The organism is Pseudophaeobacter sp. 1A09344, from assembly GCF_041008745.1.
GTDB lineage: Bacteria > Pseudomonadota > Alphaproteobacteria > Rhodobacterales > Rhodobacteraceae > Phycobacter > Phycobacter gallaeciensis_A.
The window spans coordinates 167,049-223,197 of the sequence record NZ_JAXGFS010000007.1 but is presented as its reverse complement, the minus strand read 5'-3'; the positions used below and the strand labels follow the sequence as shown (position 1 = coordinate 223,197).

Sequence of the window (56,149 nt, the reverse complement as noted above, 5' to 3'; positions counted from 1 at the left end):
GGCCGCTCGGGTGGGCCTATGCCGTCGCACCTCTTGGGTGCGGTGTGCTGGTCCTGCGGCTGATCCATGATGTGTTCCGTCCTGCGGAGCCAGATCTCACCCGATAAACCAACAATGGGAGGAAACGAAATGAAGACCTTGAAGAAGATCACTGCGGTTTCCGCGATCATCGCTCTGGGCATGACCGCAACAGCCGGTATTGCCGAGACGCTGCGCCTTGGGGATTTCCAGTCGACCAGCCATATCGTGTCGATCGAGGGCACCACGCGCTGGATGGCAGCGGTGGAAGAGGCCACCGGAGGTGCGGTCTCGTTCCAGCATTTCCCGTCGCAGCAGGCGGCAAAATCCAAGGCACAGCTGGATGCCGTGAACAACGGTATTCTCGACGCGGCGCTTCTGGGCACGCTTTATCACGCGGAATCCCTGCCGCTGAATTCGGTGGTCGGCTTGCCGGGGTTCTACAGCTCGGCCCAGCAGGGTACAAAGGCGCTTCAGGCGATGCTGAAGGAGGGACCGCTGCGCGAGGAACTGCTGGCGGCAGGTGTCACGCCGATCTTCGGTTTCGTGCTGCCCCCCTATCAGGTGCTTGCCAAGAAACGGCTTGGTCTGGCGGAAGACTGGAAGGCGCTGGATATCCGGACGTCTGGCTCGACACAGGCGATGACGGCCCGCTCCATGGGTGCAGTGGGTATCTCGATCCCGGGGCCAGAGGTCTACACGGCGGTAGAACGCGGACGGCTCGACGCGGTTCTGTTCCCTCTGGCATCGGTGCCGGGCTACAAGCTCAACGAGGTGGTGAGTCATATTTCCACCAACGGATCCTTCGGCGGCTATAGCTTTGTAATGGTCGTACGCAGTGACCTGTTCAAAGACCTTCCCGAGGATGTGCAGGCCAAGATGCTGGAGCTGGGCGCAGAGACGGCCATGCATGTGGCAAAGGCGCAGGATGACTCGGTCGAAGGTCTTGTCACTCAGTGGAAGGACGAAGGAATCGACACCTACACGTTCTCTGACGCGGAACTGGCAAGCCTCACCGAAAGCATGAAACTGGTTGGCCAGGACTGGCTGGAGCGGATCAATTCGGATGGCGCAGAGGCGGTTCTCGAAAACTATCGTGCCCTGACTTCGAAGTAAGCCCGACAAAGACTGAAACGATCCGGGCGCCCATTCGGCTGCCCGGATCCTGAAGACAGAGCCGCGAACATGATCACTTTCCTCGCCCTTCTTTGCCTGCTGGCCCTATTCATGGTGTTCCGGATGCCGATCGCATTCGCCATGGGGTTGGTTGGCTTCATCGGACTTGCCCTGCAATTGGGATGGCGCCCTGCATTCGCTGTGCTGGAACGCATCTTCTTTGACAGCTCGTCCTCGTTCATTCTGGTGGCGATCCCGCTGTTCATCCTCATGGCAGAGCTTTTGACCTCGGGCGATGTGACGCGCCGCGCGATCCATGCCTGCCAGTGCTGGATCGGCCATGTCAAAGGCGGCCTTGCGATGGCAACCGTGGCCTCCTCCGTCCTGCTGGCGGCGTTGGTGGGCAGTTCGACCGCATCAACTGCGGCAATGGCCGCATCGGCCTTTCCAGAGATGCGTAACCATAACTACGCTGACCGTCTGGCGGCGGCCGTGGTCAGTGTAGGGGGCACGCTTGCCGTGGTGGTGCCGCCGTCCATCGTGCTGGTTGTCTATGGCGTCCTCACGGAAACCTCGATCGGGCAGCTGTTCATTGCCGGCATCGTGCCGGGATTGCTGACGGCATCGGGTCTGGCCCTGGTGATCAAGATCATCGCGACACGTACGGATCAGGCGCCCAAAGGGGATCCGTTCCAGCTGGGCAAGGCGGTCAAGGCCAGCCGTCACGTGATCCCGATGGGGTTGCTCATGGTCGGCGTCATCGGTGCCATTTACGGCGGTGTCGCCTCTCCGTCCGAGGCAGCGGCGCTTGGCGTGATGGGATCGCTCATCATTGTTCTTGTGCAGCGCAGCATAACCTTTGTCGGCCTGAGCACATCTGTGTCCGCGGCCATCCGGGCGACCGTCATGATCGTTGCCATCGTCACCTGTTCGGCGATCTTCGCGAATTATCTGGCCTTCACGCGGATCACCCATGCGCTTTTGGAATTCGCATCGACCACGGATCTGCCGCGTGCAGCGATTCTGGCCTTCATGGTACTGATCCTGCTGGTTATGGGTATGTTTATGGACCAGCTGGCGATCCTGTCCCTTGCGATGCCACTGGCGTTTCCGACCGCGATGGCGCTGGGCTATGATCCCGTCTGGTTCGGGATCGTGGTGACAAAGACGGTCGAGATCGGGCTACTGACGCCACCGCTTGGCCTGAACGCCTATGTTGCCTCGGCCCAAACTGGGGTTGCGCTGGGCACTATTTTCCGGGGCATCGTGCCGTTCCTTCTGATGGAACTCGTGGTGCTGGTGGTACTGCTGTGCTTTCCGGAGATCACGCTCTGGCTGCCATCTCTGATGCTTGGCTGACCCAAGCACATATGACGAGAAACAACAAAGGCGCCCATGGGGCGCCTTGCTTTATTGGTCGGAGTGAGAGGATTCGAACCTCCGGCCCCTGCCTCCCGAAGACAGTGCTCTACCAGGCTGAGCTACACTCCGACCGTGGCGCGGGATTATACCCGGCGCGCGGGTTTTGCAAGCCGATTTGTCATGCTTTTTTGCAATGAACGCGGATTGTGAAAACTTGCGTCCCGCGCGGCAGGGCGCCATCCTTGGGAAAAACGAGGCTGACATGTCAGCAGACTATCTCACGGTGCTTGGCGGCATCGGTATGTTCCTTGTGGGAATGAAGATCATGACGGCGGCGCTGCGGGACGCGGCCGGTTCAAATTTGCGGGACATCCTGACCCGGTTCACCACAACGCCGCTGCGCGGGGTCATGACCGGGACGCTGTCGACAGCGGTGATTCAATCCTCCAGCGCGACCACTGTCATGACGGTTGGGTTTGTCGGGGCGGGGTTGTTGACCATGCCGCAGGCGCTGGGGGTGATCTATGGCGCCAATATCGGCACCACGGCCACCGGTTGGCTGGTCTCCCTGCTGGGGTTCAAGCTGAAACTGGGCAGCGTGGCGATGGCCGGTCTGCTGTTTGCAGGTCTGGCGGATTTGCTGGGGCGCGGCGCGGTGGCACGGGCCGGGCGGATGGTATCGGGCCTGTGCCTGCTGTTGATCGGGCTTGATCTGATGCAGGTGGGCATGGCCGGTGCCTCCGACCTGGTGACGCCACAAATGCTGCCGGGGGATACCTTCGGGGGGCTGGTCTTGCTGGTGGGGCTGGGTGCCGGGTTGACCATCGTGATGCAGTCATCCTCGGCGGCAATGGCGCTGGCACTGGTGATGGTGCAGGGCGGTGCCCTGCCGCTGGAGCAGGCGCTGGCCATCGTGATCGGGATGAATGTCGGCACCACGTTCACCGCAATTCTCGCCTCGGTCGGCGGTTCGCGCCCGATGCGGCAGACGGCGCTGGCCAATCTGTTCTTCAACGTGGCGACCTCGGTCGTGGCCTTTGCCGCGCTTCTGTCCGGCGCAGCGTGGCTGCCGGTGCTGGAACAGGCAACCGGGGCGGTGACGACAGTCCTGATCTTTCACATGGGGTTCAACATCGTCGGGACCGCGATGTTCCTGCCGATAACTCAGCAATTTGCCGCCATGGTCGCGCGGCTGGTGCCGGACCATCCCGCTGCGCCGCTGATCGATCTGGACCGGGCCCTGTTGCAGGATCCAGGGCTTTCCCTTGTCGCAGGGGAGGCCGCCACGGCCACCATATCCCAGCGTCTGAATGCTGCCCTGGCCGCCGCGCTGCGCGATCCGCCGGATTACCGGCCCCTGTCGGCGCTGCAATCCGCGCAGGAGGCTTTGCAGGAATTGTCGGAATTTCTGGCGGATATCCGTCTGTCCGAAGGGCGCGAAGATCAGGAGCGTGCCTATGCGGCGCTGCTGCATCAGACCGACCACCTGATGCGCCTTATGGCGCGGAGCGGGCAGAAAGGGCGGGCAGCGACCCTGTCAGAGGATCCGATGCTGCGACGTCCGGCGCAGGCCATGGGGCTTGCCTTGGCGCAGCTTGCTGAAGGGCGCGCAGAGGAGGAGAAGACGGTGGCCCGCCTGGGGCGGCTGTATGACCTGATCGAGCTGCGCACCAAACGCCACCGGCGCGCGCTGCTGCTGGGAGAACACGCTGGTATCTACAGTCTGTCGGATGTGTTTTCCCATACCGATGCGATGCGCTGGATGCAGCGCTGCCTGCATCATGCCGAACGGATCGCGTATTACGGCGGGGTTGCGCGCGGGGCGCTGGCTGCGGCGAAAGATCCCGCCGCAGCCGAAAACAGCGACGCGCCTTAGAGGCTGGCGTCGAGAGCTGCGACGATGGCGTCGCCCATTTCGCTGGTCGAGACCGGCGTGACGCCTTCTTCGCCCAGAAGGTCTGCGGTGCGCACACCATCGGCCAGAACCTTTTCGACAGCGGCTTCGAGCCGATCAGCCTCTTCGCCCATGTCGAAAGAATAGCGCAGCGCCATGGCAAAGCTGAGGATACAGGCGATCGGGTTCGCCTTGCCCTGACCGGCGATGTCAGGGGCAGAGCCGTGCACCGGCTCATAGAGCGCCTTGGGACGACCGTTGGCCATCGGTTTGCCGAGGCTGGCCGAGGGCAGCATGCCCAAAGAGCCGGTCAGCATCGCCGCGGCGTCGGACAGAAGGTCGCCAAACAGGTTGTCGGTGACGATCACGTCGAACTGCTTGGGCCAGCGGCACAGCTGCATGGCGCCGGCGTCGGCGTACATGTGGCTGAGCTCGACCTCGGGGTATTCCTTGCCAACCTCGGTCACCACTTCGCGCCACAGAATGCCGGATTCCATGACGTTGGCCTTTTCCATCGAGCAGAGCTTCTTGTCGCGTTTCATCGCCAGTTCGAAGGCGGAGCGTGCGACGCGGTCGATCTCGCTCTCGGTGTAGCGCTGGGTGTTGATACCGACGCGCTCGTTGCCTTCCTCGATGATGCCGCGCGGCTCACCAAAGTAGATGCCAGAGGTCAGTTCGCGCACGATCATGATGTCGAGGCCCGCGACGACGTCCTTTTTCAGGGACGAGAAATCCGCCAGCGCGTCAAAGCACTGCGCAGGGCGCAGGTTGGCGTAAAGGTCCATCTCCTTGCGCAGGCGCAACAGGCCGCGTTCCGGTTTGACCGAGAAATCCAGCACGTCGTATTTCGGGCCGCCCACCGCGCCCAAGAGGACGGCGTCGACTTCCTGTGCCTTGGCCATGGTGTCGTCATGCAGCGGGGTGCCGTGCTTGTCATAGGCGGCACCGCCGACCAGATCCTCGCTCACATCGAACTGAATGTCGCGCTTGTCACCGTACCAGCCGATGACCTTGCGGACCTCGCCCATGACCTCGGGGCCGATGCCGTCTCCGGGCAGAATCAGAATCGATGGGTTGGACATGCGCTTCCTCCTTGAAATAGCTGGAATTGGGGTACTCTGCACCGCGGGCAGGGTCAATAACGCGGCCTTGAATTTAAGGGGTCGGAGGGCGCTTTGCAGCCTTTTCCAGCCCGGTGGCCAGCATATCCCAGACCCGCCTGATCCGTGGGGTCTGCCGCATGCTGGCATGGGCCGCCAGCCAGACCGGCAGGGGAGGTATGTGAATGTCCAGATCCAGCTCTTCCACCTCGGGGTCCAGATGGGCGACACCGCATTGCGAAAACCCGATCCCGCAGCCCGCCCGCAAGAGCTGCCAGTAGGCGGATTGGTTGTCACAGCGGACAGCAAAGTGATGCCTGTCCGCGTGGATGCCCATTGCCCGCATGGTGCGCAGGATCAGATCGTCGTCGTCATAGCCGATGAGATCATGGCTCCAGAGGCTTTGCAGATCTGTTGGCCGTCCGCGGCGGTCCAGATACCGTTTGGCGGCAAAGGCCCCGAGCGGCAGGTCCGTGATGTGGCGGGTCACAATATCAAGCTGGGTCGGGCGGTACATCCGCACGGCGATATCGGCGGCGCGAAACACCAGGTTTTCCGAGGCATCGCTGGGCACCAGTTCCAGTTCGATCTGCGGCAGCGCAGCGCGGATATCAGCAAGGATCTGCGGCAAGATGTAATGTGAGGCAAAGATGCTGGCGGTGATGCGCACGGTGCCCTTCAGATCCTGCGATTGGCCCGCCGCGGTCAGGCCGATCGCGTGCATGCGGGCGTGAATGTCCTGCGCCATCGGCAGCAATGCTTCGCCTTCCGGGCTTAGGTGTAGGCCGCGCGGATGGCGGTTGAACAGCCGCTGCCCAAGCTGCTCTTCGAGGGTCTGAATATGGCGGCCCATGGTGGGCTGGCTGCGCCCCAGCTGCGCGGCCGCCGCCGAGAGCGAGCCGGTTTCGGCCACGGCAAGGAAGCTCTGGATCAGGGACCAGTCGCTGAGTGTCGTTTTGTCCATTCAATATTGAATGGCAGATCTGAAACTTTATGCAATTGGTATATTTTTGTGAATGGATACATTGAGCCTGTCCACGATGGAAGGAACAGATCATGACACGGAAGGTTCTCATTCTCGGCGCCTCTGGACGGTTCGGCCGTGCTTGCGCCCATGCCTTTGAACAGGCGGGGGCCGAGATCACCCGCTTTGATCGCAAACGGGACAATCTGATGCAGTCGGCGCAGGGCAAGGATGTGATCGTTGCGGCCTGGAACCCGGCCTATCCCGACTGGGCGGCGCAGGTGCCGGATCTGCACGCAAAGATCATCGCGGCGGCCAAGGCCAGCGGCGCCACGGTGATTGTGCCGGGCAATGTCTATGTCTTTGGTGCCAGCACACCGTCGCCCTGGTCCGAACGCTCGCCCCATCGAGCCGAAAATCCCTTGGGCCGCATCCGCATCGCGATGGAGAACGCCTACCGGACTTCTGGCGTACGGACCATCGTTCTGAGAGCAGGTGATTTTCTGGATACCGCACAGTCGGGCAATTGGTTTGACGCGGTGATGACGGCGAAACTGGCAAAGGGCCGGTTCGTCTATCCTGGTAACCCGGATCTGCAGCATGCCTGGGCCTTTCTGCCGGATCTGGCGCGGGCTGCCGTTGCACTGACTGCGCGCGGGGATGAATTGCCGGTCTATCTGGATGTGCCGTTTCCGGGCTACACCCTCACGGGGCGAGAGCTGTTTGCGGCAGTGAATGAGAGCCTGAACAAACCGGTCGCGCTGAAAGGCATGTCATGGTGGCCATTAAGGCTGGCGGCCCCGGTCTGGCCGTTGGGGCGCTGCCTGCTGGAGATGCGCTACCTCTGGAATACGGCGCACCGGCTGGACGGCAGCGTGTTGCGGAACCTCCTCCCAGATTTTCAGGAAACGCCACTGGCCGAGGCGATATCGCGAGCGCTGCCTGCTGCCTATGTGAAAAAGAGGCTTGATCAGGATCTTCGTTCCCGCCGCTTAGTCGGAACCTGAAGGATCCGGTCTTGGCAGTTCAATATCAACCCAGACCAGCCGGTGACGGCTGGCGCGGGAGGCGCTGTCGGTGCCCGGGAGGGACCAGAGCACCCCTGCATCTGCCACCGGCAGATTGACCGAGGGGAGGATATAGTCGACCCGCATCTGCCCGGCGCTGTCCCACTCCACCGTGTTGAGGCCCGCCTCGGCACTGGTGGGGCGAGGGTCCTGAAGTCTGGGATCGTCCAATAGCTGACGGATTGCGGCTTTGATGCCCGCGCCTTTGCCGGGGTCCAGATTGGCGCCGCCAGCGATCACGAACTGGCGCAGATCCGCCGGGTGGAATGGTTCGGGCAGGCGGCCATCCAGCAACAGCTGCCACAGACGGATTTCGTCGTGGTTGCGGCGGCCATTGCGGTCTTCCGGTCCATCAAACACCGGTGGTCCCGCCTGAAAGGTCAGCAAATCCAGCCGCGCTCCACCGGGCAGGCGTAGTGGAACCACCCAATGGGCGGTGGAGGATAGCCGCTGCACCGCCTGTGCCGTGGCCGACGGGAAGGGGCTGCCGTCCGCGTTTTGTGGCAGCAACGCACCGGGCAGGTCGCGCCACAGCATCGGCGAAAGGTCGAGAACCTCAGCCGTGTCGATGGGGATACGGGACAGGACGGCGATTCCGCCGCGGCCGGTGAAATCGCCATAGCCCTGGGAATCCCCCGGGCCACCCAGACGTCCATCACCATCCAGATCCAGACCCGTGGGAAGGCCAGCATTCGGTGCGGCGGCAAACAGATAGGGGAAAGGATGCCCGGCGAGTGCCAGATGGCGCTCCAGCGCCCGAAGGGTCCGGTTGTAATAATCCCAGTCAATACCCTGCAAGGTCAGAACATCAGGCTTTGCCGCCAGGATGACGTCGATCACGGCGGCGATCTGCGGGTCCTCTCCGCGCTCGATATCGCGTAGCAGCAGGCCGGGACCCTTGCGGAACAGTTCGGTATTGAAGGTCGCAATCCGCAACGTATCAGCCTCTGCGGGCAGGAACAGAGACAGCAAAAGGAAGGCGCCGGACAGAATAAGACCGGCGCGGCCTCTCATGCGGTTTGCAGAGTCTCGGGATCGGCATAGGCGGCGCGGCGGCGCTGGGCGATCAACTCGGCCACCCGCAGCAGCGCCAGCCCGCGCATGATCATCGAGGCTGGGACAAAGGCCCAGGCGCTGACCGTCCAGACCAGATTCTGCGGTGCGGCAAACACCGCGGGGTCAATAATCCCCGAGGCCAGTTTGATGGCCGCCGGAATGGCAAAGGGCAGCAGCGCGCCGATCACCATGTTGACGCGTCCGTCCCGTTGCAGCCGGATCACCACATCGCCGCCCGTGGTGGGATCGAACAGCGGCAAGTTAACCCAGACGTTGAAGGCGCCGTTGCCCAGCGGCCAGTTCCCGATGCGGACCGCCAGCGCAAAGGTTATGATGCTGAGCGCCGCGACCAGATAGCTGATCCCGGCTGCCGAGCGAACCGCCAGAACCGTTGCGTCGGGCACATCGGCGGGCATCATCAGGGTGGTCAACTGCACCGGGGAGTAGGCAAAATCCATCCCGGCGCCCAGTCGCGCAGCCACTTCATGCACCAATGCGGTCAGACCGGTCGGGTCCAGCGGATGGCGGGCGAGCAGGCTAAGCAGCCCGACCATGGCAAAGAGGGAAAGGAACCGCATCCGGTTCAGCGGCGGTGCCTGACGGAATTCGACAAAGCTGGGAAAGCTGGAGAAATATTCGGCAAAGGTAAGGGTGCCACCCAGAAGCGCCATGAAGACGATAATCTCGGGGGACTCGGTGGCCGATACCGGCAGCAGCAAGGACGGCATCGCGATCAGCAATGCCACCAATACGCCGCGGGTTGCCGCGCCTATGATGCGTGCAAACACTACGATCTGTTCCCTTCAACCTGGACTGGCCGGTGCTTTGCCGTGCCTTTGTTCCAACTTGTGCCCCGGATCTGCGTCCAGGAGTCTGCCTCAATTCTGCCCTATTTCTGCACGCTGGAGGAAAACCGCTCAAGGGTTCTGAAACAGAATCGACCGTACGGGTGGCTGTTCGGGCCGGAACTGGTGCCGGAATACATCAATAGATGCTTTCTGTTTCAGCATCTTGTAGGCCGATATACCAGATTTAGGGGAAGCGGCTGGGTCAACCGCAAGCCGTCATGACGGGGTCAGCCTGCGATTGCGCGGGCCGCGAGAATCTTAGGGAATATGTCTCAATTGTGGCGCGGTGCCGCAAATGGGGCTGTGCTGGAACAAAGAAAGCCGCCCGGAACGGGCGGCTTTCAAATGTGTCAGAATGGCAATGCCGGAAAGGATCAGACCCAGGGCCGTTCCTGGGCCATCTTGTTTTCGAAGGCCTCGATCGCTCCGGCTTTCTCCATGGTCAGCCCGATATCGTCGAGACCGTTCAGAAGGCAGTGCTTCTTGAAGGCATCGACGTCGAACTTGATCACTTCGCCGTCCGAAGTGGTGATTTCCTGCGCTTCCAGATCCACGGTCATGCGGGCATTGGCGCCCTTTTCCGCGTCCTTCATCAGGATATCGACCTGCTCTTGCGGCAGCACGATCGGCAGGATGCCGTTCTTGAAGCAGTTGTTGAAGAAGATGTCGGCAAAGGAGGTGGAGATGACACATTTGATGCCGAAATCCGCAATCGCCCAGGGCGCGTGTTCGCGGGAGGAGCCGCAGCCGAAGTTATCGCCCGCAACCAGGATCTCGGCGTTGCGATACTGCGGCTTGTTCAACACGAAATCGGGGATTTCGCTGCCGTCGCGGTTATAGCGCATCTCGTCGAACAGGTTCTTGCCGAACCCGGTCCGCTGGATCGATTTCAGGAACACCTTGGGGATGATCATGTCGGTGTCGATGTTGACCAGCGGCATGGGCGCGGCGATACCGGTGAGCTTTTCAAACTTTTCCATCGTGCTGGCTCCTTACATCAAATCACGGACATCGGTCAGATGACCGGTGATGGCAGCGGCGGCGGCCATGGCCGGGCTGACCAGGTGAGTACGGCCCTTGTAGCCCTGACGCCCCTCGAAGTTGCGGTTCGAGGTGGCGGCGCAGCGCTCGCCCTCGGACAGCTGGTCGGGGTTCATCGCCAGGCACATGGAGCAGCCCGCAAGGCGCCATTCGAAACCGGCGTCCTTGAAGATCTCGGCAAGGCCTTCTTCCTCGGCCTGCGCACGAACCAGACCCGAGCCGGGCACGATCATGGCGCGCATGCCGTCCTTGATCTTCTTGCCTTTGACCACTTCGGCCACGGCGCGCAGATCCTCGATCCGGCCATTGGTGCAGGAGCCGATGAAGACGGTGTCGATCTCGATGTCGGTCAGTTTCTGACCGGGGGTGAGCCCCATGTACTCGATCGAGCGGCGCGCCGCCTCGACCTTGCCGCCTTCGAACTCTTCGGGGGAGGGCACGACGCCGGTGATCGGCAACACGTCCTCGGGCGAGGTGCCCCAGGTCACCACGGGCTGGATGTCTTCGCCTTTGAGCGTCACGACCTTGTCGAAATGCGCGCCTTCGTCGGTGTAAAGCGTCTTCCACCAGTCCATCGCGGCTTCCCACTGGGCGCCTTTCGGGGCGTGCGGGCGGCCTTTGACATATTCGAACGTGGTTTCATCCGGCGCGATCAGGCCCGCGCGGGCGCCGCCTTCGATGGCCATGTTGCAGACGGTCATGCGGCCTTCCATCGACAGATCGCGGATCGCTTCACCGCAATATTCGATGACATAGCCGGTGCCGCCGGCGGTGCCGGTCTCACCGATCACCGCAAGGGTGATGTCCTTGGCGGTGACGCCCGGCTTCAGCTTGCCGGTGATCTCCACCTTCATGTTCTTGGATTTCTTCTGGATCAGCGTCTGGGTGGCCAGAACGTGTTCGACCTCGGAGGTGCCGATACCATGCGCCAGCGCGCCGAATGCGCCGTGGGTCGCCGTGTGGCTGTCACCGCAGACCACGGTCATGCCGGGCAGGGTCCAGCCTTGCTCGGGGCCGACGATGTGCACGATACCCTGACGAATGTCGCTGACCGGGTAATAGTGCACGCCAAATTCCTTGGCGTTCTTGTCGAGCGCCGCGACCTGGATGCGGCTTTCCTCGGTCATCTGGGCCGGATCCTCGCGGCCTGCCGTGGTGGGCACGTTATGGTCCGGCACGGCGATGGTTTTATCCGGGGAATGCACGGTGCGGCCCGCCATGCGCAGCCCCTCAAAGGCCTGCGGGCTGGTTACTTCGTGAACCAGGTGGCGGTCGATATAAAGCAGGCAGGTGCCGTCCTCTGCTTCATGCGCAAGATGCGCATCCCAGATTTTGTCATAGAGTGTTTTGGGGGACATGGGTCCTCTCCCGTTCTGTATTGGAATAGCTGGCTTTGGGCTGGGCTGCAGCCTTATAGGCGCGCCAGGACCGTGCGGGCGGCGCCATAGAACCGTTCGCGCAGGCGTGCGCGGTCTTGCAGTTCGATTTTCTGGGCCAATACGAAGGTCATGCCTGTCAGATACATCCGCCCCGCCTGACAATCAAGGTTCGAGCAGTGCGGTTCGAAAGGGCGCCGCCCAATCCCGGCTGCGCGGTTTTCCTTGCAACCTCATTGCGGCCGACGCCATGCTGGGCGGTGGAGGTCCCCATGAAACAAGAGCAGTTGCCTGAGACATTGATCGAATTTCTGGTGTCGCTGTGGAACAAAGTCTGGATGCTGTCGGAGCAGTTCCTGACCCCGGGCTGGCGACAGTATCAGATGCTGATCGTTGGCGGGCTGGTGATTCTGGCTTATCTGCTACGTCTTTTGACCAAAACGCAGTGGGACAATTGGGGGCATCGCCGCACCGGCTGGCCAAAGTGGCGGCTGCGGGCGCTGATTCATATGATCCGGCGGCTGACGCTGATTTACTTCATCGTCTTGTCCTGGGCGGCCTACCTGCTGATGCAGAATGTGACCTGGCCGTCGCGCAGTTACCTGATCGGGATCGCGGCGACCCTGGCCACGGCCTGGCTGGTGATCGGGATCATCGCTCGGCTGGTGCGCAATCACACGCTGCGGCGGCTGTTCACATGGTCCCTGTGGATCTACGCGACGCTAGTGGCGCTGAACCTTGTCGATGACGTAGCAGAGTTTCTGGACAGCGTTGCGATCACATTTGGCGCCATGCACCTGTCGATGCTCGCGGTTCTGAAGGCGCTGATGCTGGCGGCGGTGCTGCTGACGCTGGCACGTTTCGGCTCTAACGCGGCGGGCAAGGGGCTGAAGGGCAACAGCGATATCTCTCCTTCGATGCAGGTGCTGATCGGCAAGGCCATCCAGCTGGCCCTCTATGGGCTGGCAATCATTATCAGCATCCGCGCCATCGGCTTCGACCTGACCGGGCTGGCCGTCCTGTCCGGTGCGGTTGGTGTTGGCATCGGTTTCGGTCTGCAGAAGGTGGTGTCCAATCTTGTGTCGGGCATCATCATCCTGATGGATCGCTCGATCAAGCCGGGGGATGTGATCTCGCTCGGGGAGACCTTCGGCTGGATCAATGCGCTGGGTGCGCGCTATGTCTCTGTTGTGACGCGGGACGGGCGCGAATACCTGATCCCGAACGAGGATCTGATCACCTCGCAGGTGGTGAACTGGTCCCATTCTGACCGCTACGTGCGGCTCGATATCAATTTCGGTACCGGCTATGGCGATGATCCGCATCAGGTGCGCCGGGTGGCCATTGCCGCTGCGCGTTCGGTGAACCGGGTGCTGTCCACCCCCGGCAAGGCGCCGGTCTGTCACATCATCGGCTTTGGCGACAGCAGCGTCGATTATGTGCTGCGGTTCTGGATCAGCGATCCCACGGCGGGGCTGACCAATATCCGGGGCAATGTGTTTCTTGCCCTCTGGGACGCCTTTCAGGCTGAAGGCATATCGATTCCCTTCCCGCAGCGCGAAGTTCGGGTTTTGAATACTCCGCTGGAAATCTCAGAGCCGGTAGAAGAGCCCGCGCCAGAGGCGCCAAAGGGTTGAAAAAGAGTGCGCATATGCCATCGCGGCAATGCAGCGAAGCTTCATTGAAAAAAGGCCCCTGTCTTGCTACATTTAACGCAGCCCCGGCGCCGGGGGTGTTTCGGCGCGCAGCAAGGAGGACACTGTCCTGTCACCCGAACCCCAAGCGGCAGTTGCCGCTGTTAATGAGGCAGCCCCTATGCCTGCCAAGACTCGACCCACCAGCGAGGTGCTGCTGGAGCGGATCCTGACCTCTCTGGATGATGACAAGGCCGAAGATGTTGTGCAGATCGATCTGCGCGGCAAAACGGCCATTGGCGACTTCATGGTCATCGCTTCCGGTCGCTCAACCCGTCAGGTTGCGGCCATGGCCGAAAAGCTGACCGACCGGCTGAAGCAGGACTACGGCATCATCAGCAAGGTCGAGGGCAAGGACGCCGGCGACTGGGTGCTGATCGATACCGGCGACGTGATCGTCCATATCTTCCGCCCCGAAGTGCGCGAGTTCTATCAGCTGGAAAAGATGTGGGTGCCCGGCGCGGGCGCGACCAGCAGCTGATTTTGGAAACGGGGGCGGCTGCCCACGACCAGCAGGGTCGGCGGCGCCCCGAAAGACCTGCTTGTGATTTCCTTGGCTGAGATCGACAGGCGGGCGGGATCCCTCTTATGCGTGTACATATCTGCGCGGTCGGGCGGCTCCGCTCCGGCCCGGAAAAATCCCTGATCGACGACTATCTGACACGGTTCGACCGCACCGGCCGCGCCTTAGGCCTTGGGCCTGCGCGGGTGGTCGAGGTTGAGGACAAGAAGAACCTCGGCATGTCCGCCGAGGCGGATCTGCTGCGCAAGGCGCTGCCCAAGGGCGCGCTGATCTGCACCCTGGATGAACGGGGCAAGCTGCTGTCCTCGCCCGATTTTGCGGGCAAGATGGCAGACTGGCGCGACAGTGGGCGACAGGATCTGGCGCTGATCATTGGCGGCGCCGATGGCATCGATCCCAGCCTGCGCGCAGAGGCGGATTTTTCGATCTCATTTGGCAAGATGGTCTGGCCGCATATGCTGGTCAGGGTGATGCTGGCCGAGCAGATCTACCGCGCCGCAACAATTCTGTCCGGCAGCCCCTATCACAGAACCTGACGGGGTGGGTCAGGGCAGGGTCAGGCGAAAGCTTTCGTCGCTCCAGCCATCCACGATGCAGCGCGCCTGAAGGGTGACATGCCGGGTGCCCTCCGGGATTTCGATGCCGCTCAGGCTGCGGGTGAAGGGCTGTTCGTTCACATGCGGATGCGCCAACACCCGCAGACCCAGTTCGCGGCCATTCTCATCCAGCACGCGCCAGCCATCGGCATAGTGCTCCCATCCCGTATCGGCATGGGACAGCGTCACGCTGATCGTCCAGCTGCTGCCGTTCTGGTGGGCGGTGGCACCTTCGATTCGGGGTGCCTCGGCGAGGGCGGGAGAAGCCGCGCTCAGCGCGCAAAGCAGGGAGATCAGAGCAGGTTTCATGAAATGCATCTTAGTCCGGTCGCGGCTGGGTGCGGAATCACGAGGATGTGTTGCCCGCATCCTGTCTCCGCGTCTCGGGCGGAATGCGCAACAGCACGCTGCGGGACTGCGATGCGAATTCGCGCCGGTAAAGCACCGCCAAAGTGATCAGCGTGGCCAGGATCAGCGGGATCGCCCCCGCCAGCCACGCAGCCGAGGCCAGCGCGAAATAGGTGCAGCGCATGCCTCGGTTGAAACTGCGCGCTGCGGTGATCGACAGATCCGCCGCCTGCGCCGCGCGGGGCAGGGCCAGTGGCTCAGCGGGATCATTGGGCACCGCTGCCATCAGCACCGAGCAATAACCGAACAACCGGTGCGCCCAGACGTACTTCAAAAAGGCATTGGCCAGAAACAGCAGCACTGTCAGGATCTTCACCTCCCAGACAAAGGCGGGCGCGCTGTCCTGAATCAGATCCTCGGCAACGCCGGCCAGCTGTTCGGTATTGCCGATCAGCGCCAGTCCTCCGCCCATTGCGATCATCGAGGCCGAGGCAAAGAACGTCGTGCCTTGCCGTAGGCCACTGATCAGCTGCGCGTCGAACATGCGCGGCTGGCGGGTCACCATCTGCACCATCCAGTCGCGCCGGAAATCCGCCATCAGGTAGGACACCGAAGGCTTGCCAGCCGCCGGGTTCTCGATCCGCCAGCCGATCCAGATCCAGCCCGCGACAATCAGCGTTAACGCGGCAAAATCCAGGGTCGAAAACAGGGCGATACGGTCAATCCAGATCATGCCGCCACCCTAGCCCAGCAACTGGTCCCTTGCCAGATGGTGTGAATTGGTAATATAAGTTTACCAAAGAGGAGTGCCCGCCATGGAAATGCCAGCCCCGGATCCCAAAGTCTTGTCGCGCAAAGCCCACCTGGCTGCGCGTCTGGCAAAGGTTTTGCCCGCAGACGCCCTGATCACGGAGGAGGCGGAAACCCGTGCCTATGAATGTGATGCGCTGACGGCTTACAAATGTCCGCCGCTGCTGGCGGTGCTGCCGCGCAGCACGGCTGAAGTGTCCGAGGTCCTGCGTATCTGCCACGAAGAGGGCGTGCCTGTGGTGCCGCGCGGGTCGGGCACCTCGCTGGCCGGGGGCGCCCTGCCAACCGCGGATTGCGTGATCCTGGGCGTTGCACGGATGAATGACGTGCTGGAGACCGATTACGAGAACCGCATCATCCGGGTGCAGACCGGGCGTACCAACCTCTCCGTATCCGGCGCGGTGGAGGAGGAGGATTTCTTCTACGCGCCCGACCCGTCGAGCCAGCTGGCCTGCGCCATTGCCGGCAATATCGCGATGAACTCGGGCGGGGCGCACTGCCTGAAGTATGGCGTTACAACCAACAACCTGATGGGCGTTACCATGGTGATGATGGATGGCACTGTGGTCGAAATCGGCGGCGCCCATTTGGATGCGGGCGGCTTGGATCTGCTTGGTGTCATCTGCGGCAGCGAGGGGCAGCTTGGCGTCGTGACCGAGGCGACCCTGCGGATTCTGCACAAGCCCGAAGGCGCCCGTCCCGTGCTGATCGGCTATGACAGCAACGAAGTGGCCGGCGCCTGCGTCAGCGATATTATCAAGGCGGGCGTGCTGCCCGTTGCTATCGAGTTCATGGACCGTCCCTGCATTGAGGCCTGCGAGGCCTTTGCTAAGGCGGGCTATCCCATGTGCGAGGCGCTGCTGATCATCGAGGTCGAAGGCAGCGATGCCGAGATCGACGCGCAACTGAAGGTGATCAAAGACATCGCTCAATCCCACAATCCGGTCGAATTGCGCGAGGCCACCGATGCTGACGAAGCCGCGCGGATCTGGCTGGGCCGCAAATCCGCCTTTGGCGCCATGGGGCAGATCAACGACTACATGTGCCTTGATGGGACCATTCCTGTGTCCTCTTTGCCCTACGTGCTGCGCCGCATCGGCGAGATGAGTCAGGAATTCGGGCTGGCGGTGGCCAATGTGTTTCACGCCGGCGATGGCAACATGCACCCGCTGATCCTGTTCGATGCCAATAAACCCGGAGACCTTGAACTCTGCGAGGAATTCGGCGCCGAGGTACTTAAACTCTGCGTCGAAGTCGGCGGCTGCCTGACCGGCGAACATGGCGTCGGGATCGAAAAACGCGATCTGATGCTGCACCAGTACTCGGGCGATGATCTGGAGGCCCAGCTGAAGGTCAAGGATGTCTTCGATCCGCAGTGGCTGCTGAACCCGGCCAAGGTCTTCCCGCTGTCGGTAACCGAAAGCCGCCGCACCCCGGCGCTGGCGGCGGAATGACCCCCGCCTTCAATGATTCTCCAGAACGTTTGGAAAAAACCATGATGCGACCCGAAAGCGAGGCCGAACTGGCCGGGATGATCGCTGCGGCCAAGGGCCCCCTCAACATCCAGGGCGGCGGCACCCGTGGCATGGCGGTGGAAGGGGAGACCCTGAGCCTTTCTGCCCTTAGCGGGGTTGAGCTTTATGAACCCGGCGCGCTGACCCTAGTGGCCAAAGCCGGAACCCCGGTGGCTGAGATCGAGGGATTGCTGGCCGCAGAGAACCAGCGCCTTGCCTTTGAACCGGCGGACTACCGCGCCCTTCTGGGCACCGACGGCACGCCAACCATCGGTTCGCTCTTTGCCGCCAATATCTCGGGGCCGCGCCGCATTCAGTCGGGCGCGGCGCGGGATTTCCTGCTGGGCGTGCGTTTTGTCGATGGCACCGGCCAGATCGTCAAGAACGGCGGCCGGGTGATGAAGAACGTCACCGGCTATGATCTGGTGAAACTGATGTCCGGCGCGCAAGGGACGCTGGGAGTGCTGAGCGAGGTGTCCTTCAAGGTGCTGCCGCGTGCGGCGCAGATGGCCACCGTTTCGGTTGGCGGTCTGGATCTGCCGGGCGCGGTGCGGGCGATGTCCGCGGCGCTTGGCTCGCCCTTTGATGTGACCGGGGCCGCATATGATCCCGACACGATGACCGCCCATATTCGCGTCGAAGGCTTCGAGGAATCGGTGGACTACCGCTGTGACGCGCTGGTGAAGCGGCTGGCTGAGCACGGCATTGCCCACCGCGCCGAAGCAGGTGAGGATCTGTGGCAGGGCATCCGCGATGTGACAGCGTTCCACGGCCATGACGGTGACGTCTGGCGGATCAGCGTGAAACCGTCCGATGCAGTGGAGTTGGCGCCGCGCCTTGGCGCGACGGCTTTGCAACTCGACTGGGGTGGCGGGTTGATCTGGGCGCTGATGCCCGAAGGTAGCGACCTGCGCAAAAAGATGTCGGGCGCTGGCACCGGGATGGAACCGGTTCCAGGCCATGCCACCTTGGTTCGCGCCAGTGCCGAAACCGCTGCGCGCCTTGGCCGGTTCGAACCGCAACCGGCGCCTCTTGCGGCCCTGTCCAAGGGGCTGCGCGACCAGTTCGATCCGCGCGGGATCCTGAACCCTGGCCTGATGGGATAAGACATGCAGACTGAATTTACCGAAGACCAGCTGAAGGATCCCGGCATTCAGCGCTCGAACGAGATCCTGCGTTCCTGCGTGCATTGCGGATTTTGCACCGCGACCTGTCCGACCTATCAGGTTCTGGGGGATGAGCTCGACAGCCCGCGTGGGCGGATCTACCTGATCAAGGACATGCTGGAAAACAACCGCGTGCCGGATGAAAAGACGGTCAAGCATATCGACCGCTGCCTTTCCTGCCTGGCTTGCATGACCACCTGCCCGTCGGGCGTGCATTACATGCATCTGATTGACCACGCGCGCGCTTATATCGACAAGAATTACAAACGCCCCTTTACCGACCGGGCGCTGCGCTGGGTTCTGGCGCAGATTCTGCCCTATCCGGGCCGATTCCGCCTCGCGCTGTTCGGTGCGAAACTGGCGCGTCCCTTCAAAGGGCTGGTGCCCGATGCGCGGCTTCGGGCGATGCTGGACATGGCGCCCAAGGACATCCCGCCGGTCAGCCGCAACGATGATCCGCAAAGCTTTGCCCCCGCAGAGCCACGCAAGAAACGCGTGGCGCTGATGACCGGCTGCGCGCAAAAGGCGCTCAACACCGATATCAACGATGCCACCATCCGCCTGCTGACCCGGCTGGGCTGCGAAGTGGTCGTGGCCAAGGGCGCGGGCTGCTGCGGGGCGCTGACCCATCACATGGGGCGCGAGGACGAAAGCCACGCCACCGCGGCCAAGAACATCCGCGCCTGGTGTGCCGAGATCGACGGGCAGGGGCTGGATGCCATCGTCATCAACACCTCGGGATGTGGCACCACGGTGAAGGACTACGGCCATATGTTCCGCAATGATGCGCTGGCGGCGGATGCGGCGCGGGTATCGGAACGGGCAATGGATATTTCTGAGCTGCTGATGCAACTCGACCTGCCCGAAGGTGGCGACAAGGGGCTGACCGTTGCCTATCACGCGGCCTGCTCACTGCAGCACGGCCAGCAGATCAAGACGCATCCCAAGACGCTGCTGAAACGCGCCGGTTTCAAGGTGGTGGAGCCTGCCGACAGCCACCTGTGCTGTGGCTCTGCCGGGACCTACAACCTGATGCAGCCGGAAATCTCGGGCCAGCTGAAGGCGCGCAAGGTCAAGACGCTGGAGGCGAAGAACCCCGACCTGATCGCCGCTGGCAATATCGGCTGCATGATGCAGATTGGGTCAGGCACCAAGCTGCCCATCGTGCATACGGTTGAGTTATTGGACTGGGCCACCGGTGGTCCGAAACCGCCGACGATGACCGATGGGAACGGGCATGCCGCCACGGCCGAGGATCAGGTGCCGATCCTGCGCTGATCCCACAGTGGCAAATTTTTTGCGGGGCCGGGCTGTATCAGCGCGGCCCTTGCCGTATTTTCGCCCCAACAGATACCTATCCTGAAAGCAGGGTGAGCAGGGAGACATGCGTGCGGCATTGGGTTTTCGGGATTTTGGCGGCGCTGCTGCCCGCGTTTGTGGCGGCTGGTGACAGCCGACTTCAGCGGCTCGACACCACGGATGCGGGCCGCGCCTGGGAGGCGGTTGGCCGTCTCGATGTCAATGGTGAAGGCTTCTGCACAGGCTCGCTCATCGCGCCGGATCTGGTCCTGACAGCAGCACATTGTCTGTTTGATGGGCGGACCGGTCAGCGGATCGCCCCAGAGACGATCGAGTTTCTGGCCGGCTGGCGCAATGGCCGCGCCTCGGCCTATCGCTCGGTGCGCCGGGCGGTGATCCACCCCGACTATGTCTATGATGGCGAGGTATCGACCGGGCGGGTGCGCAAGGATATCGCGCTGTTGCAGCTGCAGCGCCCCATCCGCAACACCACCGTTATCCCGTTCGAAACCGACCGGCGCCCGCGCAGGGGGAGCCGGATTGGCGTGGTGTCTTATGCGCATGATCGCTCCGAAGCGCCCTCGCTGCAGGAGGTCTGCGCCGTCACCGCACAGCAGCAGGGGGTTCTTGTGATGTCCTGCGATGTGGATTTCGGCTCCTCCGGAGCGCCGGTGTTTTCCTTTGACGGGAAAACACCACGCATCGTCTCGGTGGTCTCGGCCAAGGCAGAGGTGAACGGCCAGCGGGTGTCGCTTGGCGCGGCGCTGGGCGAGGGGCTGGATCTGTTGCAGGCGCAGCTGACCGGCACCCATATCGGCAGCCGCATGCCGCCCGGTGTGGGCCGGGTTCAGGTCGGCGATGGCCGCCGTACCAGCGGCGCCAAATTCATCCGTCAGTAGGCCTCAGACGGGGCATATTTCCGCGCCCTGCCAACCTCTTGAAACCCACGATGCAGTCCTTATCTCGATTGTGTCGGGTCGCCGCCAAGCGGGGCCCGATGGAAATGAACGCCCTGCCCCAGACGTGGGAGGGCAATGTACATATCGCTCAATGATGAGGATGACACATATGCGTACCTTTGATTTTGCACCGCTGCACCGTGCGACCGTGGGATTTGACCAGATCGCGGACCTGATGGACCGGGTTCTCAGCAACGATGTAAGCCAGCCCAGCTATCCCCCTTACAATATTGAAAAGACCGATGCCGACAGCTATCGCATTTCGATTGCGGTCGCCGGTTTCTCCGAAGCCGACCTCAGCGTCGAGGTGAAGGAGCACGCCCTGGTCGTGTCGGCCCGCAAGGCCGAAGCGGATGAGGACCGGACCTTCCTGCACCGCGGCATCGCCACCCGCGCGTTCGAGCGCCGTTTCACACTGGCCGACCATGTGCGCGTCACCGGCGCCAGCCATGCGGATGGCATGCTGCATATCGACCTGCAGCGCGAAGTGCCCGAGGCCCTGAAACCGCGCCGGATCGAGATCAGCTCTGCCACACCGCAGCGCGCCGAACTGGAAGCGCAGAAGGTCAACTGATCCTTCCCCGCACAGGGTTCTGCCTGCTTTGAAACTCCCCGAGGTCGCCGTCCTACCCGTGGCGGCCTTCCTTCCCCCGTGTCCGGATGCCGGGCGCGGGGGCTTTTGCGTTTGGCGCATCTCACGGTCGAAACTGACCGGATGGTAGGGACCGTCCTTTTCTGCTATCAGAAGCTGGAAAGGAGCCGCCATGCCCCCTGCCTCTCGCCCCGCTGACCGCCCTGCGTCACGATCCGCAAATCGTCCGGACGAATTCGTTCTGGCCGCAACGCAGCTTTTTGCGAACCGGGGCTATCACGGCGCCTCGATCGCCAATATCGCGGATGAGCTGGGGCTGACCAAACAGGCTCTCTTGCACCATTTCGGCAGCAAGGACGCGCTGTATGAGCGGGTGCTGGAAGGGGTAGCGGATCGCATGATGCTGATGCTGATGGAGGCGCAGAACCCCGATGCCGCGCCGGAGCAGCGGCTTGAGACGTTTTTCGAAACCTATCTGAGCGAGGGGCTGCTCAATCCTGTCGACAGCCGCCTGATCCTGCGGGAGCTGCTGGATGACCGACAGGAAGACCAGCCCGCTGAACGCTGGTTCCTGCGGCCCTTTTTGCAGGAACTGGTGGCCATGGTGCAGGATGCACCGGCCTGGCGCGCCGCGCCGCCCGCGGCCGCATTGGCAGCGGTTTGCGATCTGCTGGGGGCGATTAGCTATTTCGCCATGTCGCAACCGGTTCTGCCTCGCCTTCCGGGGCAGGCAGGGGCGGTCGAGGCTTTTCGTGCGCAGATACGAAAAAGGGTCCGCGACCTTGCCGGTCACGGACCCCAGTCCTGATGCTCTGATCCTTTGCGTGCCGGATCAGACCGACATGCAGATGTACTTCATCTCCAGATAATCTTCGATGCCGTGATGGCTGCCTTCGCGCCCGAGGCCCGACTGCTTGACGCCGCCAAAGGGCGCGACCTCGGTCGAGATGATCCCGGTGTTGACGCCGACGATGCCGTATTCCAGCGCCTCGGCCACTTTGTAGACCCGGCTCAGATCCTTGGCGTAGAAATAGGATGCGAGGCCAAAGATGGTGTCATTGGCCATGGCGATGACCTCGTCCTCGTCCTCGAATTTGAACAGCGGCGCCAGCGGGCCGAATGTTTCCTCGGTCGAGAACTGCATATCCGTGGTGGCGCCGGTCACGATGGTCGGCTGGAAGAAGGAGCCGCCCAGCTCGGACGGGGTGCCGCCCAGGATGATCTCGGCGCCCTTGGCCGTGGCGTCTGCCAGATGGGCTTCTACCTTTTCAACGGCCTTGTTGTTGATCAGAGGGCCGAACTGCACACCGTCCTCAAGGCCGTCACCGACCTTCATCTTGGCAACCGCCTCTTTCAGCTTGGCGGCGAAGGCATCATAGACACCGGCCTGCACGTAGATCCGGTTGGCGCAGACGCAGGTCTGGCCGTTGTTGCGGAACTTGCACATGATCGCGCCTTCGACAGCAGCGTCGAGATCGGCATCGTCAAAGACGATGAAGGGCGCATTGCCACCCAGCTCCATCGAGCATTTCATCACCTGATCCGCCGCTTGACGCAGCAGCAGACGGCCAACCGGGGTCGAGCCGGTGAAGGTCAGCTTGCGGACTGCCGGGTTCTCACAGAATTCCAGCCCGGTTTCTGGCGCGTCCGAGGTGGTGACCACGTTGAACACACCCGCCGGAATGCCTGCGCGTTCCGCTAGAACCGCCAGCGCGGTGGCCGAGAGGGGCGTCAGCTCGGCCGGGCGGGCGACAAAGGCACAGCCTGCGGCCAGCGCCGGACCGGCCTTGCGGGTAATCATCGCGTTGGGAAAGTTCCACGGCGTGATTGAGGCGGCAACCCCGATGGGCTGTTTCAGAACGGTGATCCGCTTGTCGCGCTGATGGCCGGGAATGGTCTCGCCATAGATCCGCTTTGCCTCCTCAGCAAAGAACTCGATGAAGGAGGCGCCATAGGCGATCTCGCCTTTGGCTTCGGCCAGGGGTTTGCCCATTTCCGCGGTTAGGATGATGCCCAAGTCGTCCTGGTTTTCCATCATCAGGTCAAACCACTTGCGCAAGACATTCGCGCGTTCCTTGCCGGTCCATTTGGCCCAGTCTTTCTGTGCGGCTTCGGCCTGGGCGATGGCACCTGCAACCTGCGCGCGGCTGAGATCGGCAACTTCAGCAACCACATCGCCACGCGCGGGGTTGGTGACATCAAAGGTGCCCTTGTCTCCGTCAACAAACTGGCCGCCCACATAGGCGCGGGTTTCCAGCAGGGTCGGGTCCTTCAAAAGGGACTTCAGCTCGGTGTTCTTGGTCAGCATTGGTGTCTCCCCGGATTATTTGCAGGCATGCAAATCAGCTGGTCATTCATATGTCCAGAACCTTCGATGAGTCCAGAATTTGATCATAAATCTGCCGGACGCTAGGCATAGGCTAAGCAGAAGGGCCGGATGCAGCCGCTTCAGTTAGCTGTTTGACATTGTCCCGCGCAGCCCGTCACTTTGGCAAAAACAACAAACCGGGGAGACTGCCATGGAACTGGACGACGCCTATGCCAACGGAGCCTATATCGCGGGAGCGGATGACTATCCACCGCGCTGGGATGCCTCGGCCGAGGATTTCCGCAACAGCCTGCACGAGCGCGCCCAGCTCGACATTCCATACGGTCCAGGCGATCGAAACAAGTTCGACCTCTTCCTGCCCGAAGGTACGCCCAAGGGTGTCTTCATCTTCGTGCACGGCGGCTACTGGCTGAGGTTTGACAAAAGCACATGGTCGCATCTGGCGGTAGGTCCGCTGGCGCATGGCTGGGCCGTGGCAATGCCGTCCTACGACCTGTGCCCCGATGTCTCCATTGCCGAGATCACCCGGCAGGTGGCCTCGGCGGTGGTACATATCGCCGAAGAAGTGGACGGCCCCATCGCCCTGGCCGGGCATTCTGCCGGGGGGCATCTGGTCGCCCGCATGCTGGACCGGGCGCTGCTGCCCGAGGATGTAGGCGCGCGCCTGAAAACAGTGATCCCAATTTCGCCGCTGTCGGATCTGCTGCCGCTGTTGCGAACCTCGATGAACAAACAATTCAAGATGGACGCCGAGGCCGCCAAGGCCGAAAGCCCGGTGGAGATGCAGGACCGCTATGACGTACCGGTCACCGTCTGGGTCGGCGCCGAGGAACGCCCGGCGTTTCTGGATCAGGCGCAATGGCTGACCGATGCCTGGGCGACGGATCACGTCATCGCCTTTGGCAAGCATCATTTCAATGTCATCGACCCATTGGCGGATCCCGACAGCGACTTGGTGGCGCTGATCGTCAATTAGGCAGCCCTGCCGATCTGCGCCGCATCAAGGCACGCCCCGGGCAGGGCGGCGCAGAAAATACTTGCCAGCGCTGCGATTCCGCAGCATGTCTGGGATCAGGGCCGGGCGATGGCGTCGCCGCGTGAGGGAGTTCTCACGGGACCCTGACTTAGACACACAATCTGTCCTGTACGCCGGGACCTTTCTTGTAAGCAAAGGAAGGATCCAGCATGACTGCACGTCCTGACATGTACCGTTTTCACAATGGCGAAAAGGCGCCGTTGCAATTCCCCGTGGCCGAGTATGAGGCGCGCATTGCGGGCCTGCGCAAGATCATGGAGCAGGCAGGCGTTTCCGCAGCCGTCTTCACGTCGATGCATAATATCTCGTATTATTCGGGGTTTACCTACTGCGCCTTTGGCCGTCCCTACGGTCTTGTGGTGACCGCCGATGCTGCCGTCACCATCAGCGCAGGCATCGACGCGGGCCAGCCCTGGCGCCGCTCTTTCTGCGATAATATCACCTATACCGACTGGCAGCGCGACAATTTCTGGCGTGCGATCCTGTCGGTTTCTGGCCCCGGCGCAACGGTGGGCTACGAGAGCGATCATCTGACCCTGCTGCAAAAGGGCAAGCTCGAATCCTTCCTGCAACCGGCTGAGATGATTGATCTTTACGAGCCGACCATGCGCCAGCGCATGCACAAATCCGCTGCCGAGATCGAGATGATCCGCGCCGGTGCCGCAGTGGCCGATGTGGGCGGCTATGCCATCCGCGATGCGATCCGCGAAGGGGTGCGGGAGATCGACGTGGCGATGGCGGGACGCGATGCGTTGGAGCTGGAGATCGCCAAACGCTTTCCCGATGCCGAATACCGCGACACCTGGGTCTGGTTCCAGTCAGGCATCAACACTGATGGCGCCCATAACCCGGTGACTGCGCGCAAGCTGCAGCGCGGCGATATCCTGTCGCTCAACACCTTTCCGATGATCTCGGGCTATTACACCGCGCTGGAGCGGACCCTGTTCGTCGGAGAGGTCGACCCCGACAGCCTGAAAGTCTGGGAGGCCAACGTCGCCGCCCATGAATACGGCATCTCGCTGCTAAAGCCCGGCGCCAGCTGCGCCGAGATCACCCACAAGATCAACGCCTTCTTCGAAGAGCGCGATCTCCTGCAATACCGCACTTTTGGCTACGGGCACTCCTTTGGCGTCCTGTCCCATTACTACGGGCGCGAGGCGGGACTGGAGCTGCGCGAGGATATCGAAACGGTGCTGGAGCCGGGAATGGTCATTTCGATGGAGCCGATGCTGACCATCGCGGAAGGCAACCCCGGCGCGGGCGGCTACCGCGAACATGACATCCTGGTGATCACCGAGGATGGCAACGAGAACATCACCGGCTACCCCTACGGGCCGGAGTTCAACGTGGTCGGGTAACGGGGGCCGAAAGGCTCAAGAGGCGGGGGGTGACATCCGCACACCCCCCGTATACCGGCTGTGCAGCCTCTGTTCGGCAGGTAGGCCGCAGTCCAGGGGTTATGCGGCGTTTTTCTCGCCGTCCACTGCCGCATTGCAGGCAATCCGGCGCATGTCGTCCCGGGTCATCGGCTGACCGAAGTAAAAACCCTGAACCGAGGTGCAGCTTTCTGCGCGCAGGAAGCTGAGTTCGTCTTCGACCTCGACCCCTTCGGCAAGAACCGGAATGTCGAGGGCAGCGCCGAGCAGCAGCGTGGAGCGCACGATGGCGGCACGCTGTGCGTCCTTATGCACGTCCTGAACGAAACTGCGGTCGATCTTGATCTTGTCAAAGGGGAAGGTCTGCAACATCGACAGCGACGAATACCCGGTGCCGAAATCATCCATGGCGATGCGAATGCTCAGCTCTTTCAGCTTGTGCATCACCTTCAGCGTATGCGCCTGATCATCGATGATGCTGGCCTCGGTAATTTCCAACTCCAGGCGTTGCGGGTCCAGACCGGTTTCAAACAGGTTGTCCATCACGTCTTCGACAAACGAGGGCTGCACCAGCTGTTGCGGCGCCACGTTGACGGCAATGCTGTAGGGGTGATCCCATTGCGCCGCCTCGCGGCAGGCCTCCCGCAGCACCCAGGCGCCGATATCGCGCACCAGACCGGTTTCTTCGGCCACCGGGATGAACTCATCCGGGGACACCCGACCACGCGTCGGATGGTTCCAGCGCAAGAGCACTTCGAACCCCACCGGTGCCAGCGTTTCCAATGTGTTCTGGAGTTGATACACCAGTTCGAATTCATTGTTCTGCAGCGCCAGACGCAGGTCATGCACCAGCTGTGTCTTGTCTCGGCTACGGCGGTCCATTTCCTCGTCGAATTGGCAGATCGGCGTGTCTGCTTCTGACTTGGCCCGATACATCGCAACATCCGATTTATGCAGCAACTGGTTCGGATCACGCCCGTCTTCCAGCGTCGTTGCAATCCCGATCGACGCCCCGACCCGCAACGAGACTTCCTCCAGGTCGATGGGCTCCACTATGGCGGCGTGCAGACGCTCTGCAAAGCTCTGCACCTCTTCGATGCGGCGGAACCCCAGTTTGACGGCGACAAATTCGTCGCCGCCAACCCGCGCGATGTATTCGCCTTCGCCTTTTTGCTCATTCAAGCTCTGCGAAACCCGGCGCAACACTGCATCGCCTATCGCATGGCCATGCAGATCATTCACCTCCTTGAACAGATTGAGGTCGATCGTCAGCACCGCCGCCTTTGCGGTCTCATTTTCAGTCAGCTGCGTCTGCAGGGCATCCAGTTTGCGGGTCAGCCACATCCGGTTTGGCATGCCGGTCAGCGGATCATGCAGGGCCGCATGAGTGAGTTGAGAACGGGATTCCCCTTCGAGATTGACCTCAATACTCGCAGACGCGATGGCGATCAGCAGAATGATCCCTGTCACTCCGAAGATCAGCATGGCCATGGCGGTATCCGAAATTGTCTCGGTCGGCACCTCAATTGAGGAATCCAGCCGGATCTCGATGGCGCTCATCCCGGTGAAATGCATAAGACAGATCGCCAGGACCATGGCCCCCGCTGGCCATAGCCGCCCGGCCACCCCGCCCAGGCGTTGGACAATCAAACCATAACTGAGTGCGCCAAAACCCGCGCCCAGAAGGACAGAGGCCACCAGATGCGGAAGGCTCCAGACAATCGTTCCGGGGAGCAAATAGGCGTTCATGCCAGTGTAATGCATCGCCGTCACGGTCAGCCCGAACACCGCCCCCGCTGCACAGGCCGCAATCCGGCTGCGGGCATAGGCCAGCCCGGTGTTTGCAGCCAGTGAACCGATGACGCCGACCAGAAGCGATACGCCAGTCAGCACCGGTTCATACCCATGCGCATAGCCCGGGTCATAGGACAGCATCGCGATAAAGTGGGTCGACCAGATCGTGGCCCCGGTGATCAAACCGGCAAGGGGCAGCTGAACCAGGCGGCGCATGCCCGTCCACTGGGTCAAACGGGTGGACATATGTGTGGAGAGCACCGAACCAATGACGCAAATAAAAGCAGCCACGGCAACCAGGCCATAAATATGCTCCTGGGTGATACAGTCCAACAGACGATACATGAACCAAGTCCTCGGGTCGTATATGAGATTCAGTCTCTTGTCCCGTTGAACGGTTAACAAAACAACCGTGATTCAGCTCGCCCCAGAGATAACATGAGTATCATTGTAATATTTAAAAAGTGATCATCCGCCATCCTGCCTTGGCGGGCTATGGTGGAAACGGCTCTCCGACCCCTCCCATTGCACGCTCCCTCGCAATCGGGCATAGGAGGGAGAACCCTCCTGTATTGTGCAGGCTGGGGCGGGCAGGGGGCTATGCAGTCCTGTGCCGCCCCAAGGATCCCTAACCGAGCCTTATAGACTGACCTCCGCCCCATGGACGATCTGCCCAAGAAGACCAAGAATGAATTCGCTCTGATCCAGCTTCTTCCTAACATCATGACGGTGGGGGCGATCTGTGCGGGGTTGTCGGCGATCCGGTTCGGGGTGCAGGGCAATTACGTGCTGGCGGTGCAGCTGATCCTGCTGGCGGCGCTGCTGGATGGTCTTGACGGGCGGTTGGCGCGGGCCTTGGGCAGCGACAGCAAGATGGGGGCCGAGCTGGATTCGCTCGCGGATTTCCTGAACTTCGGCGTCGCGGCGCCGCTGGTGATCTATTTCTGGGCCTTGCAGGACATGCGTAGCGCCGGGTGGATTTCGGTGCTGGTGTTCTCGGTCTGTTGCGTGGTGCGGCTGGCGCGGTTCAACGTGGCGGCGAAATCGGATGAGCCGGTCGTGGGCGAACGCCTTGGCTACTTCACCGGCATCCCTTCGCCTGCCGGGGCACTACTGGCGATGCTGCCGATGTTCGTCTCCTTCTCCTTCTCCGGCGGGCTGGTTGTTCCGGATCTGCTGATCTGCTTTCACATGGTTGTCATAGGTTTCCTTATGATCAGTCGCATCCCGACCTGGTCGCCCAAGGCGGTGAAGATCAGCCGGGAGAATGTGAAATACTTCCTGGTGGGCTGTGCCTTTGCCGGGGCGGCGGTTCTGACCTATGCTTGGACGACGCTGGTTGTGTTGTGCCTTGTTTACGTGGTTTTGGTGGTCTGGGGGCTGATCCGAAAGGTACCGGATTGAGCGGGTAACAAGAAAACGGGGAGGCACGGGATTGGAACTGAAGGCGGTTCAATCATCCTACGCGCGCTGGGCGCCAATTTATGACAGGACATTCGGGGCGGTTACCAATGCCGGGCGGCGCCGGGTCGTGAACTATATCAACCGGCGCGGCGGCAGCGTGCTGGAGGTTGGCGTTGGCACCGGGCTGTCGCTGCCACATTACGGCGCGGATCTGCGCGTCACTGGCATCGATTTCAGCACCGAAATGTTGGCAAAGGCGGAAACCCGCGTGGCCGAGATGGGGCTGGCCAATGTCGCCGGGTTGCGGCAGATGGATGCCCGCGATCTGGATTTTCCCGATGCCTCCTTTGACACTGTGGCGGCGATGCATGTGCTGTCGGTGGTGCCCGAGCCGCAAAAGGTGATGGCTGAAATCGCCCGGGTGCTGAAACCCGGTGGCGAGGTGGTGATCAGCAACCATTTCAAAAGCACCCAGGGCGTTCTCGCCTCGCTTGAGAAGATATCGGCCCCCTTTGCCAATGTGCTGGGCTGGCATTCCGATTTCGAGATCGGGACCATCCTTGGCGAAGAAACGCTCAGCCTCAAGGAGCAGGAAAGTCTGCCCCCCTTTGGGATGATGACCTTTCTGGTGCTGAAGAAAGCCCGCCAAAACTAAGCCAGTGCCCGAACTGCCTGCTTCGGATGGGCGGCGGGCGCCCCTGCGCCCTTGTGCGGTCGGCGGGATTGGCATCGCGGCAAAAACGCTTATGTTCGAAGGGGTAAGCCAGCGCATTGGCCGGGCTCTGCCGCAAGGCAGCGCCACAGGATGGGGCCGCGTTGGGGCTGGGGGCGGTGATGTTAGGCTTTTTGCGGCTGTTTTTCTTTTTGATGATCGGGCTCACGGTGGTTTATGGCGCCGTGTCGCTCTATTCGCGGGAGATGCGCCGGGCCAAACTGAAACGCCGCTGGGCCGAGAAGGGCTTGACCGGAGATCGCGCGGCCTTCATCCAGCGGGGGTTGCGGCAGTATGACCATTCGCTCCGGCGGCGGCTGATCCTGCTTGTCTATGTGGTGCCGCTGGGGTTGATTGCGACACTGATCTATATGGTCAATTTCAGATAGGAGGCCTTTATGGGCTACATCAAATGGGGATTTCTGATCACCGTCTGGCTGCTGTTCGGGGCCTTCCTGCACTATACGTTGCCGCAGTATGACGTGGTGCGGATCGTCAACACCTACGAGGAACGTCAGGAACTGAATGACTGGACGCGGATGTTCTGGTCGACGCCGGACACCCAATCGACCGAGCAGAGCAACCGGGATGTGCAGTTCATTCAGGCGGTGCGCCCCGATGGCAGCGCGATCGTCTACCGGAACGAGGACACCGGCTGGAACTGGCCGCCCTATTTCAAATTCGACACCGCCAATCTTTATACCGAGGCCAATGACGCGATCTCGAACAAGGCGGCGCCGGAATGGGTGGCGGTGCTGCATTATGGCTGGCGCAACGAATTCCTGTCGGCCTTTCCCAATGCGGTTGGGATCAAACCCGTTGCCGGGCCGGATGACAAACCTCTGAACTGGGTCAGCATCCTGATCCTTGTGCTGATTGCGGCGCTGTTCTGGGCCATCTACGTGCGCTGGCGCCGGTTCCGTCGCAACCGGCTCGACCCGATGATCGATGATGTGGAAGACAGCCTTTATGCCGCCGGGGACGCCATATCAGAGCGCCGCAGCAGGCTGCGCCGCTGGTTCGGGGGCGGCAATAAGTGAGCTGTCCGCCGCGCGGTGATGCGCGGAGCCCTTCCGGCTGAGGTCGATTAATCGTTGAATAGACCGGGGTTCTGGCTGATGTCCTGTGCCTGCTCCGCCGTCAGGCCAAACACCCTGGCTAGCTTGGCGGTCTTGTCTTCTGCAGAGTCCGTCTCGTGCAGGGTGACGAAGGGATCAAACCCGGCATCCCGGATCCGGTCGGTTTCATGCAGGATATCATTGCGGATGGTCGGCAGGATCCGGTCGAGGGTCTGTTTCGGTGTCTGCGCGCCAACGAGGCCGGATCGCTGGGCATGGGCGATCAGATACTCATCGGTGAAATTGCAGTCGAGATGCAGCACCTGCGTCACTGAGCGGTCAGAGGCGAAGTCATTCATCAGCTCCAGCCCCGAGGGATCTATGCAGACGATCAGCCGGTTGCTGTCGTAATATTCAAACAGCATGCGCATCAGGGCGCGGCGGTGGCGAGTGCGTTTCCACAGCGAGGCTTCGATCCCGCCAAGATCGGGTAAGGGCGTGTCTTCCTCGTGGAAGAGATAGGCGATGGCCGGAACCTCGGTGCGCTCGTTAACTTGCCGGATCAGCCTCTTGGCCACGTGCCATTTCTTGCACACAACCATGGTCAATTCCCGCTCCCGCCCCAGGCTGCTTTCGGTTTCCCAGAACCGCGGTGCAAAGCGGCGTCCGTTTCGACCGCGCTGGGTAAGAAACTGGAACAGGCTGCGCCCCTCGTTCGAGATCTGGAACTCCACGCCCTCGGCCGCGTAGAGCCGCCCGAGACGGCGTTTCAGATCCTTGGCATCCGGGCTGATCTTGCGGGCAAAGAGGAAATCCTGGCTCAGCAGCAGATCGTAGTGATCGTTGTAGAAATTCACCGGCATTCCGTAATCGGTGAACATCAGAAATGTGAGCGTGCGGCACTGGATCTCATCGCCCGGGATCAGGTGGCGGACCAGCGTCTGGAAAAAGGTCTCATCCGGGATCCATGTGGTGCGGAAGAAGCGGACCACATCGCGCCGGTCGCGCACGAATTGCAGGATCGCCTCAACAGTGCGGCGGCGCAGGCACCACCACTGGCTGCCAATCTGGACCTGAATGTCCGAAGGCACCGCGCGGTGCAGGCGGAGTTTCTTCTGAAGGTTATGACTCCATTCGAACAGAGCCTTGTTCTTGCGTTCGTTGAAGACATGCCGGTAGATCAACCGGTCTTCCTTCATGCCGGTCTTAATCCAGTCGCTTTCGAAGAAATCAAAGCTTTCGATGAAGTCGAAATCGTTCTGATCCAGATAGTCATGCGCGTATTGGGCGGTCTTGATCGCCATGCAATCGCCCGAGAGCATGTAGAAATGGGTGGCCCGGGGGAAGTTGTCGGCGGCGGTGCGCATTGCCGCAAGGGTGGCGCGGACCAGCGACCATTCTCCCCAGCCGCATTTGATGCGCCGCCGCGGAAAGCAGACATTGGGATTGTCGTCGAGGGCAGCGCGGATCTCGGCATAGTCCTGATCGCTGGCGCGGCCGTCGAAATGGATCACCATGTAATCGCCGACCGCCGTCAGCCGTTCGGCCTGCTGGATGATCGCCTCAGGGTCCTTATGGCAGAGCAGTATATATGCAATTTTTGCCATTCTGACGACGGTACGCCCCTGTTTTGCCGGATTGTCTTCTTGATAAAGCTCGGAGCTGTTTGAAGAAACAAGATTATTTGTCTTTTGGGCGCGATGTGGTCATTGTTGCGTCGAGTGGACAGGAACGGAGTTGGTTGCGGATGGGATTCCCAGGAACCTGGATGACCGAGAGCGAAAGCGTGATTTACCGGGTGGTGCCGAAATGCGCCTGTTCGACCATCGGTCAGATACTCTATTATTCCGATCACGGCAGGTTCTTTGATGGCGATATTCACGATTCAAAGGAAGGCCTGCACAAATGGGCGCAGGAGGCCAGTCAGGAGCCGATCAGCCGCAATGTGCTGGGCCAGCGCACCTATGCCTTCACCTGCGTGCGCAACCCCTATACCCGGGTGCTCAGCTCCTTCTTTGACAAGATCTGCGGCATCCAGCGCAACGGCAAGCGCTATCGTGGCAATCTGGTGCCACGGCTGGTCTATGACTACGGGATCGAGGTCGGCGGCGAGGATGGCCAGCAGGAGTTCGACCAGATCAAGAGCTTCCGGCGGTTCCTTTTATTCGTGCGCGATACCATCCGGTTCCGGCGGCCGATGGAGCCGGATATCCACTGGTCGGCGGCCTCGGGGCATGTGTCGACCTTTATCGTGAATGGCGGACGCTACAACAAGATCATCTGGACCGAGGCCTTCAACGACGGCATGAGCCAGGTTCTGGACGCCATCGAGACGCCGCATCCCGTGGATCTGGCGGCGATCCCGCGCTTCAACGAAAGCGAAGGCCATGGCCCCAAACGCGCGCATCCGGTGGAGGATTATTTCGACGATCTGTCGATGCATCTGATCTATGAGATCTACAAGCGCGATTTCGACTTGTTCAAATACGATTTTGAAAACCCCGCCAACAAGATGCCCATCGGGGAGATCGATCTGGACGAAGTGCACGCCAAGCTGGGCGACTGATCGTGTCTTTGGCAGAAACGGGGGTACTCCCGCCCATCGTCGGGCATTGAAAATGCCCGTCCTCTGGTTGGGCCTGGCGCCGCTGGCGCGGCGCGAAGGGGGTTGCTGAGAAGCGGTTCAGGGGCAGGTTTGCCCTGACGCGCCCTATCGATTTTCTTTGGGATGGGCGCGTCAAGGGTGAACCGCGCGGGCCGCGCGGCGGCGGAGCCGCCCTTGACCCGGGTCGCAGATGCTGCGGTCGAAGGCCGGAAAAGGAAGACGGCCCGAGAAGGAAGACGTCAGGAGTAGAACTGGAGAAGAAAAAGGCCCCTCCGCTGGGTTGGCGAGGGGCCTTCGTTGTTCATTTGGCGCCGGTTACTCGTCGTCTGGCAGTGCACGCACGGCGCCTTTGGCAGCGCTGGTGGTCAGCATCGCATAGGCCTTGAGCGCGGTGGAGACTTTGCGCTTGCGCGGTTTCGCCGGTTTCCAGCCAGCGGCCTCTTGCGCGGCGCGGCGGCTGGCGAGTTCCTCGTCCGAAACGGCCAGATGGATCGAGCGGTTGGGGATGTCGATCTCGATGGTGTCGCCCATCTGCACGAGGCCGATGGCGCCGCCTTCGGCCGCTTCGGGGGAGACGTGACCGATGGAGAGACCCGAGGTGCCACCGGAGAAACGCCCGTCGGTCAGGAGGGCGCAGGCTTTGCCGAGACCCTTGGATTTAAGGTAGGAGGTCGGGTAGAGCATTTCCTGCATGCCCGGACCGCCGCGCGGGCCCTCATAGCGGATCACCACCACATCGCCCTCCTTGACCTTGCCGGTCAGGATGTCGCTGACGGCCTGATCCTGGCTTTCGCAGACATAGGCCGAGCCGGTGAATTTCAGGATGCTTTCATCGACGCCCGCGGTTTTCACGATGCAGCCATCGAGCGCGATATTGCCGAACAAAACAGCAAGGCCGCCATCCTTGGAAAACGCGTTTTCGACCGAGCGGATGACGCCGCCCTTCCGGTCGGTGTCGAGCTCCTTGTAGCGGTTGGATTGCGAAAAGGCCTCGGTCGTGCGCACGCCGCCCGGCGCCGCCTTGAACAGCTCTTCGGCCTCGGGGTTGTTGGCGACCTTGACGTCCCATTTGGCGATGGCTTCGCCCATGGTGCTGGAGTGTACGGTGGAACAGTCATCGTGCAACAGACCGGCGCGGCTGAGTTCGCCGAGGATCGAGAAGATGCCGCCAGCGCGGTGCACGTCTTCCATGTGGACGTTTTCGATGTTGGGGGCCACCTTGCAGAGACACGGCACCTTGCGGCTGAGCCGGTCCATGTCGGACATGTCGAAATCCACCTTGCCTTCATTGGCAATGGCCAGGAGGTGCAGCACGGTGTTGGTGGAACCGCCCATGGCGATGTCGAGGCTCATGGCGTTTTCAAAGGCCTCGAAGGTGGCAATTTCGCGCGGCAGCAGGCCTTTTTCCTCGCCCACGTAGTGGCGTTTGGTGATGTCGACGATCTTGCGGCCCGCCTCAAGGAACAGGTTCTTGCGGTCGGCGTGGGTCGCGAGGGTCGAGCCGTTGCCGGGCAGGGCGAGACCCAGTGCCTCGGCCAGGCAGTTCATCGAGTTCGCGGTGAACATGCCCGAGCAGGAGCCGCAGGTGGGGCAGGCGTTTTCCTCGATATGCTGGACCTGTTCGTCGCTCAGCGTGTCGCTGGCGGCGGCAACCATGGCATCGACGAGGTCGATCTTCTTGGCATCCAGATCGGCGATGTCGATCTTGCCCGCTTCCATCGGGCCGCCGGAGACGAAGATCACCGGGATATTGAGACGCATGGCGGCCATCAGCATGCCCGGCGTGATCTTGTCGCAGTTGGAGATGCAGACCATGGCATCGGCGCAATGGGCGTTGACCATATATTCCACGCTATCCGCGATCACTTCGCGCGAGGGCAGGGAGTAGAGCATGCCATCATGGCCCATGGCGATGCCGTCATCCACCGCGATGGTGTTGAATTCCTTGGCAACACCGCCTGCGGCCTCGACCTCGCGGGCGACCATCTGGCCGAGATCCTTGAGGTGGACGTGACCGGGCACGAACTGGGTGAAGGAGTTGACGATGGCGATGATCGGCTTGCCGAAATCATCGTCTTTCATACCGGTTGCGCGCCAAAGGCCACGCGCGCCGGCCATGTTGCGTCCATGGGTGGAGGTTCTGGATCGGTACATTGGCATGTGGCTATTTCCCCTTTTTACCCTCAGGGACATGATTCGCGAAACAAACGCAATAACTGAGGGGCGATTTTGGTTATTTTGCTCCGATTTCCGGGGCGGTTGCGGAATGGGTTATGCGGGTTTTCTGAATGTCACCGACGGGCGGCTCAGCGTGAGGTGACAGACCAGGCCGATCAGCAGGGCCCAGAAGGGGGCTCCGACCCCAAGAAAGCTGATGCCCGAAACCGTGCCCATGAAACACAGGAGTGCCGCCTCGCGTCCTTCGGTCGGGGCCAGCGCATGGGACAGCCCGTTGCCAATGGTCGACAAGAGCGCAAGGCCTGCAATGGTGGCGACCAGCGCGTGCGGTGCGATCAGGAACAGGGAAATCACGGCAGCGCCGCCCAGCCCCACGGCGCAATAGATCACCCCGGCGGCCACCACGGCGAGGTAGCGGGTGTCCGGATCCTCATCCGCTTCGGGTCCGGCGCAGATGGCAGCGGTGATGGCGGCCAGGTTGAAGGCATAGCCGCCAAAGGGGGCGAGGATCAGCGAAGCGATCCCGGTCACCGTCAGCGCAGCCGAAACCGGCGGAACGTAACCTGCGCTGCGCAGGGTCACCACGCCGGGCATGTTCTGGGAACACATGGTGACGATATAGAGTGGCAGGCCAAGGCCGATCAGCGCCGAGAGGGTGAACTCGGGCATGACCGCCTCGGGGGTGGCGAGAGTCAGGTTCAGCTGCTGCAGGTCTCCGAAGCTGCCGGCTGCGGCGGCCCAGATGACACCCGCCAGCAGAACCAGCGGGATCGTGTAGCGCGGGGCATAGACCTTGCCGATCAGAAAGACCGCGCCCATCACCGCGACCAGCCAGACGTCTTCTTCAAGCGAAGTGAACGCCTCCAGCCCAAAGCGGAACAGGATACCAGCCAAAAGCGCATTGGCCAGCGTATCCGGGATCAGCCGCGCCAGCCGCTCGAACCAGCCAGTGAGGCCGGTGAGCGTCAGCAAGGCGGCGCAGAACAGAAAGGCGCCCGTGGCCTCGGGCAGGGTGGTCGCGCCACCGCCCACCGCCAGAAGAGCGGCACCGGGCGTGGACCAGGCGGTCAGAACCGGCAGGCGGAACCACAGCGACAGGATCAGGCTCGTGATCCCCATGCCCAGCCCGAGGGCCAGAAGCCAGCTGTTGGCCTGCGCCTGGTTTGCCTCCAACGCCGCGATGGCCTGAAAGATGATCGCCACCGAACTGGTGTACCCGACCAGAACGGCGACGGCGCCTGCCGTGATATGAGAGAGTTTCAGCTGCGGCATCATGGGGATCCTGAATGGGGTTTTCCCGGGCGTCGGGCTCTTGTAGGGTCAGTTTGTGCGTTATAGCGCACATTATCTTCTGTGCGTTATAACGCACAAGCCCTTTTTTGAAGAGATCGACAGACCGATGCCAACGCAGCCCGCGTCCCCGCCGGTAAGTGAAGACAAGATTTCGCAGAATCTGAAGCAGATCCGGGCCGAGGCTGGTTTCAGCCTGTCGCGGGCAGCCGAGGTGACGGGAGTCTCCAAGGCGATGCTGGGGCAGATCGAACGAGGCGAATCCAGCCCGACCATCGCCACGCTCTGGAAGATCGCCAAGGGGTTTCACCTGCCGCTGACCGCCTTGATCGAGGATAGCAGTCAGCCCAAGGTTCTGGGCGAGAGCGTGTTCCGCACGGTGCAGTTTCCCGGCAGTATTGCGGTCAAGATCGTCTTTCCCTTTGATCCCAACCTCGGGGCCGAGACCTTTCACGTGCGCCTGCGGCCGGATCAGTGCCACCAGTCCCAGGCGCATGACGCGGGCGTGACCGAAGAGGTCTTTGTGCTGGAAGGGCCTGTGGAAGTGCTGAGCGATGGGGCTTGGGTGCGGCTCGACGTCGGGGAGGGGCTGCGCTTTGCGGCCGATCAGCCCCATGGGTACCGTGCCGGGCCGGACGGGGCGGCCTTTCTCAACATGCACCATTATCGCAGACCGGATCCGACTGGCTGATCAGGTTCTGCGCCCGCAAAGGTCACAATTCCGTAAGAGGGGACACGGCAGTGCTTGCCGAAGTCTCACCTTGTGACTAGGGCTTTGGCAGGGACGTAAAAGCCGATTGGGGGAGGCACCGATGGAAACGCTGCGCGGCAGCCTGTTGATGGTGCTGGCCATGGGGGCCTTTTCGCTGGAGGACATGTTCATCAAATCGGCAGCGCAGGCGCTGCCGGTCGGGCTGATTCTGGTTTTCTTCGGTCTTGGCGGTATGGTGCTGTTTGCACTGGTGGCGCGTGCGCAGGGACAGGCCTTGTGGCACCCGGCCTTTTGCACGCGCGTGATGCTGCTGCGTTCTCTGTCAGAGGTCGTTGGTCGTCTGTGTTTTACCCTGGCCCTTGCGCTGACACCGCTGTCCTCGGCCTCGGCCATCCTGCAGGCGACGCCGCTGGTGGTTGCGGCGGGCGCGGTAGTGTTCTTTGGCGAAACGGTGGGCTGGCGGCGTTGGCTGGCGATTCTGGTCGGTTTCGCCGGGGTTCTGATCATCCTGCGCCCCGGGGTCAGCGGCTTTGAACCGGCCTCGCTGTTCGCCGTGGCCGGAACGCTGGGCTTTGCCGGGCGCGATCTGGCAACGCGGGCGGCGCATGTTTCGATGCACAACAGCCAGCTCGGTATGCTGGGCTTTGCCATGCTGGCAGTGGCCGGGGTCATCGCGCTGGGCTGGACCGGGCTTGATGGGCTGGGTGACGGGGCGTTGACCGATCTGGGCGTCTGGCTGGATGTGACCTGCGCCACGGTGATCGGCGTGATCGCCTATGGGGCGCTGACCGGCGCCATGCGGCTGGGCGAAATCTCGGTCGTGGCGCCCTTCCGTTATACGCGGCTGGTCTTTGCCATGGTGCTGGGCATCCTGGTCTTTGGCGAGCGGCCCGATACGCTGACGCTGATTGGCAGCGCGGTGATCGTGGCGAGCGGTGTCTTTACCCTGATCCGCAGCCGCAAAGCCTGAGTCATCTTGCGTCCGGTCCCGGGCGCGCTTACATCTGCCTGCCATGGCCAAGCAGAAATCAGACCCGAACTACAAAGTGATTGCAGAGAACCGCCGGGCGCGGTTCGATTACGCGATCGAGGAAGATCTCGAATGCGGGATCGTTCTTGAGGGGTCGGAGGTGAAATCCCTGCGCGCCGGGGGCGCCAATATCGCCGAATCCTATGCCACCGTCGATGACGGGGAGCTGTGGCTCGTGAACTCCTATATCGCGCCATATGCGCAGGCCAAGGTGTTCAAGCACGAGGAGCGCCGCCGCCGCAAGCTGCTGGTGTCGCGCAAGGAGCTGGCACGCCTTTGGAATGCGACGCAGCGCAAGGGCATGACCCTGGTTCCGCTGGTGCTCTACTTCAACCACCGGGGCATGGCGAAGATGAAGATCGGCATCGCCAAGGGCAAGAAGAACCACGACAAGCGCGAGACCCAGGCCAAACGCGACTGGTCGCGCCAGAAACAGCGGCTGCTGAAGGACGCGCGCTGACGCCAATGGTCTGAGCTGCCGGAGCCATCCTTCGGGACGGGGACGAGGCAGGCCCGGCGGGCCGTTTGTCGCCACGGCACCACGTTTGGTGCATGTATCAGGGAAATATTGTACCGGAACAGCCGCTTCTCTTGCGACTCCGCGCGGTGGGCTGTACCCATGCGCCAGCGAACCTGAGGGGAGGCGTTTTTGATGGATGATCCGAAAACTCTTGTGTCAACCGACTGGCTGGCAGCCCATCTGAAGGATCCCGATCTCAGGATTCTGGACGGGTCATGGTATCTGCCCAATGAGAACCGCGATCCCAAGGCGGAATATGACGCGGCCCATATCCCCGGCGCGCGCTTCTTTGACATCGATGATATTTCGGACCACCGGTCGGAACTGCCCCATATGGTGCCACCGGTCGAGAAGTTCATGTCGCGCCTGCGCGCGATGGGCGTAGGCGACGGTCATCAGGTGGTGGTCTATGACGGCGCCGGCCTGAAATCGGCGGCCCGTGTCTGGTGGCTGTTCCGGTTGATGGGGCAGATGAATGTCGCGGTGCTGGATGGCGGTCTGCCGAAATGGCAGGCAGAGGGGCATCCGGTCGAAGACCTGCCGCCGATGATCCGCGACCGCCACATGACCGTGCGGGTGCAGAACCAGCTGGTTCGCGATGTGACGCAGGTCTCTGCGGCCGCCAAGCTGGGCGATCATGAAATCATCGACGCCCGCGCTGCCGAACGGTTCCGCGGCGAGGTGCCGGAACCGCGAGAAGGGCTGCGCTCGGGCCATATCCCCGGCTCGAAGAACGTGCCCTACGTGACCCTATTGAACCCCGATGGCACCCTGAAAGACGCAAACGGCATTCGCGCCACCTTTGAAGGCGCCGGTGTCGATCTTGCGAAACCTGCCATCACCACCTGCGGCTCGGGTGTGACCGCCGCCGTTCTCAGCCTGGCCCTGGAGCGCATCGGCAAGACCGATCACGCGCTTTATGATGGATCCTGGGCGGAATGGGGCGCCTTCCCGACCCTACCCGTTGCAACCGGAGAGAACTGATGTTCGAGACCCTGAAACCCCAGCCAGCGGACAAGATCCTGGCGCTGATGCAGATGTACCGCGAGGACCCGCGCGCGGATAAGATCGACCTTGGTGTCGGTGTCTACAAGAACGCCGAGGGCGTCACCCCGGTGATGCGCGCGATCAAGGCCGCCGAGCACAAGCTGTGGGAAGAAGAAACCACCAAGGCCTATACTGGCCTCGCGGGTGATCCCGGCTATGCCGATGTGATGATCAAACTGATCCTGGGTGATAGCGTGGCGCGTGGAAACATTGCCGCCGCCGCCACCCCCGGCGGCACCGGTGCCGTGCGCCAGGCGTTCGAGCTGATCAAGATGGCCAACCCCAAGGCACGCGTTTTTGTGTCGGATCCGACCTGGCCGAACCACATCTCGATCCTGAAATACGTTGGCATCGAGACCGTCACCTACCGTTATTTTGACCGCGAAACCCGCGGCGTGAACTTTGACGGGATGATCGAGGATCTGAAGGGCGCCGAGAAGGGCGACGTGGTGCTGCTGCACGGCTGCTGTCACAACCCCACCGGGGCCAACCTGAACACCACCCAGTGGCAGGAGGTGATCGACCTTCTGAACGCGCGCGGTCTGATCCCGATGATCGACATTGCCTATCAGGGCTTTGGCGACGGTCTGGAAGAAGACGCAGCGGGTGTGCGCATGGTGGCTGCCCAGACGCCCGAATGCCTGATCGCGGCAAGCTGCTCCAAGAATTTCGGCATCTACCGCGAACGCACCGGTCTTCTGATGGCGGTTAGCCAGGACGGCAGCGCACAGGCGCTGAACCAGGGCACGCTGACCTTCCTTAACCGGCAGAACTTCTCCTTCCCGCCGGATCACGGCGCGCGCCTGGTGACGATGATCCTGAACGACGACGCCCTGCGCGCCGATTGGGCATCCGAGCTGGAAGAGGTGCGCCTGGGCATGCTGGGCCTGCGTCAGCAGCTGGCGGATGAGTTGCAGCGCCTGAGCGGCTCCGACCGCTTCGGCTTTATCGCGCAGCACCGGGGTATGTTCTCGCTGCTCGGGACCACGCCCGAGCTGGTCGAGAAAATGCGGGTCGACAACGGCATCTACATGGTGGGCGACAGCCGCATGAATATCGCGGGTCTCAACAAGACCACGGTGCCGCTGCTGGCCAAGGCGATCATCGACGCGGGCGTCTAAGCCGCGACGGTTTCGTACTGAGAATTGAGATTACAGGAACGCGCTCCCGATCCGGGGGGCGCGTTTTTTGTTGCGCAGACTTGGGCAGGGGCTCCCGCGCCCGCAGGTGCCTTGCCTTTGGCAAGCCTCCTTGGCGGCCTTGGGCGTGGCGCCGCTGACGCGGCGCAAGGGATTTCGCTGAGAAGCGGTTTAAGGGCAGGTCTGCCCTCAAACGCGCCTTGACCATTGTGAACAGCAGCGCACCGCGCCTCAAGGGAACCTCGCGCCTTGCGCGAGGCCGCTGGTGCGGCCCTTGACCCGCGGTGCGCTTTGATGGGCGGGGCTTTGGCGGCAGATGAGAGCAGCAGGCGCCGCGTCAGCGGCGCCGGGCCCAACCGCAAAGGGACAGTCTATGACTGTGCCGGAGCGGGCGGGAGGGTTCACTCGATGCTGGGGGAAAGGGGACTAGGCAAAGAAAAACGCGGCCCCGAGAGGCCGCGTTCCTAGATCTGTGTCAGGAGGCTGGGTTTAGCCTGCCTTGAACTCCGGATAGGCTTCCATGCCCAGTTCCGCCATGTCGAGACCGTTGATCTCGTCTTCTTCGGTGACGCGGATGCCCATGGTTGCCTTCAGGATCAGCCAGACAATGCCGGAGACGATGAAGGTGAAGGCGCCGATGGCAACGAAGCCGGTGATCTGGGTCACGAAGGAGGTACCTTCGGTGTAGAAGGGAACCGCGAAGGTGCCCCAGAAGCCTGCGACCAGGTGCACCGGAATGGCGCCGACGACGTCGTCGATCTTCAGCTTGTCCAGCATCGGCACAACGAAGACCACGATCACACCACCGACGGCACCGATCCAGAGCGCGCCGAACAGCGAGGGATCAAGCGGACCCGCGGTGATCGACACCAGACCGGCCAGGGCGCCGTTCAGGGTCATGGTGAGGTCGGGCTTCTTGAACATGATCTGGGTCAGCAGCAGGGCAGCGACAGCACCAGCGGCGGCAGCCATGTTGGTGTTGGCGAAGATGCGCGACACGTCGGTCACATCACCCACGGTGCCCATCGCCAGCTGTGAGCCGCCGTTGAAACCGAACCAGCCGAGCCACAGGATGAAGGTACCCAGGGTCGCCAGAGCCAGGTTGGAGCCGGGCATCGGGATGGTTTTGCCGTCTTTGTACTTGCCGATACGCGGGCCGAGGATCAGCGCGCCTGCGAGGGCTGCGAAACCACCTGCTGCGTGCACCAGGGTGGAGCCGGCGAAGTCGGAGAAGCCCATTTCGGACAGGAAGCCGCCGCCCCACTGCCAAGAGGCTTCGATCGGGTAGATCACGCCGGTCAGGATCGCGACGAAGATCAGGAAGGGCCACAGCTTGATACGCTCGGCCAGGGTGCCGGAGACGATCGAGGCAGTGGTGGCGCAGAACATCAGCTGGAAGAAGAAGTCTGAGCCAACCGATGCATAATCGAGCGAGGCATCCGCTGCCGCCAGACCAACCGGTTCAAGCGAGGTGACGGAGAACCAGGGGCCCATCACGCCGGAGATCACCCAGTCGCCGGGGTACATCAGGTTGAAACCGATCAGCCAGTACATGATGGCCGCGATCGAGAACAGCGCGATGTTCTTGGTCAGCTGCATGGTCACGTTCTTGGAACGCACCAGGCCTGCTTCGAGCATGGCAAAGCCTGCAGCCATCCAGAACACCAGGAAGCCGCCGATCAGGAACAGCAGGGTGGTAAAGATATAGGGGTTGATGTCGGGGGTTTCTGCTGCCGCGTCCTGCGCCAGTGCCAGGCCCGGAAGGGCGGCAAAGGCCGTGGCGGCAAGAGAGAGTTTCAGTTTACGCATCTGTATTTTCCTCCGAAATGGACGCTTAAAGCGCCTCGAGGTTGGTTTCGCCGGTGCGCACCCGCACGGCCTGTGCCACATCCAGGACAAAGATCTTCCCATCGCCGATCTTGCCGGTGCGGGCGGTGGACGAGATGGTGTCGACCACCTGATCCGCCAGCTCCCCTGGCACCACGATTTCCAGTTTGACCTTGGGGACGAAGTTTACTTCGTATTCCGCGCCACGGTAGATTTCCGTGTGGCCCGCCTGGGCTCCAAAGCCTTTGATTTCCGTCACCATCAGACCTGAAACGCCGATTCCGGTCAGCGCTTCGCGGACCTCCTCGAGTTTGAAGGGTTTGATGGCTGCTATGATCATTTTCATCTCGACACCCTATTTCTGGACCACTTAGGCCGCTCCATTCGCACCTGCAGCAAAGCGGCCACCCCGAGTCGGGGGAACCGGAAGAGCCTGTTTGCAGGGCGGAATGGCGGCCTCTGGCCTAATTATTTTGCTTAAAAAGTGGTCAATGCCTGCATTTTGAGCGTTTTGAGGAGGGGGTTTCCGGCAAAACTGCCCCTCTACAAAGCAGTGGGATCGGTTTATTGTCGCCAAAACGGGCAAACCGGGCAGGACACTGGCAGGATAATGACATGGCACAAGGATCAGGGCGCAAGCCGCTGGTGGCGGATAAACGCTATCCCAAAAGCAGATCCGGCAAAGGGGCAAAGCCTGCGCGCCGGGGCGCACGAAAAGGCAGCTCTGGTGGTGGGATCTTTGGGTTTCTCTTCGGGCGCCGAAAACCTGCCGCAGTGCCCAAGAAGGCTGCGCCGCGGAAAAAGTCGGCAGCGACGCGCAAACCAGCCCCCAAACGCAAACGCGGGCTGATCGGGACCCTGCTGGCGCCGTTTCGCTGGCTGCTGCGTCTGGTCTGGGGCTTTACCTGGCGCGTCGGGCTGATCTGCACTGGCATCGTCGCCCTGGCCGTCGGCTATCAATACATGAAGCTGCCCGAGGTGACGCAGCTGCTCGATGGGCGGGCGCGTGGCTCGGTCACCCTGCTGGATGCAAAGGGAGAGGTCTTTGCCTGGCGCGGGGATCAGTTTGGCGGCGTCGTCACCACGCAGACCGTGTCGAAACACCTGAAGAACGCGGTGGTCGCCACCGAGGACAAGCGGTTCTACCGTCATTTCGGCGTCTCGCCGCGCGGGATTGCCAGCGCGGTGCGCATCAACCTGAGCGAAGGGCGCGGTCCACTGTCCGGGCATGGCGGCTCGACCATCACCCAGCAGACGGCGAAGCTGCTATGCCTTGGCGAGGTCTATGACCCCGAGGTCTGGGAAAGCGAACGCGCCTATGAGGCCGATTGCCGTCAGGGCTCCCTTTGGCGCAAGGCGACCGAGGCGGTCTACGCCATGGCGATGGAGGCCAAATACACCAAGGACGAGATTCTCTCGATCTATATGAACCGGGCCTATATGGGCGGCGGCGCCTATGGGGCCGAGGCGGCGGCGCAGCGCTATTTCGGAAAATCCGCGAACCAGCTGAACGCGGCCGAGGGTGCGATGATCGCCGGTCTTCTGACCGCGCCGTCTTCGCTGGCGCCGACCAATAATCTCAAACGCTCGCAGGACCGCGCCGCCACCGTGCTGCGCCTGATGAACGAACAGGGCTATCTGACAGCCAAGGAAACCCAATACGCGCAAAGCCACCCCGCCGAGCTGAGCGAAGCTGCCGAGGCGCGGGCCGGGGGATATTTCGCCGATTGGGTGATGGATACGATCCCCAGCTATTTCGGCGATCAGACCACCGAGGACGTGGTGATCCGCACCACATTGGATCAGCGCCTGCAGAAAGCCGTCGAAGGCGCGGTGGATCATGTGTTTGAGAACAAGGTGCGCGAAGGGTCAAAGGCCCAGGCCGCCATCGTGGTGATGAGCGCCGATGGCGCGGTGCGTGCCATGGTTGGGGGGCGCAAGACGCGGGTGTCCGGAGTCTTCAACCGCGCCACGCAGGCGAAACGGCAGACCGGCTCCGCCTTCAAACCCTTTGTCTATGCCACCGCGCTGGAGCTGGGATATTCGCCGCTCGACCGGGTGCTGGATGCGCCTTATTGCATGGATATTCCGGGGTCGGGCGAATGGTGCCCGCAGAACTATACCCGCAAGTATTATGGCGAAATTACCCTGACACAGGCACTGCGGGATTCGCTGAACATCCCCGCAGTGAAGATTTCCGAAGCGGTGGGCCGCGATCTGGTGCGCCGGGTTGCTGGCGATTTCGGCATCGACAACGAGATGGCCGAAGGTCCAGCGCTGGCGCTGGGCGCCTCGGAAAGCACGCTTCTGGACATGACCGGGGCCTATGCAGGGATCCTCAACGGCGGCTCTTCGGTGACGCCCTATGGGGTGACCTCCTTGAGCCTGGTGGAAGACAGCGAACCCCTGATGGGGTCCAGCGGTGGCATGGGTGAGCGGGTGATCCGTACCAAGGCGGCGCAGCAACTGGTCTGGATGATGGAAAAGGTGATCGCCGAAGGCACCGGACGGCGGGCGCAGATCCCTGGCTGGCAGGCGGCGGGTAAGTCCGGCACCACCCAGGCGGCGCGGGACGCCTGGTTCATCGGCTTCACGGCGGATTACGTGGCCGGGGTCTGGATGGGCTATGACGACAACACGCCGCTGACCGGTGTGACCGGAGGTGGGCTACCGGCCGAGATTTGGCACGAGGCGATGGTGCGGGTGCACGAGGGCCTGGAGCCGAAGCCGCTGCCGATGCAGGCGCCGGATCCATTGCCCGCACCGCAACCCTCAGAGAGGGATCAGCGTCGTGGTCCCCGGATCGGTCAGGAGTTAGGCCGCGCGGTGGATGGCATTCTGAGGGATATCTTCGGCAACTGAGTTGACGCTCCCTGGCAGGCTGGCGCGGGAAAGGTCGCGGCGACCCGTGCAGCCGCGATGCCGCGACCACAGGCAAGGCAAAACAGTGGATCATAGTGGAAAAGGGGCAGGGAGCGGCTCCCGCCCGCTGTTGCTGCCCTGCCGGGCAGCCGCAGCCGTTGGGCCGGGCGCCGCGCGTTCGCGCGGCGCGGGCAGGGATCAGCTGAGGCGTTTCAGCTCTGAGATCATCTTGTCGATGTCGCCGCGGTTGCGGTCGAGAATGGCGCCGATCTCGGTCCGTTCGGTCAGCAGAAGGTTTACGCCCTCAATATACATATTGAAGAACAGATCCTTGCCGGAGCGGTTGGAAACCAGGAAGGTCACTTCGAACGGCGCCTGCCCCTTGAGATAGGCGGTGGTGCTGACCTCGAACCATTTCTTGACGCGCTTCACACCGGTCACCTCGAGGCGACCGCCGATGAATTCACGGAACCGCTGCCCATACTTGCGCGAGATGTAGCCCTGAAAGGCGTCAGAGAAGGCCCGTTTCTGCGCTGCCGAGGCGCGGCGAGCATCGACGCCCATCGCATAGGCAGCAATATAAGAGGTGTCGCTGTACTGGCCAAAGATCCGCTCGAAATCGCGGTACATGGCATTTTCGGACTTGCCCGAGGCAATGACGCGATTGATGTCAGTGACAAGATTGTCGATCAACCGGCTGGCCGAGTTTTCGTTCAAAGCCCAGAGCGCACTGGGCGCGGTGATGGTTGCAGCACCAGCTGCGGCAAGAAACATACGGCGGTTCATCGTTCAAAACCCTTCGGTATCCAGTTCAAACGGATCGATCTCTGTGATCTCACTGCTTTCACCCAGCTCAAAACGGCGGTTCTGAAGGTAGATCAGACGGGCCTGCGCATAGCTGTCGGCGCTTTCGTAGAGAATCGAATCCACGGTATCAGAATATCTTCCACGGTCTCCAAGCCGACGCACGATCTCTGCGTAGACACCGATGTTGTCGGCTGGATTATGCTCAGCAAAGGAAATGGGATTGGTGAAAAAATCAACGGCGATGCCCACCGCGTCACGGGTTGTTGAAGGACCGTAAACAGGCAGTTCCACATAGGCGCCTTCGCCAACGCCCCAGACGTGCAGCGTTTCACCGAAATTGGTGTCGACCGGCGGAATGTCAAAGGCACTGGCCGGATCACCGAGGCCGCCGACGCCGACGATGGTGTTGATGGCAAACCGCGCCAGCGCGATCCCGGATTCCTTGAGGTTGCCCTGAAGTAGCGCATTCACGGCCTGACCCGGCATCGAGAGGTTCTCAGCAAAATGTGAAAAGCTCGTGACCATGGGGTCGGGGACGATCGCGACGTAGCCTTTGGAGGCCGGACGGAAGGCCACGCGGTCAAGGCCAAGGTTGAACCGATGCACCGCCCGGTTCGTATTTTCATAGGGATCGAAGATTTCGCCCGCAGCTTTTGCCGCCGGATCCTGTGTCGCGCAGCCAGCCAAAAGCAGGGCTGATACAAGCAGGACAGAGAGCGTTGCAAATGATCGCGTAAAAAAAGTCATCGGGTCTGGGTTTCCCTTGGTCCAAATTTGGAGCACACCGTGCGCACTTATTGGGAATCCTTCTGCTTCCCACCCTTTGAAGGCCTTGATTGTGAAACTGTGGCAGAATTGGAACAGGTTTTCTGCGGGCAGCTCGCTGCCCTGCTTTAGTATGAACAGGCGCGCTTGAACAGGTATTGGAACCAGAGATGAAGGAAAAAAATATAAAACCGGGATTTGATGAGCTTCGGTATGTGCGTCGCCGCAACCGTGGGCTTTTCTGGTCTACCGGAGTCTTCAGCTTTTTCGTGAACATGCTGATGCTGACCGGCCCGCTTTATATGATGCAGGTCTATGACCGGGTCCTGGGCAGCCGCTCCGAGGCCACGCTGGTCGCCCTGTCGCTCCTGGTGGTGTTCCTTTACGGCATGATGGGTCTTCTGGATTACGCCCGTGGCCGGATCCTGGCCCGGGCCGGGGCTCGGTTCCAGGCGGCGCTGGACCAGCGGGTGTTCGATGCCATGATCCGCCGCTCGGCGGTGGCGCGCGACCCGGTCGCCCAGACCGGCCTCAGCGATCTGGAATCCATCCAGCGGCTGATTTCCTCGCCGGTTCTGGGCGCCGCTTTCGACCTGCCGTGGACTCCGGTGTTCCTGGCGGGGATTGCCCTCTTTCACCCCTATCTGGGGCTGCTGGCGCTCACCGGTGGCGCGGTGCTGATCGGGATTGCCCTTCTCAACCAACTGCTGAGCCGTACGCCGCTGCAAAAAGCCAATATGTCCGGCCACAAGGCCAACCTGATGTCCGAGGAAATCCGCACCGAAGCGGAGATGATCCAGTCCATGGGGATGCGCAATGCCGCCTTCCAGCGCTGGCAGAAGGCGCGTTCGGCCGCGCTGAAGGACAATATCGCGGCCAATGACACCGGCGGCGGCTTCACCACCCTCACCAAGACGCTGCGGCTGTTTCTGCAATCGGCGATGCTGGGGCTGGGTGCCTATCTGGTGCTGCAGGGCGAGATGACGCCCGGGGCGATGATCGCCGGGTCGATCCTGATGGGCCGGGCGCTGGCCCCGATCGAGCTGGGTCTCGGTCAGTGGCCCATGGTGCAGCGCGCGATGAAAGGCTGGAGCAACCTCGGCGAACTTCTGGCCAAGGTACCGCCGGAACAGGAGCGCACCGCGCTGCCGCAACCCAAGGCGCTGCTCGAGGTGCAGGGGCTGGCGGTGGTACCGCCCGGTGACAACAAAGCGCAGCTACGCAACGTGTCGTTCCGGGTGCAACCGGGACAGGCCATCGGCGTGATCGGCCCGTCGGGATCGGGTAAATCCACCCTGGCCAAGGCGCTAACCGGCGCCTGGCGCCCGGCAGCGGGCACGGTGCGGCTGGATGGGGCTTCCATTGATCAATATGCGCCGGACGTTCTGGGCCGCCACATCGGGTATCTGCCGCAGCGGGTACAGCTGTTTGACGGCACCATCGCCCAGAACATTGCCCGGCTGTCTCAGGAGCCTGATGCCGAAAAGGTTGTCGCCGCCGCCAAGAAGGCTGCCGCGCATGATATGATCGTCAAGCTGCCTGATGGCTATGACACAGCGGTTTCTTCCGGTGGGGGGCGTCTGTCCGGCGGTCAGATGCAGCGGGTTGCTTTGGCTCGTGCACTTTATGATGATCCGGTTTTCGTCATTCTGGACGAGCCCAATTCGAACCTCGACAATGACGGATCGGTGGCGCTCAATCAGGCGATCAAACAGCTCAAGGCCGAAGGAAAATCGGTGATGATCATGGCCCACCGTCCAGCGGCCATTCAGGAATGCGATCTGCTGCTGGTGATCGACCAGGGTGTACAGACCGCCTTTGGTCCCAAGGACAAGGTACTGCAGGAAATGGTCGCGAACCATCAGACGATCCGCAAGGCACGGGCCCCCGGAGGTGTACAATGAGCGTAGAAAAAGACTGGTCCGCCCGACGTCCGCTGGCCATCGGGCTTCTTGGACTACTGATTCTGGTCGGTGGGTTTGGAACCTGGGCGGTGATGTCCTCGATCGCGGGCGCAGTTGTGGCGACCGGCCGGATTGAGGTGGATCGCAACCGTCAGGTGGTTCAGCATCTGGATGGAGGCATCGTTTCGGAAATCCTGGTTGACGAAGGCGATACCGTTGCCGCCGGTGAAACGCTGCTGCGTCTTGATGCGGCCGAACTGCACTCGCGGCTGGTGATCACCGAAGGCCAGCTGTTCGAGATGATGGCCCGCCGTGGGCGGCTTGAGGCCGAGCGCGACGAGGCGGAGGAAATCACGTTTGACGCCGAACTGGTGGCTCTGGCCCCCGAGCGGCCCGAGGTGCGCGACCTTATGGAGGGGCAGCAGCGTCTGTTCCTGGCCCGCCGGGATTCCACTGCCCGCGAGATCGAACAGCTGGAAAAACGCCGCACCCAGATCAACGATCAGATCGTCGGCATCAAGGCGCAGCAGGAGTCCATGCGGGTTCAGCTGGAGCTGATCGGCGAAGAGCTGAAGAACCAGCAGATCCTACTGGAGCGTGGGCTGGCGCAGGCTGGCACGGTTCTGAACCTGCGCCGCACCGAGGCGAACCTCAGCGGCTCTCTGGGGGAACTCCTGGCCAATCAGGCCCAGGCCGAAGGCCGTATCACCGAAATCGACATCCAGATCCTGACGCTTGGCTCGCGCCAGCGCGAAGAGGCGATCACCCGGCTACGTGATCTGCGCTATCAGGAACTAGAGCTGGCCGAAACCCGCCGCTCGGTTCTGGAGCGGCTGAACCGGCTGGATATCACCGCGCCGGTCTCGGGCGTTGTCTATGGTATGCAGGTCCACACGCCGCGTTCGGTGATCCGCCCGGCAGAACCGGTGCTGTATCTGGTGCCGCAAGACCGGCCGCTGGTGATCGCGGTGCAGGTGGTACCGACGGATATCGATCAGATCTTTGTCGGTCAGTCGGTGACGCTGCGCTTCTCGGCGCTGGATCAGCGCCAGACCCCGGAACTCTTCGGCAAGGTGACGCAGGTCTCTGCTGACGCTTTTGAGGACGAAGGCACGCGGGTCTCTTACTACCGCGCCGAGATCGAGTTGAACGAAGGCGAGCTGGAAAGACTGCCTGCGGATACCGCCCTTATCCCGGGCATGCCGGTGGAAAGCTATATCCGCACCAAGGATCATTCGCCCATGGCCTATCTGCTAAAACCGCTGAGCGATTATTTCGTCAAGGCCTTCCGCGAAACCTGATCACGCGGGCCGCCGACAGGGCGTTTTGCTCTTTTCGGCGGCCTGCTTCGGCGCTAGCGTCGCCTCCAAACAGTGATCTGGAGGACAGCCGTCATGAGCATCGAAGCCAAACTTGCAGAACTGGGCGTTAACCTGCCCGAAGCCCCGGCACCGGCGGCAAACTACGTGCCCTACGTCGTGGCAGGGGACATGGTTTATGTCTCCGGTCAGATTTCGGCGGATGAAAGCGGGCTGATTACCGGCACCCTTGGCGATGACATGGAGGTCGAGGCCGGTCAGGCGGCAGCAAAACGCTGTGCCATCGCGCTTCTGGCACAGCTGAAGGCGGCCTGCGGCGGCGATCTTGAGCGTCTGGTGCGGGTCGTGAAACTGGGCGCTTTTGTCAATTCCACCGCCGATTTCACCCAACAGCCTCAGGTGGTGAACGGCGCCTCCGATTTCCTGGTGGCGGCGCTTGGCGATGCCGGGCGTCACGCGCGCTCGGCCGTGAGCAGCCCCTCGCTGCCGCTGGGCGTTGCCGTTGAAATCGACGCGGTGTTCCAGATCAAATGAGGCCCGCACTACCCGCCCCGTTCCTGAAGCTGCCGGTGGCGCATCGCGCGCTGCATGATCTGGCGGCGGGGCGGCCTGAAAACAGCCGCGCGGCGATCCGCGCGGCCATCGCGGCGGGCTATGCGATCGAAATCGATCTGCAACTCTCTGCCGACGGGCAGCCGATGGTGTTTCACGACGATACGCTGGAGCGGCTGACCGAAGAGACCGGCCCGGTCCGGGCGCGCACGGCAGAGGCGCTGCGCCGGATCCCGCTGAGCGGCGGCGATGGCGAATGCATACCGGATTTCGCCGAAGTGCTGCAGCTGGTGGCGGGGCAGGCGCCGCTGCTGATCGAGATCAAGGATCAGGACGGTCAGATGGGCGCGAACGTGGGGGCGTTGGAACAGGCCGCCGTGGCGGCCTTGCAGGGCTATGACGGGCCGGTGGCGCTGATGTCCTTCAACCCGCATTCGGTGGCGGAACTGGCGCGTCTGGCGCCTCATATCGCACGCGGCATCGTCACCAGCGCCTATGTGCCCGAAGAATGGCCTGAACTGCCCCGCGCGGTCTGCAACGATCTGCGCAATATCCCGGATTTTGACCGGGCAGAGGCCTGTTTCATCAGCCACGAAGCCAGCGATCTGGCCCGGCCCCGGGTGCAGGCGCTGCGCGATGCTGGGGTTCCGGTGCTGTCCTGGACCATAACCTCGCCTGCCGAAGAGGCGGAGGCGCGCAGCTATGCTGACAATGTGACCTTTGAGAATTATCTTTCCCCGCTGCCGTCTTGATCCGCCCCGGACAGGGGCCAGATACTGATGAGCAAAGGAGGCCGCATGGATCAGGCACGGATCGAAATTCAGGTTCTGGAGTCCCTGTCGCAGATCGCTGCCGGGGACTGGGACGCCTGCGCCTGCCCCGAGGCCGCGGATGGTGGGCGCCCGCTCGATCCCTTTACCACCCATAGGTTTCTGCTGGCCTTGGAGCAAAGCGGATCGGTCGGGCGCGGCACTGGCTGGCAGCCGCAGTATCTGACCGCCTATCAGGACGGGCAGCTGATCGCCTGCGCGCCGCTTTATGCCAAATCGCACAGCCAGGGCGAATATATCTTCGATCACAACTGGGCCCATGCCTATGAGCAGGCGGGCGGGCGTTATTATCCCAAGCTGCAGATCGCGGTGCCCTTTACCCCCGCAACCGGTCGCCGCCTGCTGGTGCGCCCGGGGGCCGAGGGCATCGGCCATTCGGCGCTGGTGCAGGGCGCGGTGCAACTGACGGCGGACAATCACGTCTCTTCGCTGCATGTGACCTTCTGCACCGAGGAGGAAGCGCAGATCGGTTCCGAAATCGGATTGATGAGCCGCGCCACCCAGCAATATCACTGGCTGAACGACGATTATGCCGATTTCGACGATTTCCTTGCCGCCCTGTCGTCGCGCAAGCGAAAGACCCTGCGCAAGGAACGGCGGCAGGCGCAGGCGTTTGGCGGTGAGATCGCCTGTTACACTGGCGCTGATCTGCGCCCCGAGCACTGGGATGCCTTCTGGGAGTTCTATCAGGACACCGGCAGCCGTAAATGGGGCTCTCCCTACCTCAGCCGCGCCTTCTTCGATATCGCGCATGAGGTCATGGCGGATGACATGCTGCTGGTGCTGGCCGAACGGGACGGGCACCCAGTTGCCGGGGCGCTGAACTTCATCGGTCGCGAGACGCTCTATGGCCGCTACTGGGGCTGCATCGAGCATCACCCGTTCCTGCATTTCGAACTGTGCTATTATCAGGCGATTGAACAGGCCATCGCGATGGGGCTGAAGCGGGTCGAGGCCGGCGCGCAGGGTGAGCACAAGCTGGCGCGCGGTTATTTGCCGACGCAGACGCACAGCCTGCATTGGATTGGTGATCCCGGGTTCGCAGATGCGGTACAACGCTATCTGGAGGCCGAGCGGGCCGCGGTCGAGGAAGAGATCGAGATCCTTACCGACTATGGTCCGTTCCGAAAGGCACAAGTGGAGGAACAGGAATGACCGAGAAACTCTCCGAGGCCACCCGTGGCCCGCTGCTGGATCCGCTGTTCGCTGCGGGCTGGAGCATGGTGGAAGGGCGCGATGCCATCACCAAGGTCTACCTGTTCGCTGGCTTTGACGAGGCCTTTGGCTGGATGACCCGCGCGGCCATCTGGGCGGAAAAGTGGAACCACCATCCGGAGTGGCGCAATATCTACAACCGGGTCTGGGTGGTTCTGACCACCCATGACGTGGGCGGCCTCAGCGCGCAGGATGCCAAACTGGCACGCAAGATGGATGCTCTGTTTGGCCGGGGTGAGTAGGCGCGCGGCCAACCCAGCTTGCAGGTAAAAAGCCAGTAACTGAAAGATATACCCCCGGCGGCTTGGCAGCCGGGGGGTACCTCTAGGCCTGGGAACAGGTTGGATCAGGGCGGGCGCTTAGTGGGCTTCGGCCCAGTTGTCCCCTGTCCCGGCATCGACGGTCAGTTTCACATCCAGATGCACCGCCGGATCTGCGGCGCTTTCCATTACCCGGCGGGCGGTTTCGGTGGTTTCCTCCACTGCCGACTCGGGCACCTCGAAGATCAATTCGTCGTGCACCTGCAGCAGCATCTTGGCGGGCAGGTGGGCGATGGCATCCGGCATCCGGACCATGGCGCGGCGGATCACGTCGGCGGCGGTGCCCTGGATGGGCGCGTTGATCGCAGCCCGTTTGGCAAAACCGGCGCGCGGTCCCTTGGCGTTGATCTCGGGCGTATGGATCTTGCGCCCGAACAGGGTCTGCACGTGGCCATGTTCCTTGGCGAATTCCACGGTGCTGTCCATGTATTTGCGGATACCGGGGAAACGTTCGAAATAGCGGTCGATGAAGCCCTGCGCCTCTGCCCGTGGGATGCGCAGGTTGCGCGCCAGGCCAAAACCCGAGATGCCGTAGATGACGCCAAAGTTGATCGCCTTGGCCTTGCGGCGGATTTCGGGCGTCATCTCGTCCAGCGGCACGTCAAAGACCTCGGAGGCGGTCATGGCGTGAATGTCCAGCCCATCGGCAAAGGCCTGTTTCAGGGTGCCGATATCGGCCACATGGGCGAGGATGCGCAACTCGATCTGGCTGTAGTCGAGCGACAGCAGCTTGTTGCCGGTCTCCGCCACGAAGGCCTCGCGGATGCGGCGGCCTTCCTCTGAACGCACCGGGATGTTCTGCAGGTTCGGATCGGCCGAGGCGAGGCGTCCGGTGTTGGCGCCGGTCTGCACGTACGATGTGTGCACCCGCCCGGTTTCCGGGTTGATGTGATCCTGAAGCGCATCCGTGTAGGTCGATTTCAGTTTCGACAGTTGCCGCCAGTCCAGCACGCGGGCGGGCAGCTCGTGCTCTGTCGCCAGCTCTTCCAGGATATCGGCGCCGGTGGCATAGGCGCCGGTCTTGCCTTTCTTGCCGCCTTCGATGCCCATCTTGTCAAACAGGATCTCGCCCAGCTGTTTCGGGCTGCCGACGTTGAAGCTTTCTCCGGCGAGGGTGTGGATCTCATCCTCAAGGGCTGCCATCTTCTGGGCAAAGGCGTTGGACATGCGGCTCAGCGTGTCGCGGTCCACCTTGATGCCGTGGCGCTCCATCCGGGCAAGCACCGGCGACAGGGGGCGTTCCAGCGTTTCATAGACGGTGGTGACCTTTTCGCGGTGCAGTTGCGGCTTGAACGTCTTCCACAGACGCAGGGTGATGTCGGCGTCCTCGGCTGCGTAAGGCACGGCATCGGCAATCGGCACCCGGTCGAATGTGATCGCGGATTTGCCTGTGCCCAAGAGAGGCTTGATCGGGATCGGCGTGTGATCGAGGTACCGTTCCGAAAGCGTGTCCATTCCATGGCCATGCTCGCCCCCGTGCAGGGAGTATGACAGCAGCATGGTGTCATCATAGGGCGCCACGGTGATGCCATCCGCAAAGCCCGCTCCGCGTTGGCGGGCCATGATCTTGGCATCGTATTTCATGTTCTGGCCGATCTTGATGATCGCGGGATCCTCAAGCACCGGTTTCAGCATGGCAAGCGCCGTGTCGAAATCCATCTGGCCCTCGGCCAAGGCATCCGATCCAAAAAGATCGTCGCTGCCTGCCTCGGCCTTGTGGGTGAGGGGGATATAGCAGGCTTCGCCCGGCTCCACACACAGGGATACACCAACCAGATCGGCGGTCATTTCATTGAGGCCGGTGGTCTCGGTGTCAAAGGCAACCCAGCCGCGGCCCCGGATCCGGTTGATCCAGACCTGCAGTGCCTCGGCATCGCGCACGCATTCGTATTTTTCGGCGTCGAAAGGCACGGCCTCTGCCGGATCGTCCTCTGTCGCGGTAGCAGCGGGGGCCGTGGGCTCGGGGATCACCGGCGCTTCGCGGCCCATCTGCTTGGCCATCCGGGCGCTGAGGGTGCGAAATTCCATCTCGGTCAGGAAATTCAGTACCGTATCCGGATCGGGTTCGCGCAGTTCCAGATCATCAAGCGAAAAGTCGAGCACCATGTCGCAGTCCAGCTGCACCAGCTTTTTCGACAGTTCGATCTGGTCGCGTTTCTCGATCAGGGTCTGGCG

The 56,149-nt window shown here is 62.0% G+C and carries 52 protein-coding genes and 1 tRNA gene (2 of these 53 only partly in view); 33 read left to right on the top strand and 20 right to left on the bottom strand.

All coding sequences use genetic code 11. From position 1 onward, the window contains the following. The 3 genes from SM765_RS14165 to SM765_RS14155 form a co-directional block, all read left to right on the top strand. Positions 1-107, top strand: the final stretch of a protein-coding gene (locus SM765_RS14165; RefSeq protein WP_274835633.1) for a TRAP transporter small permease. 382 nt of this gene lie to the left of the window's left edge; the window shows 107 of its 489 coding nt (coding positions 383-489); its start codon lies beyond the left edge, outside the window; its stop codon occupies positions 105-107. A 22-nt stretch (positions 108-129) separates the two neighbouring features. After that, on the top strand, positions 130-1,134 hold the full coding sequence (locus SM765_RS14160; protein ID WP_274838716.1) for a TRAP transporter substrate-binding protein: 1,005 nt from the start codon (positions 130-132) through the stop codon (positions 1,132-1,134). Between the two features lie 69 nt (positions 1,135-1,203). Continuing rightward, entirely contained in the window at positions 1,204-2,493 is a 1,290-nt protein-coding gene (locus SM765_RS14155) for a TRAP transporter large permease (RefSeq protein ID WP_065271704.1), read from the top strand. A gap of 55 nt (positions 2,494-2,548) precedes the next feature. Here SM765_RS14155 and SM765_RS14150 read toward each other — a convergent pair. Further along, positions 2,549-2,625: transfer RNA gene (locus SM765_RS14150), tRNA-Pro, on the bottom strand. Between the two features lie 133 nt (positions 2,626-2,758). On the opposite strand from SM765_RS14150, the gene SM765_RS14145 reads away from it, so the two are divergent. Then, positions 2,759-4,372, top strand: coding sequence for a Na/Pi cotransporter family protein (locus tag SM765_RS14145; RefSeq protein ID WP_274838171.1), 1,614 nt, complete (start codon positions 2,759-2,761; stop codon positions 4,370-4,372). Here SM765_RS14145 and leuB read toward each other — a convergent pair. Both leuB and SM765_RS14135 read right to left on the bottom strand, forming a co-directional pair. Further along, positions 4,369-5,472: a 3-isopropylmalate dehydrogenase gene (leuB, locus tag SM765_RS14140; protein ID WP_065271702.1), complete on the bottom strand. Its 1,104-nt coding sequence runs from the start codon at positions 5,470-5,472 to the stop codon at positions 4,369-4,371. The genes SM765_RS14145 and leuB overlap by 4 nt on opposite strands. 73 nt (positions 5,473-5,545) lie before the next feature. Then, positions 5,546-6,454 carry a LysR family transcriptional regulator gene (locus SM765_RS14135; protein ID WP_274838172.1) on the bottom strand — a complete coding sequence of 303 codons (909 nt, stop codon included), beginning with the start codon at positions 6,452-6,454 and terminating at the stop codon, positions 5,546-5,548. Between the two features lie 92 nt (positions 6,455-6,546). Here SM765_RS14135 and SM765_RS14130 point away from each other — a divergent pair, with 92 nt between their 5' ends. Beyond that, positions 6,547-7,461, top strand: coding sequence for a sugar nucleotide-binding protein (locus tag SM765_RS14130; RefSeq protein ID WP_274838173.1), 915 nt, complete (start codon positions 6,547-6,549; stop codon positions 7,459-7,461). On the opposite strand, the gene SM765_RS14125 is transcribed toward SM765_RS14130, so the two are convergent. The 5 genes from SM765_RS14125 to SM765_RS14105 all read right to left on the bottom strand — a co-directional run bounded on the left by SM765_RS14125 (position 7,447) and on the right by SM765_RS14105 (position 11,991). Continuing rightward, complete coding sequence (locus SM765_RS14125; RefSeq protein WP_274838174.1) at positions 7,447-8,535, bottom strand: endonuclease/exonuclease/phosphatase family protein; 1,089 nt, start codon at positions 8,533-8,535, stop codon at positions 7,447-7,449. The two genes, SM765_RS14130 and SM765_RS14125, sit on opposite strands and share 15 nt — an antisense overlap. Beyond that, entirely contained in the window at positions 8,532-9,365 is an 834-nt protein-coding gene (locus SM765_RS14120; RefSeq protein WP_274838175.1) for a hypothetical protein, read from the bottom strand. The genes SM765_RS14125 and SM765_RS14120 overlap by 4 nt, the downstream gene beginning before the upstream one ends. 434 nt (positions 9,366-9,799) lie before the next feature. Further along, on the bottom strand, positions 9,800-10,405 hold the full coding sequence (leuD, locus tag SM765_RS14115) for a 3-isopropylmalate dehydratase small subunit (protein ID WP_065271697.1): 606 nt from the start codon (positions 10,403-10,405) through the stop codon (positions 9,800-9,802). A 12-nt stretch (positions 10,406-10,417) separates the two neighbouring features. Beyond that, a complete protein-coding gene (leuC, locus tag SM765_RS14110) occupies positions 10,418-11,824 on the bottom strand; it encodes a 3-isopropylmalate dehydratase large subunit (RefSeq protein ID WP_274833240.1) in 1,407 nt (468 codons plus the stop codon). 53 nt (positions 11,825-11,877) lie between these two features. Then, the gene (locus SM765_RS14105) at positions 11,878-11,991 is read right to left on the bottom strand and encodes an isopropylmalate isomerase (RefSeq protein ID WP_065271695.1); all 114 of its coding nucleotides are present in this window, start codon (positions 11,989-11,991) and stop codon (positions 11,878-11,880) included. A gap of 123 nt (positions 11,992-12,114) precedes the next feature. Here SM765_RS14105 and SM765_RS14100 point away from each other — a divergent pair, with 123 nt between their 5' ends. The 3 genes from SM765_RS14100 to rlmH all read left to right on the top strand — a co-directional run bounded on the left by SM765_RS14100 (position 12,115) and on the right by rlmH (position 14,595). Next, positions 12,115-13,479: a mechanosensitive ion channel family protein gene (locus SM765_RS14100; RefSeq protein WP_274838176.1), complete on the top strand. Its 1,365-nt coding sequence runs from the start codon at positions 12,115-12,117 to the stop codon at positions 13,477-13,479. A gap of 178 nt (positions 13,480-13,657) precedes the next feature. Next, positions 13,658-14,017, top strand: a complete 360-nt coding sequence (rsfS, locus tag SM765_RS14095) for a ribosome silencing factor (protein ID WP_274830456.1) — start codon at positions 13,658-13,660, stop codon at positions 14,015-14,017. A gap of 107 nt (positions 14,018-14,124) precedes the next feature. Then, positions 14,125-14,595 carry a 23S rRNA (pseudouridine(1915)-N(3))-methyltransferase RlmH gene (gene rlmH / locus SM765_RS14090; RefSeq protein WP_274833243.1) on the top strand — a complete coding sequence of 157 codons (471 nt, stop codon included), beginning with the start codon at positions 14,125-14,127 and terminating at the stop codon, positions 14,593-14,595. A 9-nt stretch (positions 14,596-14,604) separates the two neighbouring features. Here rlmH and SM765_RS14085 read toward each other — a convergent pair whose 3' ends face one another. Both SM765_RS14085 and SM765_RS14080 read right to left on the bottom strand, forming a co-directional pair. After that, entirely contained in the window at positions 14,605-14,964 is a 360-nt protein-coding gene (locus SM765_RS14085; RefSeq protein ID WP_274838177.1) for a hypothetical protein, read from the bottom strand. A gap of 37 nt (positions 14,965-15,001) precedes the next feature. Then, a complete protein-coding gene (locus SM765_RS14080; RefSeq protein ID WP_274838178.1) occupies positions 15,002-15,736 on the bottom strand; it encodes a DUF599 domain-containing protein in 735 nt (244 codons plus the stop codon). Between the two features lie 82 nt (positions 15,737-15,818). Between SM765_RS14080 and SM765_RS14075 the strand changes: the two genes are divergently transcribed. The 6 genes from SM765_RS14075 (at position 15,819) to SM765_RS14050 (ending at position 22,151) form a co-directional block, all read left to right on the top strand. Then, complete coding sequence (locus SM765_RS14075; RefSeq protein ID WP_274830460.1) at positions 15,819-17,267, top strand: FAD-linked oxidase C-terminal domain-containing protein; 1,449 nt, start codon at positions 15,819-15,821, stop codon at positions 17,265-17,267. Positions 17,268-17,311: 44 nt separating this feature from the next. Further along, positions 17,312-18,433, top strand: a complete 1,122-nt coding sequence (locus SM765_RS14070; RefSeq protein ID WP_274838278.1) for an FAD-binding protein — start codon at positions 17,312-17,314, stop codon at positions 18,431-18,433. A gap of 3 nt (positions 18,434-18,436) precedes the next feature. Next, positions 18,437-19,771, top strand: coding sequence for a glycolate oxidase subunit GlcF (gene glcF / locus SM765_RS14065; RefSeq protein ID WP_368981549.1), 1,335 nt, complete (start codon positions 18,437-18,439; stop codon positions 19,769-19,771). A 131-nt stretch (positions 19,772-19,902) separates the two neighbouring features. After that, on the top strand, positions 19,903-20,691 hold the full coding sequence (locus SM765_RS14060) for a trypsin-like serine peptidase (protein ID WP_370570771.1): 789 nt from the start codon (positions 19,903-19,905) through the stop codon (positions 20,689-20,691). A 169-nt stretch (positions 20,692-20,860) separates the two neighbouring features. Further along, positions 20,861-21,325 (top strand): Hsp20 family protein, encoded by a 465-nt coding sequence (locus SM765_RS14055; RefSeq protein ID WP_065271688.1) that lies wholly within the window; start codon positions 20,861-20,863, stop codon positions 21,323-21,325. Positions 21,326-21,515: 190 nt separating this feature from the next. Continuing rightward, positions 21,516-22,151: a TetR/AcrR family transcriptional regulator gene (locus SM765_RS14050; protein WP_065271687.1), complete on the top strand. Its 636-nt coding sequence runs from the start codon at positions 21,516-21,518 to the stop codon at positions 22,149-22,151. 24 nt (positions 22,152-22,175) lie between these two features. Here SM765_RS14050 and SM765_RS14045 read toward each other — a convergent pair whose 3' ends face one another. After that, a complete protein-coding gene (locus SM765_RS14045) occupies positions 22,176-23,651 on the bottom strand; it encodes an NAD-dependent succinate-semialdehyde dehydrogenase (RefSeq protein ID WP_274838180.1) in 1,476 nt (491 codons plus the stop codon). Positions 23,652-23,862: 211 nt separating this feature from the next. Between SM765_RS14045 and SM765_RS14040 the strand changes: the two genes are divergently transcribed. Together SM765_RS14040 and SM765_RS14035 are read left to right on the top strand one after the other, a co-directional pair. Beyond that, positions 23,863-24,648: an alpha/beta hydrolase gene (locus SM765_RS14040; RefSeq protein WP_274838181.1), complete on the top strand. Its 786-nt coding sequence runs from the start codon at positions 23,863-23,865 to the stop codon at positions 24,646-24,648. Positions 24,649-24,857: 209 nt separating this feature from the next. Further along, positions 24,858-26,066 (top strand): aminopeptidase P family protein, encoded by a 1,209-nt coding sequence (locus SM765_RS14035; RefSeq protein WP_274838182.1) that lies wholly within the window; start codon positions 24,858-24,860, stop codon positions 26,064-26,066. 99 nt (positions 26,067-26,165) lie between these two features. Here SM765_RS14035 and SM765_RS14030 read toward each other — a convergent pair whose 3' ends face one another. Then, the gene (locus SM765_RS14030; protein ID WP_274838183.1) at positions 26,166-28,223 is read right to left on the bottom strand and encodes a putative bifunctional diguanylate cyclase/phosphodiesterase; all 2,058 of its coding nucleotides are present in this window, start codon (positions 28,221-28,223) and stop codon (positions 26,166-26,168) included. A 315-nt stretch (positions 28,224-28,538) separates the two neighbouring features. On the opposite strand from SM765_RS14030, the gene pssA reads away from it, so the two are divergent. From pssA to SM765_RS14010, 4 genes are all read left to right on the top strand, one after another. Further along, positions 28,539-29,282 (top strand): CDP-diacylglycerol--serine O-phosphatidyltransferase, encoded by a 744-nt coding sequence (gene pssA / locus SM765_RS14025; RefSeq protein WP_065271682.1) that lies wholly within the window; start codon positions 28,539-28,541, stop codon positions 29,280-29,282. Positions 29,283-29,313: 31 nt separating this feature from the next. After that, positions 29,314-29,937 (top strand): class I SAM-dependent methyltransferase, encoded by a 624-nt coding sequence (locus SM765_RS14020; RefSeq protein ID WP_274833250.1) that lies wholly within the window; start codon positions 29,314-29,316, stop codon positions 29,935-29,937. 179 nt (positions 29,938-30,116) lie between these two features. Beyond that, positions 30,117-30,383 (top strand): hypothetical protein, encoded by a 267-nt coding sequence (locus tag SM765_RS14015; protein ID WP_274838279.1) that lies wholly within the window; start codon positions 30,117-30,119, stop codon positions 30,381-30,383. Positions 30,384-30,392: 9 nt separating this feature from the next. Next, on the top strand, positions 30,393-31,034 hold the full coding sequence (locus SM765_RS14010; RefSeq protein WP_274838184.1) for a DUF1523 family protein: 642 nt from the start codon (positions 30,393-30,395) through the stop codon (positions 31,032-31,034). 47 nt (positions 31,035-31,081) lie between these two features. On the opposite strand, the gene SM765_RS14005 is transcribed toward SM765_RS14010, so the two are convergent. Then, positions 31,082-32,659, bottom strand: coding sequence for a DUF5928 domain-containing protein (locus SM765_RS14005; protein WP_274838185.1), 1,578 nt, complete (start codon positions 32,657-32,659; stop codon positions 31,082-31,084). 140 nt (positions 32,660-32,799) lie between these two features. Here SM765_RS14005 and SM765_RS14000 point away from each other — a divergent pair, with 140 nt between their 5' ends. Next, positions 32,800-33,618, top strand: a complete 819-nt coding sequence (locus SM765_RS14000; RefSeq protein WP_347508898.1) for a sulfotransferase family protein — start codon at positions 32,800-32,802, stop codon at positions 33,616-33,618. A 354-nt stretch (positions 33,619-33,972) separates the two neighbouring features. On the opposite strand, the gene ilvD is transcribed toward SM765_RS14000, so the two are convergent. After that, positions 33,973-35,817, bottom strand: coding sequence for a dihydroxy-acid dehydratase (ilvD, locus tag SM765_RS13995; protein ID WP_274835600.1), 1,845 nt, complete (start codon positions 35,815-35,817; stop codon positions 33,973-33,975). 111 nt (positions 35,818-35,928) lie between these two features. After that, the gene (locus SM765_RS13990; RefSeq protein ID WP_274835599.1) at positions 35,929-37,110 is read right to left on the bottom strand and encodes a benzoate/H(+) symporter BenE family transporter; all 1,182 of its coding nucleotides are present in this window, start codon (positions 37,108-37,110) and stop codon (positions 35,929-35,931) included. A 124-nt stretch (positions 37,111-37,234) separates the two neighbouring features. On the opposite strand from SM765_RS13990, the gene SM765_RS13985 reads away from it, so the two are divergent. The 5 genes from SM765_RS13985 (at position 37,235) to SM765_RS13965 (ending at position 41,555) form a co-directional block, all read left to right on the top strand. Then, positions 37,235-37,816, top strand: coding sequence for a helix-turn-helix domain-containing protein (locus SM765_RS13985; protein WP_065271675.1), 582 nt, complete (start codon positions 37,235-37,237; stop codon positions 37,814-37,816). A 121-nt stretch (positions 37,817-37,937) separates the two neighbouring features. Further along, the gene (locus SM765_RS13980; RefSeq protein WP_274835597.1) at positions 37,938-38,807 is read left to right on the top strand and encodes a DMT family transporter; all 870 of its coding nucleotides are present in this window, start codon (positions 37,938-37,940) and stop codon (positions 38,805-38,807) included. A gap of 43 nt (positions 38,808-38,850) precedes the next feature. Next, positions 38,851-39,327, top strand: coding sequence for an SsrA-binding protein SmpB (gene smpB / locus SM765_RS13975; protein WP_274838187.1), 477 nt, complete (start codon positions 38,851-38,853; stop codon positions 39,325-39,327). A gap of 192 nt (positions 39,328-39,519) precedes the next feature. After that, on the top strand, positions 39,520-40,371 hold the full coding sequence (sseA, locus tag SM765_RS13970; RefSeq protein ID WP_065271672.1) for a 3-mercaptopyruvate sulfurtransferase: 852 nt from the start codon (positions 39,520-39,522) through the stop codon (positions 40,369-40,371). Beyond that, positions 40,371-41,555 (top strand): amino acid aminotransferase, encoded by a 1,185-nt coding sequence (locus SM765_RS13965; protein ID WP_368981548.1) that lies wholly within the window; start codon positions 40,371-40,373, stop codon positions 41,553-41,555. The genes sseA and SM765_RS13965 overlap by 1 nt, the downstream gene beginning before the upstream one ends. 507 nt (positions 41,556-42,062) lie before the next feature. Here SM765_RS13965 and amt read toward each other — a convergent pair. Further along, a complete protein-coding gene (amt, locus tag SM765_RS13960; protein WP_274838189.1) occupies positions 42,063-43,382 on the bottom strand; it encodes an ammonium transporter in 1,320 nt (439 codons plus the stop codon). Between the two features lie 25 nt (positions 43,383-43,407). After that, positions 43,408-43,746, bottom strand: coding sequence for a P-II family nitrogen regulator (locus SM765_RS13955; protein WP_065271668.1), 339 nt, complete (start codon positions 43,744-43,746; stop codon positions 43,408-43,410). Between the two features lie 269 nt (positions 43,747-44,015). On the opposite strand from SM765_RS13955, the gene SM765_RS13950 reads away from it, so the two are divergent. Next, positions 44,016-46,262: a transglycosylase domain-containing protein gene (locus SM765_RS13950; protein ID WP_274838190.1), complete on the top strand. Its 2,247-nt coding sequence runs from the start codon at positions 44,016-44,018 to the stop codon at positions 46,260-46,262. A 198-nt stretch (positions 46,263-46,460) separates the two neighbouring features. On the opposite strand, the gene SM765_RS13945 is transcribed toward SM765_RS13950, so the two are convergent. Next, complete coding sequence (locus tag SM765_RS13945; RefSeq protein ID WP_065271666.1) at positions 46,461-47,048, bottom strand: MlaC/ttg2D family ABC transporter substrate-binding protein; 588 nt, start codon at positions 47,046-47,048, stop codon at positions 46,461-46,463. A 3-nt stretch (positions 47,049-47,051) separates the two neighbouring features. Continuing rightward, positions 47,052-47,816, bottom strand: coding sequence for an MlaA family lipoprotein (locus tag SM765_RS13940; protein WP_274838191.1), 765 nt, complete (start codon positions 47,814-47,816; stop codon positions 47,052-47,054). 188 nt (positions 47,817-48,004) lie between these two features. On the opposite strand from SM765_RS13940, the gene SM765_RS13935 reads away from it, so the two are divergent. The 6 genes from SM765_RS13935 to SM765_RS13910 all read left to right on the top strand — a co-directional run bounded on the left by SM765_RS13935 (position 48,005) and on the right by SM765_RS13910 (position 53,896). Continuing rightward, complete coding sequence (locus SM765_RS13935) at positions 48,005-49,738, top strand: type I secretion system permease/ATPase (protein WP_274838192.1); 1,734 nt, start codon at positions 48,005-48,007, stop codon at positions 49,736-49,738. Further along, entirely contained in the window at positions 49,735-51,039 is a 1,305-nt protein-coding gene (locus tag SM765_RS13930; protein ID WP_274838193.1) for an HlyD family type I secretion periplasmic adaptor subunit, read from the top strand. The genes SM765_RS13935 and SM765_RS13930 overlap by 4 nt, the downstream gene beginning before the upstream one ends. A 93-nt stretch (positions 51,040-51,132) precedes the next feature. After that, positions 51,133-51,591 (top strand): RidA family protein, encoded by a 459-nt coding sequence (locus tag SM765_RS13925; RefSeq protein ID WP_274838194.1) that lies wholly within the window; start codon positions 51,133-51,135, stop codon positions 51,589-51,591. Further along, positions 51,588-52,361 carry a glycerophosphodiester phosphodiesterase family protein gene (locus SM765_RS13920; protein ID WP_274838195.1) on the top strand — a complete coding sequence of 258 codons (774 nt, stop codon included), beginning with the start codon at positions 51,588-51,590 and terminating at the stop codon, positions 52,359-52,361. The genes SM765_RS13925 and SM765_RS13920 overlap by 4 nt, the downstream gene beginning before the upstream one ends. Before the next feature lie 45 nt (positions 52,362-52,406). Continuing rightward, the gene (locus tag SM765_RS13915; RefSeq protein ID WP_274835630.1) at positions 52,407-53,594 is read left to right on the top strand and encodes a GNAT family N-acetyltransferase; all 1,188 of its coding nucleotides are present in this window, start codon (positions 52,407-52,409) and stop codon (positions 53,592-53,594) included. After that, a complete protein-coding gene (locus SM765_RS13910; RefSeq protein WP_065271660.1) occupies positions 53,591-53,896 on the top strand; it encodes a 4a-hydroxytetrahydrobiopterin dehydratase in 306 nt (101 codons plus the stop codon). The genes SM765_RS13915 and SM765_RS13910 overlap by 4 nt, the downstream gene beginning before the upstream one ends. 117 nt (positions 53,897-54,013) lie before the next feature. Here SM765_RS13910 and polA read toward each other — a convergent pair whose 3' ends face one another. Next, positions 54,014-56,149, bottom strand: the 3' portion of a protein-coding gene (gene polA / locus SM765_RS13905) for a DNA polymerase I (protein ID WP_274838196.1). It continues 702 nt past the right edge of the window; 2,136 of the gene's 2,838 nt are visible here — the last part of the coding sequence; the start codon falls outside the window, past its right edge — the gene reads right to left on this strand; the stop codon is at positions 54,014-54,016.

Excerpts from the sequence above, each read along its gene's own strand:
- SM765_RS14160 (WP_274838716.1), top strand. The coding sequence starts at position 130 with ATGAAGACCTTGAAGAAGATCACTGCGGTTTCCGCGATCATCGCTCTG.
- SM765_RS14155 (WP_065271704.1), top strand. The coding sequence starts at position 1,204 with ATGATCACTTTCCTCGCCCTTCTTTGCCTGCTGGCCCTATTCATGGTG.
- SM765_RS14145 (WP_274838171.1), top strand. The coding sequence starts at position 2,759 with ATGTCAGCAGACTATCTCACGGTGCTTGGCGGCATCGGTATGTTCCTT.
- leuB (WP_065271702.1), bottom strand. The coding sequence starts at position 5,472 with ATGTCCAACCCATCGATTCTGATTCTGCCCGGAGACGGCATCGGCCCC.
- SM765_RS14135 (WP_274838172.1), bottom strand. The coding sequence starts at position 6,454 with ATGGACAAAACGACACTCAGCGACTGGTCCCTGATCCAGAGCTTCCTT.
- SM765_RS14130 (WP_274838173.1), top strand. The coding sequence starts at position 6,547 with ATGACACGGAAGGTTCTCATTCTCGGCGCCTCTGGACGGTTCGGCCGT.
- SM765_RS14125 (WP_274838174.1), bottom strand. The coding sequence starts at position 8,535 with ATGAGAGGCCGCGCCGGTCTTATTCTGTCCGGCGCCTTCCTTTTGCTG.
- leuD (WP_065271697.1), bottom strand. The coding sequence starts at position 10,405 with ATGGAAAAGTTTGAAAAGCTCACCGGTATCGCCGCGCCCATGCCGCTG.
- leuC (WP_274833240.1), bottom strand. The coding sequence starts at position 11,824 with ATGTCCCCCAAAACACTCTATGACAAAATCTGGGATGCGCATCTTGCG.
- SM765_RS14105 (WP_065271695.1), bottom strand. The coding sequence starts at position 11,991 with ATGTATCTGACAGGCATGACCTTCGTATTGGCCCAGAAAATCGAACTG.
- SM765_RS14100 (WP_274838176.1), top strand. The coding sequence starts at position 12,115 with ATGAAACAAGAGCAGTTGCCTGAGACATTGATCGAATTTCTGGTGTCG.
- rsfS (WP_274830456.1), top strand. The coding sequence starts at position 13,658 with ATGCCTGCCAAGACTCGACCCACCAGCGAGGTGCTGCTGGAGCGGATC.
- rlmH (WP_274833243.1), top strand. The coding sequence starts at position 14,125 with ATGCGTGTACATATCTGCGCGGTCGGGCGGCTCCGCTCCGGCCCGGAA.
- SM765_RS14085 (WP_274838177.1), bottom strand. The coding sequence starts at position 14,964 with ATGAAACCTGCTCTGATCTCCCTGCTTTGCGCGCTGAGCGCGGCTTCT.
- SM765_RS14080 (WP_274838178.1), bottom strand. The coding sequence starts at position 15,736 with ATGATCTGGATTGACCGTATCGCCCTGTTTTCGACCCTGGATTTTGCC.
- SM765_RS14075 (WP_274830460.1), top strand. The coding sequence starts at position 15,819 with ATGGAAATGCCAGCCCCGGATCCCAAAGTCTTGTCGCGCAAAGCCCAC.
- SM765_RS14070 (WP_274838278.1), top strand. The coding sequence starts at position 17,312 with ATGCGACCCGAAAGCGAGGCCGAACTGGCCGGGATGATCGCTGCGGCC.
- glcF (WP_368981549.1), top strand. The coding sequence starts at position 18,437 with ATGCAGACTGAATTTACCGAAGACCAGCTGAAGGATCCCGGCATTCAG.
- SM765_RS14055 (WP_065271688.1), top strand. The coding sequence starts at position 20,861 with ATGCGTACCTTTGATTTTGCACCGCTGCACCGTGCGACCGTGGGATTT.
- SM765_RS14050 (WP_065271687.1), top strand. The coding sequence starts at position 21,516 with ATGCCCCCTGCCTCTCGCCCCGCTGACCGCCCTGCGTCACGATCCGCA.
- SM765_RS14045 (WP_274838180.1), bottom strand. The coding sequence starts at position 23,651 with ATGCTGACCAAGAACACCGAGCTGAAGTCCCTTTTGAAGGACCCGACC.
- SM765_RS14040 (WP_274838181.1), top strand. The coding sequence starts at position 23,863 with ATGGAACTGGACGACGCCTATGCCAACGGAGCCTATATCGCGGGAGCG.
- SM765_RS14035 (WP_274838182.1), top strand. The coding sequence starts at position 24,858 with ATGACTGCACGTCCTGACATGTACCGTTTTCACAATGGCGAAAAGGCG.
- SM765_RS14030 (WP_274838183.1), bottom strand. The coding sequence starts at position 28,223 with ATGTATCGTCTGTTGGACTGTATCACCCAGGAGCATATTTATGGCCTG.
- pssA (WP_065271682.1), top strand. The coding sequence starts at position 28,539 with ATGGACGATCTGCCCAAGAAGACCAAGAATGAATTCGCTCTGATCCAG.
- SM765_RS14015 (WP_274838279.1), top strand. The coding sequence starts at position 30,117 with ATGTTAGGCTTTTTGCGGCTGTTTTTCTTTTTGATGATCGGGCTCACG.
- SM765_RS14010 (WP_274838184.1), top strand. The coding sequence starts at position 30,393 with ATGGGCTACATCAAATGGGGATTTCTGATCACCGTCTGGCTGCTGTTC.
- SM765_RS14005 (WP_274838185.1), bottom strand. The coding sequence starts at position 32,659 with ATGGCAAAAATTGCATATATACTGCTCTGCCATAAGGACCCTGAGGCG.
- SM765_RS14000 (WP_347508898.1), top strand. The coding sequence starts at position 32,800 with ATGGGATTCCCAGGAACCTGGATGACCGAGAGCGAAAGCGTGATTTAC.
- ilvD (WP_274835600.1), bottom strand. The coding sequence starts at position 35,817 with ATGCCAATGTACCGATCCAGAACCTCCACCCATGGACGCAACATGGCC.
- SM765_RS13990 (WP_274835599.1), bottom strand. The coding sequence starts at position 37,110 with ATGATGCCGCAGCTGAAACTCTCTCATATCACGGCAGGCGCCGTCGCC.
- SM765_RS13985 (WP_065271675.1), top strand. The coding sequence starts at position 37,235 with ATGCCAACGCAGCCCGCGTCCCCGCCGGTAAGTGAAGACAAGATTTCG.
- SM765_RS13980 (WP_274835597.1), top strand. The coding sequence starts at position 37,938 with ATGGAAACGCTGCGCGGCAGCCTGTTGATGGTGCTGGCCATGGGGGCC.
- smpB (WP_274838187.1), top strand. The coding sequence starts at position 38,851 with ATGGCCAAGCAGAAATCAGACCCGAACTACAAAGTGATTGCAGAGAAC.
- sseA (WP_065271672.1), top strand. The coding sequence starts at position 39,520 with ATGGATGATCCGAAAACTCTTGTGTCAACCGACTGGCTGGCAGCCCAT.
- SM765_RS13965 (WP_368981548.1), top strand. The coding sequence starts at position 40,371 with ATGTTCGAGACCCTGAAACCCCAGCCAGCGGACAAGATCCTGGCGCTG.
- amt (WP_274838189.1), bottom strand. The coding sequence starts at position 43,382 with ATGCGTAAACTGAAACTCTCTCTTGCCGCCACGGCCTTTGCCGCCCTT.
- SM765_RS13955 (WP_065271668.1), bottom strand. The coding sequence starts at position 43,746 with ATGAAAATGATCATAGCAGCCATCAAACCCTTCAAACTCGAGGAGGTC.
- SM765_RS13950 (WP_274838190.1), top strand. The coding sequence starts at position 44,016 with ATGGCACAAGGATCAGGGCGCAAGCCGCTGGTGGCGGATAAACGCTAT.
- SM765_RS13945 (WP_065271666.1), bottom strand. The coding sequence starts at position 47,048 with ATGAACCGCCGTATGTTTCTTGCCGCAGCTGGTGCTGCAACCATCACC.
- SM765_RS13940 (WP_274838191.1), bottom strand. The coding sequence starts at position 47,816 with ATGACTTTTTTTACGCGATCATTTGCAACGCTCTCTGTCCTGCTTGTA.
- SM765_RS13935 (WP_274838192.1), top strand. The coding sequence starts at position 48,005 with ATGAAGGAAAAAAATATAAAACCGGGATTTGATGAGCTTCGGTATGTG.
- SM765_RS13930 (WP_274838193.1), top strand. The coding sequence starts at position 49,735 with ATGAGCGTAGAAAAAGACTGGTCCGCCCGACGTCCGCTGGCCATCGGG.
- SM765_RS13925 (WP_274838194.1), top strand. The coding sequence starts at position 51,133 with ATGAGCATCGAAGCCAAACTTGCAGAACTGGGCGTTAACCTGCCCGAA.
- SM765_RS13920 (WP_274838195.1), top strand. The coding sequence starts at position 51,588 with ATGAGGCCCGCACTACCCGCCCCGTTCCTGAAGCTGCCGGTGGCGCAT.
- SM765_RS13915 (WP_274835630.1), top strand. The coding sequence starts at position 52,407 with ATGGATCAGGCACGGATCGAAATTCAGGTTCTGGAGTCCCTGTCGCAG.
- SM765_RS13910 (WP_065271660.1), top strand. The coding sequence starts at position 53,591 with ATGACCGAGAAACTCTCCGAGGCCACCCGTGGCCCGCTGCTGGATCCG.